This window comes from Paraconexibacter sp. (assembly GCF_059438195.1).
The window spans coordinates 1-46,450 of the sequence record NZ_JBLKKY010000038.1 but is presented as its reverse complement, the minus strand read 5'-3'; the positions used below and the strand labels follow the sequence as shown (position 1 = coordinate 46,450).

41 protein-coding genes and 2 pseudogenes are annotated in these 46,450 nt (G+C 73.9%); 8 read left to right on the top strand and 35 right to left on the bottom strand.

Features of this window, described 5'->3' with window-relative positions; translation table 11 throughout:
• Positions 1–183: 183 nt before the first annotated feature.
• Positions 184–375, bottom strand: coding sequence for a 50S ribosomal protein L28 (gene rpmB / locus ACME2J_RS13810; RefSeq protein WP_495545504.1), 192 nt, complete (start codon positions 373–375; stop codon positions 184–186).
• Between the two features lie 47 nt (positions 376–422).
• Between rpmB and ACME2J_RS13805 the strand changes: the two genes are divergently transcribed.
• The gene (locus ACME2J_RS13805; RefSeq protein ID WP_495545503.1) at positions 423–1,940 is read left to right on the top strand and encodes a serine/threonine-protein kinase; all 1,518 of its coding nucleotides are present in this window, start codon (positions 423–425) and stop codon (positions 1,938–1,940) included.
• Between the two features lie 16 nt (positions 1,941–1,956).
• Here the strand turns inward: ACME2J_RS13805 and ACME2J_RS13800 are convergent, their stop codons facing one another.
• The 7 genes from ACME2J_RS13800 to ACME2J_RS13770 all read right to left on the bottom strand — a co-directional run bounded on the left by ACME2J_RS13800 (position 1,957) and on the right by ACME2J_RS13770 (position 9,163).
• Complete coding sequence (locus tag ACME2J_RS13800) at positions 1,957–2,289, bottom strand: hypothetical protein (protein ID WP_495545502.1); 333 nt, start codon at positions 2,287–2,289, stop codon at positions 1,957–1,959.
• Positions 2,290–2,395: 106 nt separating this feature from the next.
• Positions 2,396–2,848, bottom strand: coding sequence for a 6,7-dimethyl-8-ribityllumazine synthase (gene ribH, locus ACME2J_RS13795; protein WP_495545501.1), 453 nt, complete (start codon positions 2,846–2,848; stop codon positions 2,396–2,398).
• Positions 2,848–4,152: a bifunctional 3,4-dihydroxy-2-butanone-4-phosphate synthase/GTP cyclohydrolase II gene (locus tag ACME2J_RS13790; RefSeq protein ID WP_495545500.1), complete on the bottom strand. Its 1,305-nt coding sequence runs from the start codon at positions 4,150–4,152 to the stop codon at positions 2,848–2,850. The genes ribH and ACME2J_RS13790 overlap by 1 nt, the downstream gene beginning before the upstream one ends.
• Complete coding sequence (locus ACME2J_RS13785) at positions 4,149–4,733, bottom strand: riboflavin synthase (protein WP_495545499.1); 585 nt, start codon at positions 4,731–4,733, stop codon at positions 4,149–4,151. Before ACME2J_RS13785 ends, ACME2J_RS13790 begins: the two co-directional genes overlap by 4 nt.
• Positions 4,733–5,866 (bottom strand): bifunctional diaminohydroxyphosphoribosylaminopyrimidine deaminase/5-amino-6-(5-phosphoribosylamino)uracil reductase RibD, encoded by a 1,134-nt coding sequence (gene ribD, locus ACME2J_RS13780; RefSeq protein ID WP_495545498.1) that lies wholly within the window; start codon positions 5,864–5,866, stop codon positions 4,733–4,735. The genes ACME2J_RS13785 and ribD overlap by 1 nt, the downstream gene beginning before the upstream one ends.
• A gap of 68 nt (positions 5,867–5,934) precedes the next feature.
• Positions 5,935–7,743: an ArnT family glycosyltransferase gene (locus ACME2J_RS13775; RefSeq protein ID WP_495545497.1), complete on the bottom strand. Its 1,809-nt coding sequence runs from the start codon at positions 7,741–7,743 to the stop codon at positions 5,935–5,937.
• Position 7,744: 1 nt separating this feature from the next.
• Positions 7,745–9,163: a glycosyltransferase family protein gene (locus tag ACME2J_RS13770; protein WP_495545496.1), complete on the bottom strand. Its 1,419-nt coding sequence runs from the start codon at positions 9,161–9,163 to the stop codon at positions 7,745–7,747.
• 231 nt (positions 9,164–9,394) lie between these two features.
• Between ACME2J_RS13770 and ACME2J_RS13765 the strand changes: the two genes are divergently transcribed.
• The 3 genes from ACME2J_RS13765 to ACME2J_RS13755 are packed head-to-tail and all read left to right on the top strand — an operon-like array spanning position 9,395 to position 12,439.
• Positions 9,395–10,447: a glycosyltransferase family 2 protein gene (locus ACME2J_RS13765; protein ID WP_495545495.1), complete on the top strand. Its 1,053-nt coding sequence runs from the start codon at positions 9,395–9,397 to the stop codon at positions 10,445–10,447.
• Entirely contained in the window at positions 10,444–11,079 is a 636-nt protein-coding gene (locus ACME2J_RS13760) for a class I SAM-dependent methyltransferase (RefSeq protein ID WP_495545494.1), read from the top strand. The genes ACME2J_RS13765 and ACME2J_RS13760 overlap by 4 nt, the downstream gene beginning before the upstream one ends.
• A 10-nt stretch (positions 11,080–11,089) precedes the next feature.
• Positions 11,090–12,439, top strand: a complete 1,350-nt coding sequence (locus tag ACME2J_RS13755) for a lipopolysaccharide biosynthesis protein (RefSeq protein ID WP_495545493.1) — start codon at positions 11,090–11,092, stop codon at positions 12,437–12,439.
• 79 nt (positions 12,440–12,518) lie between these two features.
• Here ACME2J_RS13755 and fdhD read toward each other — a convergent pair whose 3' ends face one another.
• The 4 genes from fdhD to ACME2J_RS13735 are packed head-to-tail and all read right to left on the bottom strand — an operon-like array spanning position 12,519 to position 17,696.
• Complete coding sequence (gene fdhD, locus ACME2J_RS13750; protein ID WP_495545492.1) at positions 12,519–13,304, bottom strand: formate dehydrogenase accessory sulfurtransferase FdhD; 786 nt, start codon at positions 13,302–13,304, stop codon at positions 12,519–12,521.
• Complete coding sequence (gene fdhF, locus ACME2J_RS13745) at positions 13,301–15,397, bottom strand: formate dehydrogenase subunit alpha (RefSeq protein WP_495545491.1); 2,097 nt, start codon at positions 15,395–15,397, stop codon at positions 13,301–13,303. Before fdhF ends, fdhD begins: the two co-directional genes overlap by 4 nt.
• Entirely contained in the window at positions 15,394–16,044 is a 651-nt protein-coding gene (locus ACME2J_RS13740; RefSeq protein WP_495545490.1) for a 2Fe-2S iron-sulfur cluster-binding protein, read from the bottom strand. Before ACME2J_RS13740 ends, fdhF begins: the two co-directional genes overlap by 4 nt.
• Positions 16,041–17,696 (bottom strand): NAD(P)H-dependent oxidoreductase subunit E, encoded by a 1,656-nt coding sequence (locus ACME2J_RS13735; RefSeq protein ID WP_495545489.1) that lies wholly within the window; start codon positions 17,694–17,696, stop codon positions 16,041–16,043. The genes ACME2J_RS13740 and ACME2J_RS13735 overlap by 4 nt, the downstream gene beginning before the upstream one ends.
• 71 nt (positions 17,697–17,767) lie before the next feature.
• On the opposite strand from ACME2J_RS13735, the gene ACME2J_RS13730 reads away from it, so the two are divergent.
• Positions 17,768–18,694, top strand: coding sequence for a LysR family transcriptional regulator (locus ACME2J_RS13730; protein WP_495545488.1), 927 nt, complete (start codon positions 17,768–17,770; stop codon positions 18,692–18,694).
• A 68-nt stretch (positions 18,695–18,762) separates the two neighbouring features.
• Here ACME2J_RS13730 and ACME2J_RS13725 read toward each other — a convergent pair whose 3' ends face one another.
• The 7 genes from ACME2J_RS13725 to def all read right to left on the bottom strand — a co-directional run bounded on the left by ACME2J_RS13725 (position 18,763) and on the right by def (position 25,693).
• Positions 18,763–21,294 carry an ABC transporter permease gene (locus ACME2J_RS13725; RefSeq protein WP_495545487.1) on the bottom strand — a complete coding sequence of 844 codons (2,532 nt, stop codon included), beginning with the start codon at positions 21,292–21,294 and terminating at the stop codon, positions 18,763–18,765.
• Between the two features lie 5 nt (positions 21,295–21,299).
• A complete protein-coding gene (locus tag ACME2J_RS13720; protein WP_495545486.1) occupies positions 21,300–22,040 on the bottom strand; it encodes an ABC transporter ATP-binding protein in 741 nt (246 codons plus the stop codon).
• 75 nt (positions 22,041–22,115) lie between these two features.
• The gene (gene rpe / locus ACME2J_RS13715) at positions 22,116–22,769 is read right to left on the bottom strand and encodes a ribulose-phosphate 3-epimerase (protein WP_495545485.1); all 654 of its coding nucleotides are present in this window, start codon (positions 22,767–22,769) and stop codon (positions 22,116–22,118) included.
• Between the two features lie 11 nt (positions 22,770–22,780).
• Positions 22,781–23,008, bottom strand: a complete 228-nt coding sequence (locus tag ACME2J_RS13710) for a zinc-ribbon domain-containing protein (RefSeq protein WP_495545484.1) — start codon at positions 23,006–23,008, stop codon at positions 22,781–22,783.
• A gap of 10 nt (positions 23,009–23,018) precedes the next feature.
• Positions 23,019–24,227, bottom strand: a complete 1,209-nt coding sequence (locus ACME2J_RS13705) for a transcription antitermination factor NusB (protein WP_495545483.1) — start codon at positions 24,225–24,227, stop codon at positions 23,019–23,021.
• 13 nt (positions 24,228–24,240) lie between these two features.
• Positions 24,241–25,065 (bottom strand): methionyl-tRNA formyltransferase, encoded by an 825-nt coding sequence (locus tag ACME2J_RS13700; protein ID WP_495545482.1) that lies wholly within the window; start codon positions 25,063–25,065, stop codon positions 24,241–24,243.
• A gap of 10 nt (positions 25,066–25,075) precedes the next feature.
• Positions 25,076–25,693 (bottom strand): peptide deformylase, encoded by a 618-nt coding sequence (def, locus tag ACME2J_RS13695; protein ID WP_495545481.1) that lies wholly within the window; start codon positions 25,691–25,693, stop codon positions 25,076–25,078.
• A gap of 56 nt (positions 25,694–25,749) precedes the next feature.
• Here def and ACME2J_RS13690 point away from each other — a divergent pair, with 56 nt between their 5' ends.
• A complete protein-coding gene (locus ACME2J_RS13690) occupies positions 25,750–26,094 on the top strand; it encodes a cupin domain-containing protein (protein WP_495545507.1) in 345 nt (114 codons plus the stop codon).
• Positions 26,095–26,224: 130 nt separating this feature from the next.
• On the opposite strand, the gene priA is transcribed toward ACME2J_RS13690, so the two are convergent.
• From priA to ACME2J_RS13640, 10 genes and pseudogenes are all read right to left on the bottom strand, one after another.
• Positions 26,225–28,312 carry a replication restart helicase PriA gene (priA, locus tag ACME2J_RS13685; RefSeq protein ID WP_495545480.1) on the bottom strand — a complete coding sequence of 696 codons (2,088 nt, stop codon included), beginning with the start codon at positions 28,310–28,312 and terminating at the stop codon, positions 26,225–26,227.
• Between the two features lie 73 nt (positions 28,313–28,385).
• The gene (gene metK / locus ACME2J_RS13680) at positions 28,386–29,591 is read right to left on the bottom strand and encodes a methionine adenosyltransferase (RefSeq protein ID WP_495545479.1); all 1,206 of its coding nucleotides are present in this window, start codon (positions 29,589–29,591) and stop codon (positions 28,386–28,388) included.
• A gap of 219 nt (positions 29,592–29,810) precedes the next feature.
• Complete coding sequence (gene der / locus ACME2J_RS13675) at positions 29,811–31,133, bottom strand: ribosome biogenesis GTPase Der (RefSeq protein ID WP_495545478.1); 1,323 nt, start codon at positions 31,131–31,133, stop codon at positions 29,811–29,813.
• Positions 31,130–31,744, bottom strand: coding sequence for a (d)CMP kinase (gene cmk, locus ACME2J_RS13670; RefSeq protein WP_495545477.1), 615 nt, complete (start codon positions 31,742–31,744; stop codon positions 31,130–31,132). The genes der and cmk overlap by 4 nt, the downstream gene beginning before the upstream one ends.
• A 37-nt stretch (positions 31,745–31,781) precedes the next feature.
• The gene (gene aroA, locus ACME2J_RS13665) at positions 31,782–33,107 is read right to left on the bottom strand and encodes a 3-phosphoshikimate 1-carboxyvinyltransferase (protein ID WP_495545476.1); all 1,326 of its coding nucleotides are present in this window, start codon (positions 33,105–33,107) and stop codon (positions 31,782–31,784) included.
• Complete coding sequence (locus ACME2J_RS13660; RefSeq protein ID WP_495545475.1) at positions 33,104–34,171, bottom strand: prephenate dehydrogenase/arogenate dehydrogenase family protein; 1,068 nt, start codon at positions 34,169–34,171, stop codon at positions 33,104–33,106. Before ACME2J_RS13660 ends, aroA begins: the two co-directional genes overlap by 4 nt.
• A gap of 47 nt (positions 34,172–34,218) precedes the next feature.
• Positions 34,219–35,067, bottom strand: a pseudogene (gene aroF / locus ACME2J_RS13655) (3-deoxy-7-phosphoheptulonate synthase); the annotation flags it as partial.
• 311 nt (positions 35,068–35,378) lie between these two features.
• Entirely contained in the window at positions 35,379–36,464 is a 1,086-nt protein-coding gene (hisC, locus tag ACME2J_RS13650; protein WP_495545474.1) for a histidinol-phosphate transaminase, read from the bottom strand.
• A gap of 10 nt (positions 36,465–36,474) precedes the next feature.
• Positions 36,475–36,840, bottom strand: a complete 366-nt coding sequence (gene aroH / locus ACME2J_RS13645) for a chorismate mutase (RefSeq protein WP_495545473.1) — start codon at positions 36,838–36,840, stop codon at positions 36,475–36,477.
• Between the two features lie 17 nt (positions 36,841–36,857).
• On the bottom strand, positions 36,858–37,583 hold the full coding sequence (locus tag ACME2J_RS13640) for a pseudouridine synthase (RefSeq protein ID WP_495545472.1): 726 nt from the start codon (positions 37,581–37,583) through the stop codon (positions 36,858–36,860).
• Between the two features lie 140 nt (positions 37,584–37,723).
• On the opposite strand from ACME2J_RS13640, the gene rlmN reads away from it, so the two are divergent.
• On the top strand, positions 37,724–38,707 hold the full coding sequence (gene rlmN / locus ACME2J_RS13635; RefSeq protein ID WP_495545471.1) for a dual-specificity RNA methyltransferase RlmN: 984 nt from the start codon (positions 37,724–37,726) through the stop codon (positions 38,705–38,707).
• Complete coding sequence (locus ACME2J_RS13630; protein ID WP_495545470.1) at positions 38,704–40,131, top strand: amidase; 1,428 nt, start codon at positions 38,704–38,706, stop codon at positions 40,129–40,131. The genes rlmN and ACME2J_RS13630 overlap by 4 nt, the downstream gene beginning before the upstream one ends.
• A gap of 9 nt (positions 40,132–40,140) precedes the next feature.
• Here the strand turns inward: ACME2J_RS13630 and ACME2J_RS13625 are convergent, their stop codons facing one another.
• The 6 genes and pseudogenes from ACME2J_RS13625 to ACME2J_RS13600 form a co-directional block, all read right to left on the bottom strand.
• The gene (locus tag ACME2J_RS13625; RefSeq protein WP_495545469.1) at positions 40,141–41,517 is read right to left on the bottom strand and encodes an alpha/beta hydrolase family protein; all 1,377 of its coding nucleotides are present in this window, start codon (positions 41,515–41,517) and stop codon (positions 40,141–40,143) included.
• Positions 41,518–41,581: 64 nt separating this feature from the next.
• Positions 41,582–42,517, bottom strand: a complete 936-nt coding sequence (gene scpB, locus ACME2J_RS13620; protein WP_495545468.1) for an SMC-Scp complex subunit ScpB — start codon at positions 42,515–42,517, stop codon at positions 41,582–41,584.
• Positions 42,514–43,275 (bottom strand): segregation and condensation protein A, encoded by a 762-nt coding sequence (locus ACME2J_RS13615; protein ID WP_495545506.1) that lies wholly within the window; start codon positions 43,273–43,275, stop codon positions 42,514–42,516. The genes scpB and ACME2J_RS13615 overlap by 4 nt, the downstream gene beginning before the upstream one ends.
• Positions 43,276–43,350: 75 nt before the next feature.
• Complete coding sequence (gene trpS / locus ACME2J_RS13610; protein ID WP_495545467.1) at positions 43,351–44,373, bottom strand: tryptophan--tRNA ligase; 1,023 nt, start codon at positions 44,371–44,373, stop codon at positions 43,351–43,353.
• 79 nt (positions 44,374–44,452) lie between these two features.
• A complete protein-coding gene (gene gcvPB / locus ACME2J_RS13605) occupies positions 44,453–45,952 on the bottom strand; it encodes an aminomethyl-transferring glycine dehydrogenase subunit GcvPB (protein ID WP_495545505.1) in 1,500 nt (499 codons plus the stop codon).
• 35 nt (positions 45,953–45,987) lie between these two features.
• Positions 45,988–46,450, bottom strand: a pseudogene (locus ACME2J_RS13600) (glycine dehydrogenase); the annotation flags it as partial.

Genomic DNA, 46,450 nt, shown 5'->3' with positions numbered 1-46,450 from the left:
GTTGTCCCCCGTGTCGCCGTCGGCGACAGGGAAGACGTTGAGGTCGTTGATCTCCTCGCGGCGCGACTCGAGGTGGACGAGAGCGCCGTCGACGACGGCGCGGAATCGGTCGAGGCTCCGTTCGGCGGACATCGGCGACCTCCGGGGACGGCAGCGGTCAGCGCGCGGCGACCAGCCGCGGCGTCAGACGGCCTTGACGACCTTGCCGGCCTTGAGACAGCGCGTGCAGACGTGGACGCGGCGCGGCGAGGAGCCCACGAGCACCCGGACCTTCTGGAGGTTGGGGTCGAAGCGCCGCTTCGTCGCGACCATCGAGTGGCTGCGGCTGTGGCCGAACGACGGACCCTTACCGCAGCTGTGACAGACCTTTGCCATGAGGCGGCGGAGTGTAGCGCCCTTGGACCCTGGGAAGCTTGGAGCCCATGTCCCCGACGGGCGACGACATCCACCTCCCTTCTCGCTACGTCCCCGTCCGGCACCTCGCGGACGGTGGGATGGCCGCCGTCTGGGAGGCCCGCGACACCGTCCTCGAGCGTCACGTCGCGGTGAAGATCCTCTCCCCCGCGCTCGCGGCCGACCCCGACGCCCGGGAGCGCTTCACGCGCGAGGCGCGAGCAGCGGCGCGGCTCAGCTCCCACCCGCACGTCATCACGATCCACGACGCCGGCGAGGAGCAGGGCGACGCGTACATCGTCATGGCGCTCGCCCCCGGCGGGACCGTCGCCGAGCGCCTCGCAGCGGGGCCCCTCGACCGCGACGCCGCGCTGCGCTGGCTCCGCGAGGCGGCCGACGCGCTCGACGCCGCGCACGCCGAGGGCATCGTCCATCGCGACGTGAAGCCCGCCAACCTGCTCCTCGACGGACGCGACCGCGTCCTCGTCGGGGACTTCGGGATCGCGACCGCCGGGTGGACCTCGTCGATGACGCAGACGGGGCTCGTCGTCGGCACCGCGGCCTACCTCTCGCCGGAGCAGCGCGAGGGGCGGGCGGCGACGCCGGCCAGCGACCGCTACGCGTTCGCCCTCGTCGCCCGCGAGGTCCTCAGCGGCGAGCGACCGGGCGGCGCTGCCCACTGGCCGGTGCACGCGCTGCCGCCCGCGGTCGACGAGCTGCTCTCGCGCGGCGCCTCGCTCGACCCGGACTCCCGTCCGTCGTCCTGCCGGGCCCTCGTCGCCGAGCTCGAGCGCGGCCTCGGGGAGGCCGGCGACGCGACGGCCGTCCTGCCGGTGGCCGAGAGCCCGACGGACACGATGGCGACGGAGGCGGCGCGGACCCCGCGCCCGCGCCGCCCCGTGGAGCGCATGGCGCCCGTCCCGCCGGCGCGCCCGGCGGCGGCCGAGGACGGTGACGACGCCGGGCGACGCCGGGCGGCACCGGTCGCGTTCCTCGCCGCGGGGCTCCTCGCGCTCGGCATCGGCGCTGCGGTGCTCGCGGCGGAGGGGAGCGACGGGGACCCCACGGCCGAGCAGGGCCGGACGGCGGAGACCGCCGACACGACCGAGACGGAGCCGGAGACCACCGCGACGAGCGACGCGCCGCCATCGGGCGAGCCGACGCCGGCGCCGGCTCCGGAGCCCGCGCCCGCACCCGCGGAGGACCCGCGGACACTCAACGACCGCGGCTACCAGCTCTTCCTCGAGGGCCGGTACGCGGAGGCGATCCCGCTCCTGGAGCGCGCGGTCGCCGGGCTCGAGGCCACGCCCGAGGACGAGTACTACGCCTATGCGCTCTACAACCTCGGCGCGTCCCTGCGTCGTGCCGGCCGGCCCGGCGAGGCGATCCCGCTGCTCGAGCGGCGCCTCGAGGTGAGCGACTTCAAGCGGGGCGTCGTCCTCGAGGAGCTCGATGCCGCCTACGCCGACGCCGGGCTCGAGCCCCCGGCTCGGGACGGGGGCGGCGGCGACGAGAAGCCGAAGGAGAAGAAGGAGAAGGACGACTGACGGGCCGCGTCCGCGCTCAGCCGTCGGTCCTCACCGGCTCGCGCGCCGGCTCCGGCACGTGGTCCGGGCGCCGCGCGGGCCGCGGATGAGCGTCCCCGAGCCGGCCCCGCTCGCGGAGCCGCACCGTGCTCTGGACGGCGTCGGGCAGCAGCGGCACGCCGGGACCCGTCGGCCGGGGCGTGTCGGGCTCCGGCGGCGGGCTGCCGCCGTCGTCGTCGCGGGGCCACAGGGAGCGCCAGTCCGGACGCTCCTCGTCGCCGGAGAGCATGACCCAGACCAGCACGGCGGCTCCCAGGATGTGGACCCCGAGCGTGATGGCGATCGCGATGACCTCGGCCGTGTGCGTCATCTTCTCCGAACCCTAACGTCCTCGTCCCGCGCGCAGGCGCCCACCTGGGCCGCGGACGCGCCGCGCGGCGAAGTCCTCTCCTGCGGATGCCCGGCCGGGCCGGGGCTCACGCATCGGGCGGAGGCCCGTCCGCCGCGGAGAGCGCGAGGCGCACGCCCGCGAGCGCGACGACGGCCTGCGCGGCGTGCGCGCCCTGGTCGCGCTTGCCGCCCCCGGAGCGGGCGAGCGCCTGCTCGAGGTTCTCGACCGTGAGGACGCCGAACGCGCACGGGACCCCGGTCGCGAGCTGGACGTCCATGATGCCCCGCGCGCTCTCGCCGCACACGTAGTCGTAGTGGGTCGTCTCGCCCCGGATGACCGCACCGAGACACGCGACGCCCGCGTACCGGCCCGACTCGGCGGCGTACTTCGCCGCGAGCGGCAGCTCGTAGGCGCCGGGGACCTCGAAGACGTCGACGCCGGCGGCTCCCGCGCGCTCGAACTCCGCGCGCGCAGAGGCGACGAGCTTGTCGGCGAGATCCCGGTAGAACGTCCCGACCGCGATCGCGTACCGCGCCATCAGCGCCGGCCCTCCTCGTGGTCGCGGGCGGCGCGATCCTGCTCGCGCTCGTGGTGGAGCAGCTCCTCGTCGAGGTTGAGCGCCTGGTGGTGGAGCATGTGCTCCATCCGGTCCTTCTTCGCCCGCAGGTACGCCTCGTTGTGCGGGTTCGGGGCGTGCTCGATCGGCACCTGCGCGGTCACCGACAGCCCGTATCCCTCGAGGCCGCGGATCTTCTTCGGGTTGTTCGTGAGGATCCGGATCGACGTGAGCCCGAGGTCGGCGAGGATCTGCGCGCCGATCCCGTAGTCCCGGAGATCAGCGGGGAGCCCGAGCTTGAGGTTCGCCTCGACGGTGTCGTAGCCCTCCTCCTGCAGCTTGTAGGCCCGCAGCTTGTTGAGGAGGCCGATCCCGCGCCCCTCCTGGGCGAGATAGAGCAGGACGCCCTCGCCCTCCGTCTCGATCATCGAGAGCGCCGACTCGAGCTGCTCGCCGCAGTCGCAGCGCAGCGAGTGGAAGACGTCACCGGTGAGGCACTCGGAATGCACCCTGACGAGGACGTCGTCCCTGCCGCTGACATCGCCCTTGACGAGGGCGACGTGGTGCTTGTCGTCGAGGATCGCGCGGTAGCCGACGACGTCGAACTCGCCGAAGCCGGTCGGGAGCTTCGTCTGCACGACCCGCTCGACGAGCTTGTCGTGCTTGCGACGGTAGGCGATGAGGTCGGCGATCGTGATGAGCTTGAAGCCGTGCTTGGCGCAGTACGCCCGGAGGTCGTCGAGGCGCGCCATCGACCCGTCCTCGTTCTGGATCTCGCAGATGAGGCCCGCGGGCGTGCAGCCCGCGAGGCGCGCGAGGTCGACGGAGGCCTCGGTGTGGCCGGTGCGCTCGAGGACGCCGCCGTCCCGCGCCTTGAGCGGGTGGACGTGCCCGGGGACGACGATGTCGCTCGGCCCCTTCGCGGGATCGACGGCCGTCGCGATCGTCGTCGCCTGGTCGGCCGCCGAGATGCCGGTCGTCACGCCCTCCCTCGCCTCGATCGTCACCGTGAACGGCGTCTCGTAGGCGCTCTCGTTCTTGAGGGACATGAGCTCGAGGCCGAGCTCGTCGCAGCGCTCCGAGGTGAGCGCGACGCAGATCCAGCCGCCCGCCTGCCGCGTCATGAAGTTGATCGCCTCGGGGGTGACGAACTCGGCCGCCATCACGAGGTCGCCCTCGTTCTCGCGGTCCTCGTCGTCGACGACGACGATCATCTTCCCGGCCCGGATGTCCTCCAGGGCCTCCTCCACGGTGGAGAAGCCGACCTCCGTGTGCGAGCTCCTCATCGGCTCACCAGCTTCTCGACGTACTTCGCCACGACATCCACCTCCAGGTTGACGAGCGTCCCCGGGCCTGCGGCACCGAGGGTGGTGCGCTCGAGCGTCTCGGGGATGAGCGAGACCGCGAACGAGGTCTCGTCGATCTCCGAGACCGTGAGCGAGACGCCGCTCACGCAGATCGATCCCTTCTCCACGACGTACCGCAGCAGCTCGGGGGGCGCGGCGATCGTCACGACTCGGGCGAAGCCCTCCTCGCGGACGCTGCGCACCTCGCCGAGCCCGTCGACGTGGCCCTGCACGATGTGACCGCCGAGCCGGGCGTCGGCGCGCAGCGCGAGCTCGAGGTTGACCCGGTCGCCGACCGCGAGCCGCCGCAGCGCCGTGCGTCGCAGGGTCTCCTGCATCGCCTCGGCGACGAACGTCTCCCCGTCGATCTCCGTCGCGGTGAGGCAGCAGCCGCCGACCGCGATCGAGTCGCCGGGCGCGAGCTCTCCGGCCAGGCGCGTGCGCACCGTGAGCCGCGCGCCCTCCCCCGTCTCCTGGAGACCCTCGACGGTCCCGAGGTCCTCGACGAGACCCGTGAACATCACCACTCCCTCAGGCGGGCGCTGAGCAGGACGTCGCCCGCGATCATCTCGCACTCGAGCGTGAGCGCGCGTGTCGCGTCCGCGATGCGCTCGACGCCGCGCCCCTCGAGCGGATCCCGGGCGGCGCGGCCGCCGACGAGGATCGGCGCGATGAACAGGCGGACCTCGTCGATCTCCCCGGCGTCGAGGAAGGCGCCGGCGAGACGCGGGCCTCCCTCGAGGAGGATCGACGTGACGGGCGGGTCGCAGGCGTCGCCGCCGAGCTGATCGAGGGCGGACCGCACGCGGGCGGGCTCGTTCTCGCCCGTCGCGACGATGACGTCGACGCCCGCGGCCTCGAGCGCCGCGGTCGCGCTCTGACGGGCGGCGCGCGAGACGACGACCGTCAGCGGCGGGTCCGGAGCGGCGAGGACGAGCGCCGAGTCGAGAGGCAGCTGGGCGGTCGAGTCGAACACGACCCGCCGCGGCTGGCGGAGCTCGCGGTCGGGGAGGCGCGCGGTGAGACGCGGGTCGTCGGCGAGCGCGGTCCCGATGCCGACGGCGACGGCGCCGACCGTCGAGCGCCAGAGGTGGCCGCGCTCGCGGCTCGCCGACGAGCTGATCCACTTGGAGTCACCGGCGCTCGTCGCGACCTTGCCGTCGAGGCTGATCGCCGACTTGAAGAGCACCCAGGGACGGCCGGTGCGCGAGTGCTTGCGGAACGCCTGGTTCTGCAGCCGGGCGCGCGCCGCGAGCTCGCCGCTCGCGACGTCGACCTCGACGCCCTCGTCTCGGAGGATGCCCAGCCCGCGTCCGGCGGCCTTGCTGCTCGGGTCGTCGGCGGCGACGACGACGCGCCCGATCCCGGCCTCGAGGATGGCCTCGGTGCACGGCGGGGTCTTCCCCTCGTGGCAGCACGGCTCGAGCGAGACGTACATCGTCGCGCCGCGGAGGTCGGCGCCGTCGCAGGCCGCGATCGCGGCGCGCTCGGCGTGCGGGCCGCCGTACTCCGCGTGGAAGCCCTCTCCGACGACCTCCCCGTCCTTCACGACGACGGCGCCGACGACCGGGTTGGGATGCACGTGACCGACGCCGAGCTCAGCGAGCTCGATCGCGCGGGCGAGGTGGACGTGATCGGTCTCGGTGCGCTGCATCCTGGCGTCACTCAGGATACGGACCCCGCCCAGCCCCGGGCTTCCGCTCGCGTGCGCGGCGGGCCGAGCTACTCGTCGAACGCGCAGCGCCCGCCGGTGAGCCGGTAGACCCGCATGAGCGGACCCGGCCGGTGGTAGTTGAGCGGGTAGAAGTTGAACGACCAGTCGAAGTTGAAGCGGACCGGGTCGGCGCCGTCGCGGTAGGGCGAGTCCTCGCGCACGAGCTCGGATCGCTCCTCGAGCTCGCGGTAGTACGCGATCGCCTGCGGCACCGTCTCGGGCTCCGCCTCGGCGCGTCCCCGCTGCGTCGAGCCGCTGACGACGTAGCAGTACCCGTCGGACTCGTAGCGGTCGACGAGCGCGGGGTAGAGCGTGCGCTCGTAGTCCTCGATGTTCACGATCCGGCCCGGGCCGGCGAGGTACACGCCGTCGTTCGTGATGTTCGAGCGGCTCGTCGGGAACTTGATCCACCGGTTCCCGTTCCCGGTCGCGCGCGACGGCCGGCCGATGTCCTGCGCCCACATGTCGGGCGCGATGGGCTCGACGACGATCTTCGAGCGCTCCGGGATGTTCTCGACCATCCAGGCGCGGGTGAGGTTGCGGGTGTCGTCGCGCGAGAGGACGAGACCCGAGTGGAGGCTCGCGACGAGGCCCTGCCCGCAGAGCGCGACGACCCCGAGGCTCATGAGGGCGGGCCGCCACGTCGGCCCGGTGCGGCGCGCGGCGCGATCGACGAGCCAGACGATGACGAACGCGGCGAGGAGGCAGACGAGCGGGAAGATCGGGAGCAGCCAGCGGCCGAAGAAGCGCTCCTGCGAGCCCATGAAGAGGAGGAAGATCAGCGGCGCAGGGACGAGGAGCGCGAAGCGGCGGACGTCGTCGCGGAAGAGGACGACGGAGCCGACCGCGGCGGCGATCGCCGGGACCCAGCCGAGTCCCCACGTGAAGGCCCAGAGGTAGTACTCGTGCCCGCTGTCGTGGGTGAGCCCGAGCTTGCCGAACGCGTCCCCGGAGACCGACGTCTGGTGCTCGAGGCCGTCCCGGAACTCGTCGAAGGAGAGCAGCGCGTAGGGGTTGGCCGCGACGAAGGCCACGAGCGACGCCACGCCGGAGAGGACGAGCAGCCGCAGGTGCCGCTGCGCGTCCCCGGTGTCGCGCATCTGGATCGCCGCGGCGACGACGAGCGGCACGATGACGATGCCGCCGGTGTACTTCGTCGCGCAGGCGAGGCCGAGGCCGAGGCCCGCGACGACGTAGTCGCGCGTCCGCCCCTCGGTGAGGACGCCGACGATGCCCCAGAGGGCGAGGCAGATCGGCGCGAGCGTCGGGACGTCGTTGAGCGCGAGGTGCGAGTAGAACACCGGGAGGAACGCGACCGCGAGGATCCCGGCCGCGAGCAGGCCGACCCGGCGGTCGAAGAGGCGCTTGCCGGTGAGGTAGAGCAGCCAGACCGCGATCGTGCCGACGGCCGCCGCGGTGACGCGCGCGACGACCCACACCTCGGTCGGATCCGACGCGAACGCCTCGCTCACCCCTTCGCGCCCGCCGAACCACACGGCGAAGACGATGTGCAGGAGGTACGTGTAGGCGGGCGGGTTGACGAAGTAGTGCGGGTTCCACCCGTGCCCGAAGAGGCCGATCGCCTTCGGGACGAAGTGCGCGTTCTCGTCGGCGTTGAACGCGTAGGGCATCCCGTGGTCGACGCCCCAGACCCGCAGCAGGAACGTGCCGACGAGGAGCGCGGCGACGGCGACCGTCCAGCCGCTCAGTCGCGAGGCGCGAGCGGCGACGCGCGCGGCGAGGCCGCGAGGACCGCCGCCGTGCGGCGGGGGGCGCTCACCGGCGCCGACGGCGTCGCCGCGCTCCCGTCGTGACACGTCAACAGCGGACATGGGCCCCGTACTGGTCGTTGGCCGCAGCGAACGTGTACCCGGGCAGCGGGAGCGAGTCGGTGGCCTCGTCCGAGCGCTCGACGAGGGCCTGGCGCACCATCACGGTCCGGTTCGCGCCGTAGAGGGCGACCCCTCCCTCGCTGACGCGCCCGGTGTTGTCGGGGTCGCTGCGCGCGATGACGCGCTCCTCGGGCAGGTCGAGGATCCACCGGACGTCCGGGATGAGCTTGTGGTTCGGGACGGAGACGACCCCGCCGCAGGCGACCCCGCGCTGCACCGCGGGGTCGTGGAGGAGGTCGGCGAGACCCGCCCGAGCGTCGCCGCGCCACGTCAGCTCGTTGTCGAAGACGTGGAGGTTGACCCTCGTCGCGGTGTAGACGACCCCTCCGACGACGACGAGGATCGACAGCCCCATCCACGCACGCCGCGCGAGCGTCCCCTCCTTGAGCATCGTGAACCCGCCGAGGGCGACCGCGGCGAAGACCATCACCATGAGCGAGGGGACGAGCAGGTAGCGCTGGATGACGGAGAGCCCGGCGAGGCCGACGGCGGCGAACGTCGCGAGGCCGGCGACGAAGAGGGCGAGCGGCACGAGGATCCTGCGCGGAGCCATCCAGGCGCCGAGGACGAGCCCGATCATGCCGGCGACGACGACCGGGGCCTTGTCGAGCCGGACGAGGAAGTCGACGGTCGCCTCGGGGACCGCGCTGAGACCGGAGGCGCGCCCGAGCTCCTCCGCGAGGCCGCTCGTGTGCGTGTGCGAGAAGAGCGGGTCGCCGGTGACGATGAAGTCGGTGAGCGACCAGATGACGGGCGCCGCCGCCGTGTACGCGGCGTAGCGGACGCGAGTCGGCCAGTCGGCGGGCCACGCGCACCAGAGGAAGTACAGGCCGATGAGGAGCCACGCCTCCGGACGCAGGAGGCCGGCGAGAAGGAGGAGGACGAAGACCGGCGTCCCGCGGCGGGGCTTCTCGTACTCCAGCGCGGCGGCCCACACGACGAGCGCGAGGAAGGGGACGTCGAGGTAGCCGCGCGCCGCGAGGAACGGGAAGTCGAAGCGCGTGCACACGAGGCCCGCCGCGATGAGGCCGACGAGCGGGGTGAAGGCCCGGGAGGCGAGCCGGTACATGCCCGCGGCGAGGACGATGAAGCTGACGAGCGTCGCGGCGAGCATCACCCGGTCGGCCCCCTCGCCGAGCGGGACGAGCGCCGCGCCGAACACGATGGTGAGCGGATGCTGCGTCGGCGCCCGGTACGCGTCGAAGCTGAGGTTCTCGCCCGAGAGCAGCTCGCGGCCCCACACGAGGCCGTAGACCGAGTCGTAGTTCGGGTAGGTCGGGTAGTAGAAGAACCCGAAGACCGTGGCCGCGCAGAGGACGACGAGCCCGAGCAGGGGCCATGGCACGGCGCGAAGCCGCGCGAACGGATCGTGTCGGGTCGCCTGGCCTGGCCGGGACCCCGTGAGCGTCGCGCTCTCCATGGTGGTCGAGATCGAGCATCCGGGACCGGCGTGGCGCGGGCGCCCGTCCTCTGGGATACTCCGTCGGCGAGTGTACGGCACGTCGCCCCCGTCTCCGCCGTCACCCCCGCTCGCGCCGCACCCTTCGTCCGCGACCCGGCGCATCCGCGTGATCACATGAAGCTCATCATCCAGATCCCGTGCTGGAACGAGGAGGAGCAGCTCCCCGCGACCCTCGCCGACCTCCCGAAGGAGGTCGACGGCTTCGAGACGGTGGAGTGGCTCGTCATCGATGACGGCTCGACAGACCGCACGATCGAGGTGGCCCGTGAGAACGGCGTCCACCACATCGTCCGGCTCACGAACAACAAGGGCCTCGCTGCCGGCTTCCAGGCCGGGCTCGACGCCTGCCTCAAGCTCGGCGCCGACGTCATCGTCAACACCGACGCCGACAACCAGTACTCCGCCGACGACATCCCGAAGCTCGTCGAGCCGATCCTCGCCGGGCGCGCGGACATGGTCGTCGGCGACCGCGAGACCGACAGCATCGAGCACTTCTCGCCGCTGAAGAAGCGGCTGCAGACGCTCGGCTCGTGGGTCGTCCGCCAGGCGTCGGAGACGACGGTGCCGGACACGACCTCCGGCTTCCGCGCCTACAACCGCGAGGCGGCGATCCAGATGGCGGTCGTCTCGAAGTACACGTACACGCTCGAGACGATCATCCAGGCGGGCAAGCTCCTCGTCGCCACCGATCACGTGTCGATCGGGACGAACCCGAAGACGCGCGAGTCGCGGCTCTTCCCGTCGATGGGCTCCTACGTCCGCCGCAACGCGGTGGCGATCTCGCGGATCTACGCGCAGTACGAGCCCCTCAAGGTCTTCCTCCGTCTCGCCCTCGTCGCGGCCCTGCTCGCGTTGATCCCGTGGGTCCGCTTCCTCGTCGCCTACATCGACGGCGACGGCGCGGGCCACGTCCAGTCCCTCATCTTCGGTGCGGTGCTCTTCAACGCGGCGGTCGTCCTCGCCGCGCTCGGCATCCTCGGAGACCTCCTCTACGCCCAGCGGATCATGTCCCAGCGCATCTTCGAGAGAGTGCGGCGCATCGAGCTCCAGCTCGACGTCCCGCCGAGCCACTACGAGCCCGGGGCGAAGCCGACCGGCCAGCCGCCGACGACCGGCGCGCACGCCGGCGCGCAGCGCACCGAGGACCGACCGGCGGTGAAGCTGTGAGCGGCCCGGCGACCACCCAGGACGCCGAGGGCGTCGTCACCGGCAACACGTACGACAAGTACGGGTCGTCGAACCCGCTCGTGAAGCGCCTGATGGCGAACTTCGAGGGCACCCTCGACGAGCTCTTCACGGCTGCCGACCCGCAGTCCATCCTCGACGTCGGCTGCGGCGAGGGCGTCCTCGTGTACAAGTGGGCGCAGCAGCTCGGCGACAAGCGCGTCGTCGGCATCGACCTCGAGGAGGACTCGATCCAGGCCGGCTGGGCGGAGCGGCAGGCGCCCAACCTCGACTACCGGATCATGAAGGCGGAGAACCTCCCCTTCGCGGAGTCGGAGTTCGACATGGCGACGGCGATCGAGGTCCTCGAGCACGTGCCGGACCCCGAGCACACCGTCGCGGAGATGGCGCGGGTCGCGCAGCGCTGGCTGCTCGTGAGCGTGCCCCGGGAGCCGCTCTGGCGCGGGCTCAACATGGCGCGCGGCGCCTACCTCAAGGACCTCGGGAACACCCCCGGTCACCTCAACCACTGGTCGAAGCGGTCGTTCGTGAAGCTCCTCTCGCGTCACGGCGAGGTCGTCCAGGCGCGGTCGCCGTTCCCGTGGACGATGCTCCTCGTCCGTCTCACGAAGTAGAAGAGGGGACATGGCGGAGGCGCAGGGGGCGCGGGCCCGCGAGCCCGGCGACGACGCGTACGCGCGCGGCGCGCGGATCCTCTCCATCGGCATCGCGTCGACGGGCGTCTTCTCGTTCGCGTACTTCTCGGTCGCCAGTCACGTCCTCGATGCCGGCGACTACGGCGCGGTCGCGTTCCTGTGGTCGGTGCTGTTCGTCGTCATGTCGGTCATCTACCGGCCGGTCGAGCAGCTCCTCTCGCGGACGATCGCCGCGCGTCGGGCGCTCGGCGAGGAGGGCGAGCACCCGCTCCGCGTCCCGCTGACGCTGCAGGCCGGGTTCGCCCTCCTCTTCCTCGCGGTCGCGTTCGCCGCACGCGGCCCGCTCGACGACCGGCTGCAGTCCGACGCCCTCTTCTGGATCTTCGTCGGCGCCGCGGTGGCCTACGCCGCGAGCTACTTCGCTCGCGGCTACTTCGCCGGTCACCAGTGGTTCGCGCTCTACGGCGGCCTCGTCCTCTTCGAGTCCATCGCGCGGTTCGCGTTCCCGGTCGCCGTCGCGGTCGGGATCGCGAGCGGTCAGACGGCGGTCGCGCTCGGCATCCTCGCCGCGCCGCTCGCGTCGCTGCTGGTCGTGCCCGCGGCGCTCACCGCGCACCGTCGCCGGAAGCGCGAGCGCGCCGCGGTCGTGGAGGACCCGGCGCCCGAGGGCGCGACCGTCGCCCCCGCGGCGGGCCGCGAGGACGGCTCGCTGCGATCGGGCGCCGACTTCGCAGCGTCGGTCGCGATGGTCCAGCTCGCCGAGCAGACGCTGCTCAACGCGGCGGTCCTCACGGTCGCGGCGTCGGCCGGGAACGTCCTCGCCGGCGTCGTCTTCAACGCGTTCATGATCACGCGCGCGCCGCTCCAGCTCTTCCAGTCGATCCAGACCTCGCTCCTCCCCCACCTCGCCGGCCTCGAGGCCACGGAGGGCACGGAGGCCTTCGCTCGCGCGATCCGCATCACCGTCCTCGCGATCGCCGGCTTCGCGGCCGCGGTGACGCTCGGCCTCCTGGTCCTCGGCCCGTGGGTGATGGACCTCCTCTTCGACGACCCGTTCGAGTACGGCCGCTGGGGCCTGGCGGCGATCGGCCTCGGGATGGGGCTCCACCTCGTCGCGGGGACGCTCAACCAGGCGGCGCTGGCCCGGGGCCAGGCGCGCCTCGCGGCCGGCGCGTGGCTGCTCGCCGCAGCGGCCTTCGTCGCCTGGATGGTCGTCGGCGTCGTCGACGACGAGCTCGTGCGCGCCGAGACGGGATACGCGCTCGCGACCGGCGCGCTCTGCGCGGCGCTCGTGGTGGTCTACCGCCGCGGCGCCCCGGCGCGCACGCCGGCGTCCTGAGCGCCACGCGACGACCTCGAACGTCGATCTGCACCCCACGGGAGGGGTGCAGATCGACGTTCGTCGTCGCCCGCCAGGATCACGTGGGGATGCGGCCCGCGTCGGCGTAGACGTTCACCCGGTCGCCGCGGGCGAACGCCGCCACCGTGAGGCCGCGATCCCGCGCGAGCTCGATCGCGAGCGAGGTCGGCGCGCCGACGCCGACGAGGACGGGCGCGCCCGCCACGACCGCCTTCTGGACGAGCTCGAAGGAGATCCGCCCGCTCACGCACAGGAGCTGATCGCCGAGCGGGAGGAGCCCGTCGAGGAGCGCGCGGCCGACCACCTTGTCCATCGCGTTGTGACGGCCGACGTCCTCGCGCAGGAGCAGGAGCTCGCCCGCCGGGGTGAAGAGCCCCGTGGCGTGCATCCCGCCCGTGCGCTCGAACCCCGGCTGGCGCAGGCGGCCGGGGAGTGCGGCGAGGAGCGCGCGATCGACCGACGGGGTGCCGGCCGGGAGGGCGGGGGCATGCACCGCGACCTCCTCGAGCGCGCCCTTGCCGCACACGCCGCACGACGAGGACGTGTAGAAGCGGCGGCTTCCCGGGTCGCGGAGGAGCGGACCGGCGACCTCGACGACGTTCGCCGCGAGATCCGGGGTCGGTCCGGCCGCGCGCGGCCCGTCGATGAGACCCTCGCCGGCGAGGAAGCCGAGCGCGAGCTCCTCGTCGTGACCGGGGGTGCGCATGGTCACCGAGAGCGGCTCGCCGTCGACGCGGATCTCGAGCGGCTCCTCGACGGCGACGTCGTCGTCCGCGCCGTCGACGTCGACTCGGGCGACGCTGTGCGCGGCCGGCTCGCGCGGGACGGCGTCGCCCGTGGTCACGCCGTCGCGCCGACCGCGGGCGTCCGCGACGGCTCCTCGCTGAACGGTCGCACCGCGACCGCGACGACCTTGTACTCCGGGCACGAGGTGTTGACGTCGGCCGACGCCCCGACGAGCAGGTTGGTGCGGATCTCGGGGAAGTGGAACGCCGTGAAGACGCTGCCGGGCTCGATGCGGTCCGTCACCTTCGCGTCGAGCTCGATGCGCCCGACGCGCGAGCGGACCTCGACGCGCTGCCCGTCGCGGACGCCGAGCGCGGCCGCGTCCTCGGGGTGGATCTCGAGCCAGTCACCGGCGAGCAGCTCGATGTTGCCCGTGCGGCGGGTCATCGTGCCCGCGTTGTAGTGCTGGAGGCGGCGGCCGGTGATGAGCGTGAGCGGATGGTCGGCGTCCGGTGCGTCGCCCGGCTCGCGGAAGGGGAGCGCGGCGAGCCGCGCGCGGCCGCCCGGCAGCGCGAACTCCCGCTCGTAGAGCCGCGGGCTGTCGGTCCCGTCGGGCGCGACGGGCCACTGCAGCCCGCGGCGTCCGAGACGCTCGTAGGTCACCCCGGCGAACGACGGCGTGAGCGCCGCGATCTCCTCCATGACGTCCTCGGGCGACGCATACCCCATCTCGTGGCCGAGGGCTCGCGAGACCGTCGTGAGGATCTCGAGATCGGTCCGCGCGTCGCCGGGCGGATCGAGCGCCGCGTCGACGAGCTGCACGCGCCGCTCCGCGTTCGTGAACGTGCCGCGCTTCTCGAGGAACGACGAGGCCGGCAGCACGACGTCGGCGTACCGCGTCGTCTCGGTCTCGAAGATGTCCTGGCAGACGAGGAAGTCGAGGGACTCGAGCGCGCCGACGACGTGATCGGTGTTCGGATCGGTCTGCGCGACGTCCTCGCCGAAGATGTACATCGCCCGCAGCTTCCCGGCGACCGCCGCGTCGAACATCTCGGGGATCTTCATGCCCTTCGCGCGCGACAGCGACACGCCCCACCTCTCCTCGAAGCCGCGCGCGACCTCGTCGTCGGCGACCGATCGGTAGTCCGAGTACGTGTCGGGGAGCGCCCCCATGTCCGACGAGCCCTGGACGTTGTTCTGCCCGCGCAGCGGCAGGAGCGCCGACCCCGGGCGGCCGATCTTCCCGGTGAGGAGCGCGAGGTCGCAGAGGAGCTGGACGACCTCGGACCCGTAGCGGTGCTCGGTGACGCCGAGACCCCACAGGACGCACGCCTCGCCCGCCTCCCCGTAGATGCGGGCGGCGGCCTCGAGGTCGGCCGCGGACACGCCGGCGATCCGCGACACCTCGCGCGGCGTGTGGCGCGCGAGGAGCTCCCGCAGCTCTCCCGCGCCGTCGGTGCGGAGGGCGAGGAAGTCCTCGTCGGCGAAGCCGTCGCGGTCGAGGACGTGGAGGAGGCCGAGGACGACCGCCGCGTTCGTGCCGGGCCTCGGCGCGAGATGGACCGCCGCGTGCGCGGCGAGCTCGATGCGGCGCGGGTCGATCGTCACGAGGCGCATGCCGCGCATCGCCGCCTGCGCGATCCGGGCGCCCACGACCGGATGGCCCTCGGTCGGGTTCGCGCCGATGACGATCGCGGCGTCGGCGTGGTCGATGTCGGCGAACGACCCCGTCGCACCCGAGTACCCGAGGGCGGTCCGCATCGCGAACGACGTCGGGGAGTGGCAGACCCGGGAGCAGTTGTCGATGTTGTTCGTGCCGATCGCGGCGCGCATGAGGCGCTGCATCGCCCAGCAGTCCTCGTTCGTCGCCCGCGACGACGCGAGGCCCGCGATCGCGTCCGGGCCGTGGTGCGTCGTGACGCGGCCGAGCTCACGGACGATCCGGTCGATCGCCTCGTCCCACGTCGCCTCGGCGAGCCGGCCCGCGTGGTCGCGGACGAGCGGCGTCGTGAGCCGCTCTCGGTGACGGGAGAACCGGTGCGCGAACCGGCCCTTGAGGCAGGTGTGACCGCGGTTCGCCGGCCCGTCGGCGGCCGGGGCGATCGAGGCGATCGCGTCGCCGGAGACGCGCGCCTCGAGCCGGCAGCCGACGCCGCAGTAGCCGCAGGTGGTCGTCGTCGTGCGGTCGAAGCGCGTGTCGGTCGTCGTCATCGGGGTCCTCCGTTCGCGGCGGCGAGGTCGAGGAGCGAGAGCTCGGTGATCGCGTCCGTCGGGCAGGTGTCGGCGCACGCGCCGCAGGAGACGCACGCCGACGCGCGGAAGCCCTCGTCGATCCCCGCGGCGACGTTCGCGTGGAAGCCGCGACCGGTCGCGGTCAGGGCGAACGTCCCCTGGACCTCGTCGCAGGCGCGCACGCAGCGGCCGCACGAGATGCACAGCTCGTGGCGGAGCGCGAGGTACGGATGGTCGGCGTCGTGGCGCGGGGCGTGGACGGCGCCCGTCCAGCGCAGCTCGCCGACGTCGAGGTCGCGCGCGACCGCGGCGAGCTCGGTGTGCGGCGCGGGCGGCTCGGGCAGCTCGGAGAGGACGAGCTCGACGACGGCGCCGGCGACCCGGCGCGCGGTCGCCTCGCGCGTGTCGACGACCATGCCGTCGCGCGCCGGGGTGGTGCAGGACGCGACGGGGCCCGGCGCGCCGTCCACGCCGACGAGGCAGACGCGGCAGGCCCCGAACGGCGCGAGGCGCTCGTCGAAGCAGAGCGTCGGGACGTCGCGGCCGGCGAGGCGCGCCGCCTCGAGGACCGTCGTGCCCTCGGCGACGTCGATCGCCGCCCCGTCGATCGTGAGCCGCACGCTCACGCGAGCCCCAGCTCGTCGGGGAAGTGGCGCACCAGGCTGCGGATCGGCGCGGGCATCCCGCCGCCGTGCGCGCACAGGCTCCCGAGCTCGAGGGCCTCGAGGAGCGCCTCGAGACGCCCGCGATCGACGGGCGCCTCGGCGGCGACCATCTCGTGGGCGCGGGTGAGGCCGACGCGGCAGGGGAAGCACTTGCCGCAGCTCTCGTGGGCGCCGAAGCGCAGGAGGTGCCGGGCGACGTCACGCATGTCCGTCGTGTCGTCGAACGCGAGGATCGAGCCGTGGCCGACCATGCAGCCGACCTCGGCGAGCGGCGCGAGGTCGAACGGCGTGTCGAGGAGCGAGGCCGGGAGGATCCCCCCGAGCGGGCCGCCGATCTGGACGGCCTTGATCGCGCGGCCGTCGCGCAGGCCGCCCGCGACGTCCTCGCACAGCGCGCGGACCGTGAGGCCGAACGGCACCTCGACGACACCGGGGCGCACGACGCGCTCGTTGAAGCAGACGAGCTTCGACCCGGCGGTCTCCGAGGCGGGGCTGAGCGCCCGGTACGCCTCGGCGCCGCAGGCCGCGATGACCGGCACGCTGCAGAGCGTCTCGACGTTGTTGACGACCGTCGGCAGGCCGTGGAGGCCCTCCTGCGCGGGGAAGGGCGGGCGTGCCGAGACGGTTCCGCGCAGCCCGTGGAGGCAGGCGAGCAGCGCGGTCTCCTCCCCCACGACGTAGGAGCCGGCGCCGAGCACCACCGACACGTCGAAGGAGAAGCCCGTCCCGAGGACGTCCTCGCCGAGCAGCCCGTGTTCCCGGGCGCGACCCGCCGCGGCGTCCAGCGCGGGCTTCGACGCCGGGTACTCGGAGCGCACGAGGACGTACCCGTGCGTCGCGCCGACGGCGTAGGCGGCGAGGGCCATGCCCTCGAGGAGCAGCTCCGGGTTGCGCTCCATCAGGTGCTTGTCGATGTAGGAGCCGGGGTCGCCCTCGTCGCCGTTGACGACGATCGCCTTCGGCGCGCCGGGGGCGTCGCGGGCGAACCGCCACTTCGTCCCGGTCGGGAACGCCGCTCCGCCGCGTCCGGTGAGCCCGGAGGCCTCGACCTCGTCGAGGAGCGTGTCGGGCGTGTGGACCTCGAGCGCGCGGCGCAGCCCCGACCAGTCCCCGCGGCGCGTGAGCACCGGGCGCGCGAGCAGGCTGCGGGCCTCGGGCTCCGCGGCGGGGCGCGCCTCGCCGGCGACGACGCGCTCGACCACCCCCGGGCCGGCGTCGACGACGTCGCCGTCGCGGACCGCCGGCGCGCTGTGGCACAGGCCGAGGCAGACCGTCTCCGCGAGCGAGACGGCGCCGTCCGCCGACCGCTCGCCGAGGCCGACGCCGAGCCCCGCGGAGAGGGCGTCGAGATGGGCGCCGCCGGTCGCGGCGTGGCACGCCGTGCCGGTGCAGACGCGGACGTGGCGGGCGCCTCGCGGGGCGAGGAGGTCGTCGTAGAAGGTCGCGACGCCGTGGACAGTCGCCTCGGGGAGGCCGGACTCGGCGGCGACCGCGCGGACGTCGTCGGAGGTCAGTGCACCGCTCGTCTCGACGCGCGCGGCGAGACGCTCGACCGTCGTCGGCTCGGCAGGGTCCTGTTCGCGGCGCGCGAGCGCGACGAGGTTGCGCGACATCGCGCGAGCATCCTCCGGAGGGGCCCCCGACGCAACTCGCATCGCCGACCATACGATAGACGGCGTCTATCATGAGCGCCGCGGTGCTCGTCTCCCAGCTCACGTATCTCGCGGCGCTCGCGCGGGAGGAGCACTTCGGCCGCGCCGCGGACGCCTGCCACGTGACGCAGCCGACGCTGTCCGCGGGCATCCGGCGGCTCGAGGAGGATCTCGGCCTCCTGCTCGTCCGCCGCGGCCGGCGCTACGAGGGACTCACGCCCGAGGGCGAGCGGATGCTCGCGTGGGCGCACCGCATCCTCGCCGACGTCGACGGCCTGCGCCGCGACGTGGGCGCGCTCTCCGCAGGCCTCACCGGCCGGCTGCGCCTCGGCGCGATCCCGACGGCGCTGCCGATGACCTCCCAGCTCACCGCGCCGCTCCGCGCCCGTCACCCCCAGGTCGACTTCGCGATCACCCAGGCGACGTCGCGCGAGATCGAGGACGGCCTGCGGCGCTCGACCCTCGACGTGGGCGTCACCTACCTCGACAACGAGCCGCTGCGTGAGGTGAGGTCGCGGGCCCTCTACCGCGAGCGCTACGTCCTCCTCTCCCGGCCGGACGGGCCGCACGCGCGGGCCGACGCGGTCGCGTGGGCCGACCTCCGCGACACGCCGCTCTGCCTCCTCGACCCGACGATGCAGCACAGGCGCATCGTCGACGCCGCGTTCGGCGCGGCGGGCGTCGTCGCGCCGCGCCCGGTCCTCGAGACGAACTCGATCACCGCGCTCGTCGCCCACGTCCGCGACGGGATCGCCGACGGCGTCGTCGCGCACACCTGGCTGCGCCTCCTCGATCCCGGTGCCGACGTCGTCCCGATCCCGCTCGCGCGACCGGAGGTCGAGCGGTCGGTGGGAGTCGTCTGGCCCGACCGCGACCCGGAGCCGCTCCTCGCCCGCGCCTTCGTGGACGCAGCCACGGCCACCCCGAACGGGCCGAACCGGATTCCTGCGGTGCCATAGCACCGCAGGAATCCGGTTCGGCGCTGCGGGCTGGGCCGGCGCAAGCCGGCCCAGCCCGGCCCGCCCGGCTACTCGTGGGCGAGGGCTTCCAGGACGTCCAGCCGGCTCGCCCGCCGCGCCGGGATCGCCGCCGCGAGCATGCCGGCGACACCCGAGAGGACGAGGAGGACGACGAGCGACCCGACCGGGACGTGCAGCTCGATGTCCTCGATCGACGCGGTGAACACGAGCGAGATGACGACGCCGACCGCGAGCCCGAGCAGCCCGCCGATGACCGCGATGACGACCGACTCCTGGCGGATCATGGACCGCACCTGACGGCGCGACGTGCCGATCGCCCGGAGCATGCCGAGCTCGCGCGTGCGCTCCGTGATCGAGAGCGCGAGCGTGTTCACGATCCCGAAGAGCGAGACGATGACCGCGAGCGCGAGGAGCGCGTAGATGAGGCCGAGGACCTGGTCGATCTGCGCGGCCTGGTCGTCCTTGAACTCCTCGCCGGAGAGGACCTCGGTCTGCGGGAACGCCTCCGCGAGCGCGCCCTCGACGGCGCCGAGGACCGTCTCGACGTCCGCCCCGTCCTCGGCCGCGAGGAAGAGGTACGAGTCACGTGACGCGCCGATGTCCCGCCCGACGGTCTCGTTGGGGACGACGCGGTCGCCCATGAGCTCCGCCCTGTCCTCGTAGGTCCCCGCGACGCGCAGGTCGAGTCTGTCCCGCCGCGCCGTCCGCACCGTGAGGACGTCACCGGCCTCGAGGTCCTCGTCGTCCGCGTAGTCCTCCGAGATCGCGACCTCCCCGGGCTCGAGCGCCGCGACGACCTCATCGCCCTCGAAGACGTTGTAGACCCGGGTGAAGGTCTCCGGCTCGATCCCGGTCACCGGCTCGTCCTCGCCGTCGATGCGCACCTGCGCGAAGCGCAGGCCCGAGACGGTCGCGACGCCCTCGACCGCCGCGACACGCTCGCCCACCTGCGGGCTGAACGGCGAGAACCCATCGGTGTTCTGCACGACGGCGTCCCCCGCCAGCCCGCGGTCGATGTAGCCCGCGATCGTCTCCTTCGCGCTCGCCGCGAAGATCGACGCGAAGGCCACGAGCGCGACGCCGATCATGAGGGCGGCCGCCGTCGCCGCGGTCCGGCCGGGCTGGCGGACGGCGTTCTCGCGCGCGAGCCGTCCCGTGATCCCGCGCAGCGGCCGTCCGACGACCGCCGCGATCGGGCCGACGAGCTTGGGGCTCATCAGCCCCACGCCGATGAACGTCGCCGCCGCGCCGAACCCGGCCGTGCTGAGGGCGGTCGTCGTGTCCGAGATCGCGACGAGCGAGAGCACCAGCGCTGCGACGCCGGCGACCGTGAGGACCACCGCGAGCGGGAACGCGAACCGCGAGCTCCGGGTCTCGGGCAGCGGGACGCCTTCGCGCAGCGCGGCCACCGGCGGGACGCGCGTCGCCCGCAGGGCCGGTGCGAGGCTCGCGATGAGCGTGACCGCGACCCCGACGACGAGCGCGACGACGATCGTCCGCGTCTCGACGACGGTCCCCTGCGCGGGGAGGTCGAAGCCGATCGCGGAGAAGAGCGCCTCCAGCCCCTTCGCGACGATGACGCCGAGCCCGAGGCCCACCGCGCTCCCCGCCGCGCCCAGCACGAGGCCCTCGGCGAGGACCGAGCGCATCACCTGGCCGCGCGTCGCGCCGAGGGTGCGCAGGAGCGCGAACTCCCGCGCCCGCTGCGTCACGGTGATCGAGAACGTGTTGAAGATGATGAACGCGCCGACGAAGAGCGCGATCCCGGCGAAGGCGAGGAGCGCCGTCGTGAGGAAGCTGAACTCGCCCTGGATGTCCTCGGTCTGCTCGGTCGCCTCCTGCGCGCCCGTCCGGACGTCGAGCTCGTCGGGCAGCGCCGCGTCGACCGTCCGGCGCAGCTCCTCGGGGTCGACGCCCTCGGCGGCGGCGACGTCGATCTGGTCGAACTCGTCGACCTTCCCGACCATCCGCTGCGCCTCCGGCAGCGTCATCAGCGCCAGCGACGCCCCGCCGAAGCTCTCGGCGCCGGCGATCTGCACCTTGGCGACGACCTCGTAGGACTTCTTCGGCTCCCGCGCGACGATGTCGACCCGCTCGCCGACGTCGAAGCCCTCGCGGTCGGCCGTCGCCTTGTCGAGCGCGACCTCGTCCGGTCCGGCCGGCAGGCGCCCCTCGGCGACCTCGAAGACCTCGAAGCGCTCGAGCTGCGCGATCGAGCCGATGAAGGTCGGGGGGCCGTTCGACACCGGGTCGCCGTCGTCGTCGAGGATCTCGCCGTTCTGGTCGAAGACCGAGCCCGAGACGGCCGCGACCCCGTCGAGCCCCTCGATCGTGCGCGCGACGTCGTCCGGGATCGGGTCGACGCCCTCGAACTCGTCGGCGGTGAGGTCGTCCCCGCGCGTGACGACGACGTCGGTCTTCGCGAACGACGCCTCGAAGATGCGGTCGAAGGAGCGGTTGATGGTGTCGGTGAAGACGTACGTCCCCGCGATGAGCGTCACCCCGAGGGCGACGGCGAGCGCCGTGAGGACGAGCCTCGTCCGGCGGGCGAGGAGCCCGCGCAGAGCGACCTTGCGCATGGCGCCTAGGCTCCGACCGCCGCCGCGCGCTCGTCCGAGACGATCCGGCCGTCCTGCAGCGTGATGATGCGGTCGGCGATCTCCGCGGCGCTGCGCTCGTGCGTCACCATGACGATCGTCTGGCCGAAGTCGTCGACGCTGCGCCGCAGCAGGCCGAGGACCTCGCCGGACGTCGTCGAGTCGAGGTTGCCCGTCGGCTCGTCGGCGAAGACGACCTGCGGCTTCGAGGCGAGGGCGCGCGCGACGGCGACGCGCTGCTGCTGCCCGCCGGACAGCTCGGCGGGCCGGTGCGTGAGCCGGTCGCGCAGGCCGACGACGTCGATGAGCCGGTCGACCCACTCCTGATCGGGGTCCCGGCCGGCGATCGACAGGGGCAGGAGGATGTTCTCCTCCGCGTCGAGCACCGGCACGAGGTTGAACGACTGGAAGACGAAGCCGATCCTGTCCCGACGCAGCGTGGTGAGGTCGCCGTCGTCGAGGGTGGTGATGTCGACGTCGTCGATGAGCACGCGTCCGCTCGTCGGTCGGTCGAGCCCGGCGAGGATGTGCATGAGCGTCGACTTGCCGGACCCCGAGGGACCCATGATCGCGGTGAACTCGCCCGCCGGGAACGACGTGGTGACGCCGGTGAGAGCGTGGACGGTCGCCTCGCCGGTGCCGAAGGTGCGGGTGACGTCCTCGGCGCGGACGAGCGTGGTCGACCCGGCGCCGAGGGGGGACGCGCCGGGGGCGGTGTCGTGGGACATGGCGCGCAGACTGCCACACGGCCCCCGCCTGGTCGATCGGGGTTCCTCCCTAGGTGCCCGCGGGGCGGCGTCGCGTCAGCCGCCCGCGGCGGCGAGGATCTCCGCGTAGGCGGCCGCGGGGTCCGAGGCGCCGAAGACGGCGGAGCCCGCGACGAGATGCGTGGCTCCCGCCTCGACGCACGCCGACGCGGTCCGCGCGTCGACGCCGCCGTCGACCTCGATCGGCACGTCGCCCCCGAGCACCGCGCGCAGGCGGCGGATCTTGTCCGGCGAGCTGTCGATGAACGGCTGGCCGCCCCACCCCGGGTTCACGGTCATGCAGAGCGCGAGATCGACCTCGAGGTCCTCGTAGGCGGCGAGCGGCGTGCCGGGGTTGACGGCGAGCCCCGCCTTCACGCCGTGCTCGCGGATGCGCTGGGCCACCCGGTGCGCGTGCGCGGTCGCCTCGGCGTGGAAGCTGATGACGTCGGCGCCGGCCTCGGCGAAGAGGTCGACCTGCCGCTCGGGCCGCTCGATCATGAGGTGGCAGTCGAGGACGATCCGATCGCCGAACATGCCTCGCAGCGCCTGGACGACGATCGGCCCCATCGTGATCGGCGGGACGAACGCGCCGTCCATGACGTCGACGTGGATCCAGGTGGCGCCCGCGTCCACCAGCATGCCGACCTGCTCGCCCAGGCGGGCGAAGTCGGCGGAGAGGATCGACGGGGCGATGATCGGGGCTGACACGGCGCGCGACGCTACACCTCGACGAGCAGCGATGCGCCGCAGTGCCCGCACTCGGGCGCCGAGGTGCGCGTCATCCGCGCGAACGTCGAGTGCTCCCCGCACTCCGGGCACGCCGACCGCAGCTCGAACCGGTGGAAGCAGCTCACGCAGCGGAACCGGCCCGTGAGCTGGGTCTGCCGCAGCCACGGCTCCCCGCAGTGCGGGCACGTCGGTCCCGCTTTCCAGACGGACTCGCCCACGTCCCCGATCCTACGCATCCGCGCCGACGTCGGGCGCACGTCGCTCGCGCGCGATGTAGAAGCCGTCGGTCCCGTCGCGGTGAGGGAGGGTCCGCAGCCGCTCGTCACCGGCGACCCGCTCCTCGGCGGCCGAGATCGTGCACGTCGAGAAGACGAGCGTCCCGCCCGGCGCGAGCGCCGCGCGCGCGGCGGCGACGATGCGGTCCTGGAGGGCGACGAGCCGCTCGATGCCCTCCTCCGACGCGCGCCACCGCAGGTCGGGGTGCGTCCGCAGCGTCCCGAGCCCGCTGCACGGCGGGTCCACGAGCACGCGGTCGAACGGGACGGACGTCGTGAACTCGGCGGCGTCGCCCTCGACGACGGTGACCGAGCTCGCGCCCATCCGCGCGCACGTCCGCCGGAGCGCCTCGGCGCGACCGGGATGCCGCTCGACGGCGACGATCTCCCCGCGGTCCCCCATGAGCGCGGCGAGGTGCGTCGTCTTCCCGCCGGGGGCGGCGCAGAGGTCGAGCACCCTCTCCCCCGGCTGCGGGTCGAGGAACGGCGCGACGAGCTGCGAGGCACGCGACTGCGGCGTCACCGCGCCGTCGCGGAAGAGCGCGGAGCCCGCCACGTCGAACGGGCCGTCGACGACGAGCGCGTCGTCGACGCGCCGCCCCGCCGGCAGGTCCTCCGTCGCCGGCGGGCGCAGCGTGTTGACGCGCAGGACGAGCTCGGCCGGCTCGTTGTCCGCGGCGAGGAGCGCCCGCGTCTCCTCGGGCCCCAGCTCCTCCCACCACCGGCGGACGAGCCAGAGCGGGTGGCTGTGGCGCACCGCCGCGCCCTCGGGCGTGTCGTCGGAGGGCAGCTCCGCCCCCTCTCGCTGGACGCGCCGCAGGATCGCGTTGACGACCCGGTGGCCGCGGCTCGGCTTCGCGAGCTCGACGCTCTCCGAGATCGCCGCGTGGGGGGCGATGCCGTCGAGGAAGAGCAGCTGCTCCAGACCGAGCCAGAGGGCGGCGCGGACGCGCGGCTCGAGGTCGCCACGGGCGTGGCGGGCGACGAGGTGGTCGAGCGTCCCCTTCCGCTGGACCACGCCGAACGCGAGCCGCTTGCAGAGGGCGCGGTCGCGCGGATCGTCGAGCCGCTCGAGCTCGGCGCGCAGGGCGCGGTCCGCGTAGGCGCCCTCCTCGAAGACGCGCAGGACGACGCGATGCGCGGCGACGCGCGCGGGCGACACCGCCGGACGCGGCTCAGCCCCGACGGCCACGGAGGTAGTCCGCGTAGGGCATCGGGCGGCCACCCGGCGGCTGCACCTCGAGGAGCTCGAGCTCGCCGTCGGGCGTCGCGCGGGCTGCGCGGACCCCGAGGAAGGAGCCGTCGTCCAGCGCGAGGCGCGCGCCGATGTGCGGGTGGAGCGCCCGGACGACGCGCTCCTGCTCGATCGCGGGCGCCGAGGGGTCGAGGGTCCGGTCCGCGGCCGTGATCTTCTCCGCGTACGTCACGCCCTCCTCGGGCTGCTCGTCGAAGGCGGGACGCTCGTCGAGGACGCGGAGGAGGAGCTCCGCGCCGAGGCGCTCGAGCCGCGGCGCGAGGCTCCCGTACGTGTCGTCGGGCGCGATCGCCTCGGTGCCGACGAGCGCGACCGGGCCGCTGTCGAGGCCGGCCGTGAGCCGCATGATCGACACGCCCGTCACCCTGTCGCCGGCCATGATGGCCCGCTCGATCGGGGCTGCTCCGCGCCAGCGCGGCAGCAGGGACGGGTGGACGTTGATGATCTCGTGCTCGGAGAGGAGCGGCTCGCGGATGAGCGCCCCGTAGGCGCAGACGACGAGCGCGTCGGCCCGCGCGGCGGCGATGCGCTCCCGCGACTCCTCCGCGCCGACGTCCTCCGGCTGGGCGAGGTCGAGGCCGAGCTCGCGGGCGGCGTCGGCGACCGGCGGGCTCTGGAGCGTGCGGCCGCGTCCCTTCGGCCGGTCGGGCCGCGTGACGACGAGCGCCGGGGCGTGCGGCGAGGCGGCGAGGCGGCGGAGGATCGACTCCGCGAACTCCGACGTCCCGAGGTAGACCGTCCTCACGGCCGGCGACTCACCCGAGATCCGGGCCGCGGACGCCGGACTCCTGCGCCTCGCGCATCGCGCGCATCGCCTCCTTGCGCTGCTGCCGGGTCGTGCGGTCGAGGATGAGGACGCCGTCGAGATGGTCCATCTCGTGCTGGATGACCCGCGCCTCGAGGCCCGTGGCCTCGATGCGGATCTCCTCGCCCCACTCGTCGAGCGCGCGCACGCGGACGTGGATCGGCCGCTCGACGTCGACGTGGACGCCCGGAAGGCTGAGGCAGCCCTCCTCGAAGATCTCCGACTCCTTGCTCTTCCACTCGAGCTCGGGATTGACGAGCGCGGCGAGCGGGGCCTCGCTCGTGAGGCGGTACACGAGGAGGCGGGTCGGGACCCCGAGCTGCGGAGCGGCGAGGCCGATGCCGAGGGAGTCGTCCATGAGCGAGCCCATGCGCTGCACCTCGAGACGGAGGTCGTCGTCGAAGTCCTCGATCGGGCGGGCCCGCGTCTTGAGGACGGGGTCGCCGAACTGGCGCACGAGCTTGAGCGCTTCGCGGCGGCGGGCGATCACCTCCGGCGGGAGGCGCGGAGGCTCGTCCTCCGGGACGGCGACCTCTGCGGTCGCGGTGTCGTCGGTGACGTCGGACATCTCCCCACAGGGTAGCCGGGGGCGTGCCGGAGCCGGAGACGGGGTACGTGAGCGACATGCAACTCTGGGACCTCTCCACTGTCGACGTCGAACCGCGCAAGCCGGTCGTGATGCACTCCGACGAGGGCGCCGCGCGGCTCGTCGCGATCAACCTCGAGGCCGGTGACGCGCTCGACGAGCACCAGGTGCACGAGCACGCCTGGCTCCTCGTCCACGAGGGCGAGGTCGAGGTGGCCGTCGACGGCGCCCCCCGGACGGTCGGCCCGGGGAGCTTCGTCCACTGGGAGCCCGGCGAGCGGCACTTCGTCCGCGGGAAGAAGGACGCCCGCCTCTTCCTCATGCTCGCCCCGTGGCCGGGCGTCGGCCACCCGAGCAACAACCGCCGCGACGCGACGCTCTGAGCGCCGCGCGCGCCCGGGCCCGCTCCGCCTCTCCCGGCCCGCCGAGAACTCGAGACCGGTCCCCATCGGGCCGGTCTCGAGTTCTCGCGCGCCCCGGGGGCCTCGGCGCCCGCAGGACCGGCGCCCTCCCCTACTGCGGGTCGACGTCGACCGACAGCGCGACGTCCTTGTGCGTCCGGTCGCCGGCGACCGCGTCGACCGCCGCGCCGATCGCCGCGACGGCCGCGGCGCGGTCGGTCGCCTTCACCACGAGCTGCCGGCGCTCACGGCCGCGCAGGCGGAAGAGCGGCGCGGGCCCGAGGATCTGCGCGGCGGGCGGCGCGAGCGCCGCGCCGCCTTCGCGGTCGAGGGCCGCGCGGACGGCCGCGGCCGTCTCGGCGACGCGCTCGGCGTCCTCGGCGGCGCACACGATCCGGACGAGCGTCGAGAACGGCGGGTAGCGGAGGAACCGGCGCCGCTCGAGCTCGCCGGCGACGAAGCCGTCGGTGTCGTGCTGCGCCGCGTGGGCGATCGCGGGCGCGTCGGGGTCGAGCGTCTGCACGAGCACGCGGGCCGGCGGGTCGGCGTCGCCGCGCCCCGCCCGCCCGGCGAGCTGCGTGACGAGCGCGAACGTCCGCTCCTCCGCGCGGAAGTCGGGGAAGCGCAGCGTCGCGTCGGCATCGACGACGACGCCGAGCCCGACGTCCGGGAAGTCGTGCCCCTTCGCGACGACCTGCGTGCCGACGAGCACCGCGCGATCGGCCTGCTCGAAGCGCCGCAGGACGTCCGCCCCGCCGCTCACCCCCGCGTCGAGGCGCAGGACCGGGAGGCCGATCCCCGCGAGCTCGTGCTCGAGGCGCTCCGTCCCGGCGCCGTGACGGGCGAGCGAGATCGAGCCGCAGTCGGGGCACGACCGGGGCACGCGCTCGCGATGACCGCAGTGGTGGCAGGAGACGACGCCCTCCGCGCGGTGCATGACGAGCGTGACGTCGCACTGCGGGCAGTCCCAGGTGCGGCCGCACGACCGGCACGTGAGGAAGTTCGACCATCCGCGCCGGTTGAGGAGGACGATCGCCTTGCGCGCGTCGACGAGCGCGTCGTGCGTGCGCCGGTGGAGCACCGTGCCGGCCGGCGTGGCGCGCATGTCGACGATCTCCACGCGCGGGAGCGGGTGCCCGTCGGCCCGGTGCGGGAGGACGACGCGCCGCAGCGCGTGGACGGACTCCGGACGCGGCGTCGCGCTCCCGCAGACGAGCACCGCCCCCGACTCGGAGGCCCGTCGCTCGGCGACGTGGCGGGCGTCGTAGCGCGGATCGCCCTCGTGCTTGTACGACGCGTCGTGCTCCTCGTCGACGACGATGAGGCCGAGGTCGCTGAGCGGGGCGAGGACGGCGGACCGCGGGCCGACGCAGATCCGCGCCGCGCCGTCGCGCAGCCGCCGCCACTCGTCGTAGCGCTCCCCGGGCGAGAGCTGCGAGTGGAGGACGGCGACCGTGTCGCCGAACCGGTCCGTGAAGCGGGCGACCATCTGCGGCGTGAGGCCGATCTCCGGCACGAGGATGAGCACGGTCCTCCCCGCGTCGAGCGCGCGGCGCGCGGCGTGGAGGTAGACCTCGGTCTTGCCGCTCCCCGTCACCCCCTGCAGGAGGATCCGGTCGCCCGGGGTCGCCGCGCCGATCGCGGCGACGGCCTCCTCCTGGTCCGGGTTGAGGGCCGGCGGGTCACGCCTGGCGCCGACCGGGACGTGCACGGGCGCGCGCCGGACGCCCTGCGCGGTGATCGTCACGAGCCCGCGCCGCTCGAGGCGCCGCAGCGCGGCGAGGTCGGCGCCCGCCGGCCGCGGGAGCGAGGAGAGGAGCGCGCGCTGGTTGTCGGTGAGCCGCTCACCCTCCTCGGGCGGGCGCGCCGCCGCGGCGTGGTGGCGTGAGCGCTCGCGGACGCCGGCCGGCGGCAGCAGGAGCGAGAGCGCGCGCGCCGGCGTCGAGCAGTACTCCCGCGCCATCCACGTCGCGAGGCCGACGAGCTCGGGGGGCAGCGACTCGGGCAGGACGCGCCGCGGGACCGCGAGCTCGTGCTCGCTGCTGTCCGTCACCGCGGTGACGACGGCGCGGACCGTGCGCCGCCCGAACGGCACCTCGAGGAGCGCCCCCACCCCGGCGCCGTCCGGCCGCACGTAGTCGAACGGCCCGCGCAGCGCACGGGCCGTCGTGAGCGGCTCGACCTGGACGACTCCGGACACGGGACGGGCCACGATACGCCGAGGGGCGGACCCTGCGGCCCGCCCCTCGGCGACGTCCTGATGTCTGCGGGCCCTAGAGGCCGGCGGCGTCCCGGAGGGCGTCGGCCTTGTCGGTGTTCTCCCACGTGACGCCGAGGTCCTCGCGGCCCATGTGGCCGTAGGCGGCGAGCGGACGGTAGCCGGGGTTGTGGAGCTTGAGCTCCTCGCGGTAGGCGCCGGGGCGGAGGTCGAAGACCGCGTCGACCGCCTTCGCGATGACCCCGCGGCCGACCTTCTCCGTGCCGAACGTCTCGACCATGATCGAGACCGGGTGGGCGACGCCGATCGCGTAGGCGACCTGGACCTCGGCCTTGTCGGCGAGGCCCGCGGCGACGATGTTCTTCGCGACCCAGCGCGTCGCGTAGGCGCCGGAGCGATCGACCTTCGACGGGTCCTTGCCGGAGAACGCGCCGCCGCCGTGACGGGCCATGCCGCCGTAGGTGTCGACGATGATCTTGCGGCCGGTGAGCCCGGCGTCGCCGACGGGGCCGCCGATGACGAAGCGGCCGGTCGGGTTGACGAGGAAGTCCTTGCGGACGCGGTCGGCGTGCATCATGTCCGCCGGGATGACCTTCGTGACGACGTGCTCCCAGAGGTCGTCCGTGATCTGCTCGCGCGTCGCCTCCTCGGCGTGCTGCGTCGAGATGAGGATCTTCTCGACGGCGACGGGCTTGCCGTCGACGTAGCGGACCGACACCTGCGTCTTGCCGTCGGGACGGAGGTAGTCGAGGACGCCCTTCTTGCGGACGTCGGTGAGCGTCTGCGCGAGCTGGTGGGCCCACGTGATCGGCGCCGGCATGAGGTTCGGCGTCTCGTTCGTCGCGTAGCCGAACATCATGCCCTGGTCGCCCGCGCCCGCGATGTCGAGCTCGTCCGTCGAGCCGGCGGTCCGGGCCTCGTCGGCCTGGTCGACGCCCTGGGCGATGTCCGGGGACTGCTTGTCGATGCCGTTGAGGACGGCGGCGTGGTCGGCGGAGAAGCCGAGGTTGCCGTCGATGTAGCCGATGTCGCGGATCGTCTCGCGGACGACGTCCTGGATGTCGAAGACCGACTTCGTGGAGATCTCGCCGGAGACGACGACGAGACCGGTGTTCACGAGGGTCTCGCAGGCGACGCGCGAGTTCGGGTCGTCCTTGAGGCAGGCGTCGAGGACGGCGTCGGAGATGTTGTCGGAGACCTTGTCGGGATGGCCTTCGGTCACCGACTCGGACGTGAAGAGGTACTCGTTGTCGTTGCTCATGGGAAGTGGTGTGAGCTCCGGGTCGTAGTCCCTCCGCGGGCCTGCGGACGTGACCTGGCTGCCCGCACTCGCCGGGACGATCGAGGGGTCCGATCCCGGCACGCGTGGCTTCCAAGGCCATCGATCCGCGGCGCGGAGCGTTGGCTAGAAGGCGCAGACACTATCCGGATGGCGGCTCCCGATGCGTTCTGCGGGACGCGGGAGCCCTCCGGGACGCCCCTACCGGCGGTCGCTGCGGCGCTGCGCGCGCTCGTTGAAGTCGATGATGACCGGGACGCCGTCGAGGCCGTACCGGGCGCGGAGGCGGTTCTCGATGAAGTACGCGTAGTCGCGCGTGACGCGGTCGCGCGAGTTCACCTGGATCGCGAACCGCGGCGGGCGCTCGTCGATCTGCGCCATGTAGAGGAGCTTGAGCCGGTGGTTCTGCTTCGCGGGCGGCTGACGCGCCTGGACCGTGTCGGAGAGGAAGCGGTTGAGCTCCGAGGTGGGGATGCGGCCGCGCATCCGGTCGCCGAGCGCGATCGCCTCGGCGAGCACCCGCTGGACGTGACGGCCGGTGAGCGCGCTCGCGGTGAGGACCCGCGGTCGCAGGCGCAGCTTCGTGTGGGCACGGGCCCGTTCGTGGTCGAGGTCCTCCTCGGTCATCGCGTGCTCGTCCCACTTGTTGAGGACGAGCGCGGTGGCGCACCCCTCCTTCATCGCGAGCTCGGCGATCCGGAGGTCCTGGGAGGTGATGCCGTCGGCGGCGTCGCAGACGACGAGCGCGACGTCGGCGCGCTCGACGGCGCGCTGGCTGCGGAGCGTCGTGAAGTACTCGACGGACTCCTGCACCTTCGCCTGGCGGCGCATCCCGGCGGTGTCGACGATGACGATCTTCCGCCCGTCGACCTCGATCGGCAGGTCGATCGCGTCGCGGGTCGTCCCGGCGACGTCGGAGACGATGACGCGGTCCTCCCCCACGAGGCGGTTGAGGAGCGTCGACTTGCCGACGTTGGGTCGCCCGATGAGGGCGAGGCGCAGGACGTCCTCCTCCTCGTCCTCCTCGTCCTCGTCGGGGAGCAGCTCGACGATGCGGTCGAGGAGGTCGCCCGTGCCGAGCCCCTGGACCGCGCTCACGGCGTGCGGCTCGCCGAGACCGAGCGAGTGGAACTCCGCCGTCATGGGGACGTCCTCGAGCCGGTCGACCTTGTTCGCGGCGAGGAGGACGGGCTTGTCGTGGCGGCGCAGGAGGTCGGCGAGCTCCTCGTCGCCGGGACGCACGCCGGCGCGGGCGTCGACGACGAGGACGGTGACCGCGGCCTCCGCCATCGCCGCGCGGGCCTGCTCCCGGATCGACACGCCCATCGGGTCCTCGTCGAGCTCGTCCATGCCCCCGGTGTCGATGAGCGTGAACGTGCGGCCGTTCCACTCGCAGGTGAGCTCCTTGCGGTCCCGGGTGACTCCCGGGCGCTCGTGCACGACAGCCTCCCGCGTCCCGGTGAGGCGGTTGACGAGCGAGCTCTTCCCGACGTTCGGGTAGCCGACGACCGCGACCTTCGTCATCGTGCGTCCCGCACGGGCTCGACGAGCCGGACGATCGCCGCCACGACGTCGTCGATCGTCATGCCGGTCGTGTCGACCGTCCGGGCGTCCTCCGCGGCGACCATCGGCGCGTGGTCGCGCTCGCGGTCGCGGCGGTCGCGCTCGAGCACGTCCTCGAGGGGCACGTCGCGGCGGCGCGCCCGCTCCGCCGGATCCGCGTCGAGCCACACCTTCACCTCGGCGTCGGGGGCGACCACCGTCCCGATGTCCCGGCCCTCGGCGACCCAGTCCCCACCCGCGATGAGCGCGCGCTGCGCGTGGACGAGCGCCGCGCGGACGGCCGGGTCGGTCGCGACGCGGGAGGCGGCCTGCGCGGCCCCGGGCGTGCGGATCTCCGCGCTCACGTCCTCACCGTCGAGGAGGACGCGGTCCCCTTCGAAGGCGATCCGCGCCGCGACGTCCGCCGGGTCGACGTCGGGCCGGCCGGGGGCGTCGAGCGCCCGCGTCGTGACGAGCCCGACGCAGCGGTACATCGCCCCGGTGTCGAGGTAGGTGAAGCCGAGCGCGTCGGCGACGGCGCGGGCGACGGTGCTCTTCCCGGCCCCCGCAGGGCCGTCGATGGCGACGAGCATCGGCCCATTCTCCCAGGAGACGAGCCCGGGACGCGTGCTACGCCCCTGGGAGCAGGCTCGCCATGTCCCCGGCGAACCCGGGATAGGACACGGCGGCGGCCTCCATCCCGACGACCTCGACGCCCTCCTGCGACGCGAGCCCGGCGACCGCGCCGAGCATCGCGAGACGGTGGTCGCCGTGGGCGTGGATCGTCCCGCCGCGCAGCGATCCGGTCCCGGTCACGACGAAGCCGTCGGGCGTCGCCTCGATCTCGGCGCCGAGGCCGCGCAGGCCCTCCACGACGAGCGTGATGCGGTCGGACTCCTTCACGCGCAGCTCCTGCGCGCCGCGGACGACCGTCTCCCCCTCGGCGAAGCAGCCGAGGAGCGCGACGAGAGGGAGCTCGTCGATCGCGAGGGGCACCTCGTCGGCCTCGACGACGGTCCCGACGAGCGGGCCGCTCGCGACGTCGAGGTCGCAGATCGGCTCCGTCTCGGGGATCGTCCCGTCGGCCGGCGGCGCCTCGAGGTTCCCGAGGACGATCCCGCCCATCCGCTGGACGATCCGCACGAAGCCCGTGCGCGTCCAGTTCGTGCCGGTGCCGCGGACGATGACGTGCGACTTCGGGACGAGCACACCCGCGGCGATCGCGAACGCGGCGCTCGACGGGTCCGCGGGGACCGCGATCTCGTCGAGCACGAGCTCGTCGGCGCTGCGCACGGAGATCGCGTTGCCGTCGCGGCGGATCGTCGCCCCGGCCGCCGCGAGCATCCGCTCGGTGTGGTCGCGGCTCGGCACGGGCTCGCGGACGATGGTCTCGCCGCCGGCGACGAGACCGGCGATGAGGACGCAGGACTTCACCTGCGCGCTCGCGACGGGCAGCTCGTAGTCGATGCCTTCGAGCCGCGCGCCCGTGATCGTGAACGGCGGGAAGCGCCCGTCGGTGGCGTCGATGCGCGCGCCCATCTCGCGGAGCGGCACGGCGATCCGGTCGACCGGACGCCGGCGGATCGACTCGTCGCCGTCGAGCGTGTAGGAGCGGCCCTCCTGGGCGGCGAGCCAGCCGGGCAGGAGCCGCATGAGCGTGCCCGCGTTGCCGACGTCGATGGGCTCGTCGACCTCCGAGGCGTCGCGCAGCCCGGTGCCCCGGATGACGAGCTCGTCGGGCCGGCGCTCGACGAGCGCCCCGAGGCGGGCGACGGCCGCGAGCGTCGAGTTCGTGTCGGCGGCGTCGAGGTAGTTGCGGACGACGACCGGCTCGGAGGCCATCGCGCCGAGCAGCGCCGCGCGGTGGGAGATCGACTTGTCCGCGGGCGGCGTGAGCTCGCCGCGCAGCCGGCGCGCCGGCTCGAAGCGCACGCGCCCGGGCTCGCCGGCGCTCACGCGCCCTCCTCCCCGCGGAGCTCGAGCCCGGCGAGGAGGCGCGAGGCCTCCTCCGCGCGGTCGGAGGCGATCCAGAGCGACACCTCGCCGGTGCGATCGTCGGGGGACGGGGAGAGCGTCATGTCGTGGATGTTGATCCCTGCGCGGCCGAGGACGAGAGCGATCTCCGCGACGATCCCCGGGCGGTCCGTCACCGCCACGGTGAGGTGGCTGAGCGGACCTCCGCCCGCCCCCGCATCGCGGAGCGCGTCGCGATGCTCGCGGGCCGCATCGTTCCACGCGGCGATGCCCGGCGCGTCGCCGTCGTCGAGCTGGGCCCGGAAGGCGCGCAGGCGCGCGATCGCGTCGTCGACCTGCGAGCCGAGCGCATCGCGGTTCGCGAGGTAGATGTCGGTCCACATCGTCGTGTTCGCGCCCGCGACCCGCGTCGCGTCACGCAGGCTCGGGCCGATCGCGAGCGGGGTGCCCGCCTCCGCGAGGACCTCGTGGGCCTGCGTGGCGAGGACGTTCGCGAGGACGTGCGGGAGATGCGAGACGACCGCCATCGCCCGGTCGTGCTCGACCGCGCCGATCGCCTGCGGGCGCGCCCCGAGCGAGGCGACGAACCGGGCGAGACGCTCGTAGAGCACCCCGGGCGCGTCGGGGCGCGGGGTGAGGTACCACGTCGCGCCGTCGAGCAGGTCGGCGCGCGCGTGACGGACGCCGGCGGTCTCGGCCCCCGCGAGCGGGTGGCCGCCGATGAACCGGCGGTCGGCGACGGCCTCGACGACGCCCGCCTTCGCCGACCCGACGTCGGTGACGACCGCATCGGGCCCGGCGGCGCGGAGCGCGTCGCCGACGACCCTGGAGATGTCGCCGACCGGCGCGCAGGCGACGACGACGTCGGCGCCCGTGACGGCGCCCGCGAGGTCGTCGGCCGCCTCGTCGAGCGCGCCGACCTCGACCGCCTCGGCGGCCGCCGAGGCATCGGGGTCGTACCCGGCGACGCGGGCCCCGGCGCGCGTCCGCGCCGCGAGCCCGATGGAGCCGCCGATGAGACCGGTGCCGAGGATCGCGACGCGCACGCCCGGGAGACTAGATGCGGTGGGGCCGCCGGGCGGGCACGTCGGGGTCAGCCGACCGGGACGCCGCTCGGCACGCGCCCGGCGATCGCCGCCGCCTGCTCGACCTTCGCCGCGAACGCGGGGAAGTCGCTCGTGCGCAGCTGCTGCGGGCCGTCGCAGACGGCCTCCTCCGGGCACGGGTGGACCTCGACGATGAGCCCGTCGGCCCCGGCGGCCGCGGCGGCGAGGGAGAGCGGCTCGACGAGCTCCCGCCGGCCGGCCGCGTGGGACGGGTCGACGATGACCGGGAGGTGGGTCATCTCCCTGAGGACCGGGACCGCCATGAGGTCGAGCGTGAAGCGGTACGCGGTCTCGAAGGTCCGGATCCCGCGCTCGCAGAGGACGACGCGCTCGTTGCCCTCCTTGAGGATGTACTCGGCCGCCATGAGGAGCTCCTCGAGCGTCGAGGAGAGCCCGCGCTTCACGATCGCCGGGACGCCCGACCGCCCGACCTCGGTGAGGAGCGTGTAGTTCTGCATGTTCCGCGCGCCGATCTGGATGACGTCGGCGACCTCGGCGACGCGCTCGATGTCGCGGACGTCCATGCACTCGGTGACGATCGGCAGGCCCGTGCGCTCCTTCGCCTCGGCGAGGAGGTGCAGGCCCTCTTGGCCGAGCCCGTGGAAGCTGTAGGGGGACGTGCGCGGCTTGTAGGCGCCGCCGCGCAGCATCGTCGCCCCGCCCGCGAGCACCGCGTCGGCCGCCTCCTCGAGCTGCGCCTTCGACTCGACGGTGCACGGCCCCGCGATGAGGGCGAAGTGGTCCCCGCCGATGCGCCGTCCCGCGATCTCGATCACCGATCGTCCGCCGTCGGGGCGGGCGCCGGAGCGCTTCTGCTGCTGCGTCATCTCTGTCGTCCTTCTCTGCCTGGTCGTGGTCTCTTGCTGCGGACACGGGCCCTGGTGGGCTGGCGCTCGACCCTGCGGGGTCCGGGCGGACGGTCAGCGACCGGCCGAGCGCCTAGCGAAATCGCCAGGTCCAGGCATAGGCGAAGAAGCGATCACCGGCGAGATGCGAGGCGGCCGTCGGGCCGTCGCAAGAGATACGGATGGTGTCGAGCCGGTCGCTCACGCCGCCGGGCATCATGGCACAGCCACCCCACAACCCCAAACCCCGCTGACGAAGCTCACGCCTGGCGTGAGGACCGTCATGGCGAGGGGCGGATCGGTCAGTCGCCGATGATGACGCCGAGCTCGTGGAGGAAGCGCGCGTTCTCCTGCGGCGTCCCGTAGGTGACGCGGAGCGCGCCCTCGCGGCCGAGGGCCGTCCCGGCGCGGACGAGGACGCCGCGGGCCGCGAGGCCCTCCACGACCTTCTTCTCCTCGAAGCCGTCGGGGAGGTCGAACCAGCAGAAGTTCGCCTGGGAGTCGGCCGGCGTGATCCCGAGCTCGGCGAGGCCGGTCTCCATCTCGACGCGGGCGATGATCGTCCGCTCCACGCGCCGCGCGACCTCGTCCTGGTGCTTGAGCGCCTCGATCGCCGCCGCCTGGGCCGCGCTGTTGCAGAAGAACGGCTGGCGGACCTGGTTCACCGCCGTGACGAAGTCCTCGCTGCCGCAGAGCGCGTAGCCGACGCGCAGCCCGCAGAGACCGTAGATCTTCGAGAACGTCCTCAGGAGGGCGAGGTTGCCGAAGCGCTTCAGCAGGTCGATCGAGCTGTCGGGGTCGTCGAGCGTGTTGAACTCGCAGTAGGCCTCGTCGAGGATCACCGCGACGTGCCGCGGCACCTTCTCGAGGAACGACTCGACGTCGGCGAGCGGCACCGCCGTGCTCGTCGGGTTGTTCGGGTTGCAGACGATGACGAGGCGCGTCGCCGCGGTGATCTCCTTCGCCATCGCGTCGAGGTCGTGCTCGTGGGCGTCGGTGAGCGGGACGCGGATGCCGCGCGCGCCGGAGGCGGCCTCGAGGTGCGGATAGACGCTGAAGGCCGGCCACGCGTAGACGAGCTCGGCGCCGGGCTCGAGGAGCGCCTCGCCGGCGGCGAGGAGGATGTCGCAGCTCCCGTTGCCGATCGCGATGCGGCTCGCCGGGACCTCCGTGCGGTCGCTCAGCGCTTTGCGCAGCGCGGCGTTCGTGGGGTCCGGGTAGCGGTTGAGGCCGCCGAGGACCTTCGTCACGGCCTCCTGGACGGCGGGGAGCGGCGGATCGGGCGACTCGTTGGACGCCATGAGGGCGACGTCCTCGGGGAGCTGGTACCCGCTCGCCGCGGGGTAGACGGGGATGCGACGGACGCGCTCTGAGAACTCGATGGCCACGGCGGGCAGGCTACTGCGCCGAATCGAGATCGGTGCGCAGCGCCTTCGCCTCGCCGAGGTAGACGTGGCGCGCCTCATGGTCGTCGTCGGCGTAGTAGTGGATGAGCACGCGCACGACCATCGGCATCGAGCCCGGCACGTCGATCTCGCGGGCGCAGAGGAGCGGCACGCGCTCGAAGCCGAGCTGGCGCGCCGCCTGCGCGGGGAACGTCGCGTCGAGGTCGTTCGTCGCGGTGAAGATGCAGCTCACGACGCTGTCCGGGCGCAGGTCGTTGCGCTCCATGATCTCGCGCATGAGCGCGTCGGTCGACCGGAGGATCGACTCGGGCGTGTTCTCGTCGACGGAGCTGGCCCCCCGGAGGGCGAAGAGGCGCATGGGCGGCGCATTCAACCTCAATCGGCGTCGCGGCGCGGCGCGTCCCGCCCCGCCGCGCGGAGCCGCTCGACCTCCGCGGCCGGGAGCCGGCGCGCGCTGCCGGGCGCGAGGTCGCCGAGGCGCAGCGGGCCGAAGGCGATGCGCTGGAGCGCCACGACGGGGTGCCCGACCGCCTCGCACATCCTCCGCACCTGGCGGTTGCGTCCCTCGCGCAGCGTCATCTCGAGGACGTCGGGCGACACCGCGCGGACCTGCGCCGGCAGGGTGCGCCCGTCCTCGAGGTCGACGCCCTCGCGCAGGCGCCGCAGGTCGGCGGCGCGCACGGGCGGGCGGGCGACGGTGACGCGGTAGGTCTTCGGCACCTCGTGGCGGGGGTGCGTGAGCCGCTCGGCGAGCGCTCCGTCGTCGGTGAGGAGGAGCAGGCCGGTCGTGTCGAGATCGAGCCGGCCGACGGGGTAGAGCCGCCGGTCGTCGTCGACGAGATCGAGGACGGTCGGGCGCCCGTGCGTGTCTTTCGCCGTCGACACGACGCCGGCCGGCTTGTGGACGGCGTAGACGACGCGGCGCTCGGGCGGCGCCCCCACGGCGAGGCCGTCGACCGTGATCGCCTCCTCCCCCGTCACGTCGGTCGCGGGGTCGGTGACGACGACGCCGTCGATCGCCACCCGCCCGGCCGCGATGATGCGCTCCGCCTCGCGGCGGGACGCGACGCCCGCGTGGGCGAGGTGCTTCTGGAGGCGCATCGCGGCCACGGTAGCGGCACGTCCCCCGATCTCGTACGACCACCCTGACGAAACTCACGCTCCTCGTGAGTTTCGTCAGGCGGGGTGGGTCGGGCTCACCTCTCGGCCGGGCGACGGCGCCGACGTGCGACGATTCTCCGGTGGATCTCGCCCTCCTCGACACGACGCTCTCCGATCTGGGAGAGCCGCGCTTCCGCGCCCGCCAGGTGTGGGAGTGGACGGCGCGCGGCGCGCGGGGCTACGACGAGATGACGAACCTCCCCGCGCGGCTCCGCGACGAGCTCGCCGCGCGGGTCCCCTTCTCGTCGCTGGAGGTCGTCCGGCAGGCGGAGGCGAGCGACGGGACGGTCAAGACGCTCTTCCGCACGCACGACGACCGCGCGATCGAGGCGGTCCTCATGCGCTACCGCGACGGCCGCCGGTCCGTCTGCCTCTCCTCGCAGTCGGGCTGCCCGCTCACGTGCACGTTCTGCGCGACCGGGACGATGAAGTTCGGGCGCAACCTCGCGGCCGGCGAGATCCTCGACCAGCTCTTGTACTTCCGCCGCATGGAGGACGTCGACAACGTCATCTTCATGGGCATGGGCGAGCCGATGATGAACCTCGACAACGTCCTCGAGGTGTGCCGGCGGCTCCCCGACGCGGGCGTCGCGCACCGCCGGACCGCGATCTCGACGGTCGGCTGGGTCCCCGGGATCGACCGGCTCGCCGAGACCGACATGCCGATCCGGCTCGCGCTCTCGCTCCACGCCGCCGACCCGGCGCTCCGCAGCGAGATCATGCCGGTCAACGAGCGCTACCCGCTCGACGAGGTGCTCGCCGCGTGCGACCGCTTCTACGCGCGCAAGCGCCGGATGGTCTTCGTCGAGTACGTCATGCTCGCCGGGGTCAACGACCGCTACGAGCAGGCCGTCCGGCTCGCCGAGATCCTCGACCCGCGCCGCTACAAGGTGAACCTCATCCCCTACAACCCGACCGGCTCCTACGACGGGTCCTCGCGCGAGGCGATCGAGGCGTTCCGCGCCGCGCTGGAGGAGCACGGGATCGGCGCCACCGTGCGGCTCACGCGCGGCCGGGACATCGACGCCGCGTGCGGGCAGCTCGCGGTGAAGGCGGGGGCGTGACCGCGCTCGACGGGTTCGCCGGCCTGCGCGCGCAGGCCGACGCGCTCGCCGCCGGGACGGTGACCTCGCGCGCCCTCGTCGAGGCGGCGCTCGCGCGGATCGACGAGGCCCAGCCGCGCCTCGCCGCCTTCCAGCTCGTCCGGCACGAGGAGGCGCTCGCCGAGGCGGACGCCGCCGACGCCCGGCTCGCTGCCGGGGACCGCGCGGCCCTGCTCGGCGTGCCGGTCGCGATCAAGGACGACACCGACCTCGCCGGGACGCCGACGGCGTTCGGCTGCGCGGGGTCGTTCGCGCCGTGCGAGCGCGACGCCGAGGTCGTCCGGCGCCTCCGCGCGGCCGGCGCCGTCGTCGTCGGCAAGACGGCGACCTCGCAGCTCGGCCAGTGGCCGTTCGGCGCGAGCCCGGAGGGCGCGTACGCCCGCAACCCGTGGAGCCCCGACCACACTCCCGGAGGCTCGAGCGCCGGCTCCGCGGCGGCCGTCGCCGCCGGGCTCGTCGCGGGCGCCGTCGGCTCGGACGGCGCGGGGTCGGTCCGCATCCCCGCGGCCTGGACCGGGCTCGTCGGTCTCAAGCCGCAGCGCGGGCGCGTCTCGACGTTCCCGGACCGCGAGGCGTTCAAGGGCCTCACGTGCTTCGGCCCGCTCACGAGGACGGTCGACGACGCAGCGCTGCTCCTCGACGTCATCTCGGGCCAGCACCCCGAGGACCTGCACCACCCACCCGCCCCCGACGTGCCGTTCGCCGAGGCGGCGCGTCGTGACCCCGGGCGGCTGCGCATCGGGCTCTCGTGGTCGATCCCGTTCAGCGGCCCGCCCGCCCGGATGCACCCGGAGAACCGCGCCGCGGTCGAGCGGATCGCCGAGGTCCTCGCGGGGCTCGGCCACGAGATCGTCGAGGCCGCGCCGCGGTTCGGCCTCGTCGGCCTCGCGTTCGTCCCGCGCTCGCTCACCGGCGTGCGCGAGTGGGTGCGCCGGGTGCCGGACGAGGACGCGCTCGACCCGCGGACCCGCGAGAACGCGCGGACGGGCGCGCTGCTCGAAGGGCCCGCGCTGCGGGCCGCCCGCGCCGCCGAGCCCCTGCTCCACCGTCAGCTCGGCGCGGTGTTCGGGAAGGTCGACGTCGTCCTCACCCCCACGACGGCGACGCCGCCCGTCGCCTTCGACCGCTTCCACGGCCTCTCGAACTGGCAGACCGACAAGGCGATGATCGCCGCGTGCCCGATGGCGTGGCCGTGGAACGTCGTCGGCTGGCCCGGTCTCAGCGTCCCGGCGGGGCTCACCTCGGACGGCCTGCCCGTGGGCGCGATGCTCCTCGGGCAGGCGAGCGACGAGGGCCGGCTCCTCGCGCTCGCGCGTCAGCTCGAGGAGGTCGAGCGCTGGCACGAGCGGCGCCCGCCCGCCGTCGCGGACGCCGCTGCTGCCTGACGCCGCCTCTCAGAACCCGTTCTCGACGAGCCACTCGAGCAGCTCGGCGCGCACCCGCGGCGCGGTGCGGCCGAGGGTGATCGCGTGCCCCGTGTCGGGGACCGTGCGCCGTGTCACGTCCGCGCCGGCGAGCCTCATCCGGCCGGCCTGCAGGTCGGCCGTGGGCGGCGGGAAGAGAGCGTCGTCCTCACCGATCATGACGAGGACCGGCCCGCGGACGAGCTGCGCGCCGACCTGGTTGACGACGAGCGCCGGCGGGATCGAGAGGAGATCGCCGCAGGGATCGCGGGAGCGGCGCGCGGCGACGTCGTCGGCGACCTCGGGGTCGGTCGGCGCATTGAGGTGCGCGCGGCGGAAGTCCTCCTCGGTGGCGCCGAAGAACGCGTAGCCGCCGGGGCCGCCCTCGTCCTGCGGCTCACCGCCCGCGAGGCACTCGACGCTCGCGACGCCGGAGGCCGTGACCGCCTTGTCGGAGGCGCCGGCGTCGCCGTAGGAGAGCATGGCGAGCCCGTCGATGCCGTCGAAGCTGGAGGCGGTGATCTCGCCGATGAACGCACCGGCGGAGTGCCCGACGAGCGCGACGCGATCCAGGCGCACCGGCCGGGCGCCGTCGAGGCGGTACTCACCCGCCTTCAGCGCATCGACGAGCTGCTTGCCGATGTCCGCCTGTGAGCCGTAGCAGACGGCGTTCCCGTCGGGGCCGGTGCTCGCGCCGTACCCGAGGCGGTCGACGGTCACGGAGACCCGGCCCTCGCGGGCGAGCTCGGTGGCGGTGTCGTAGCCCGCGACGGCCCGGTAGCGCCAGAAGAACTCCCCGTAGGAGAGGCCGTGGTAGTAGAGCGCTCCGCTCGCCCCGTTCCGCAGCGCCGACCGGGGCGCGGTGATGTGGCCGCGCACCGGGTAGGTGGCGCCGTCGGGGGCTCCGGGCGCACACGGCGACGGGGTGCGGTTGACGTTGCGCACCGAGACCTCGAACGGCGCGTCGACGATCTCCCCGACGCCCGCGCGGACGTAGGCGAGCGTCTGCGGCCGGGCGCCGAGGACGCGGACGCGGAGGTCGGCGGCGTCAGGGGCGTCGACCGTGACGCGTCCGCGGCCGAGCTTGCGCGAGGCCCCCCAGCTGCCATCCTCGCAGGCCTGGACGACGAGCATGCCGCGGAACGTCCGGCCCCGCCGCGTCGCCCGTACCGAGACCCGCTCGCCGGGCGCGACGCGCGCGGCGTCGCGGGTCGCGCCGCAGATCTCGAGACGCTCGGTCTTCTCGCCGGGCAACGACACCGTCGTGCGCGGCGTCGATGTCGCCCCCGCGGGGCTCGCGGCGAGCGCAGCGGCGGTGAGGGTCGTGGTCGCGAGCGCGAGGGCGCTCACGAGCGGACGGCGTGGCATGTCGGCTCCTCCCAGTCGGGCCTTCCGCCCGACACTACGCCGCCCCGCCCGCTGCGGACGCGCCTCAGGCGATGTCCGGCGCGTCGCCGTTCGCCGCGCCGTCGGCCGCCGGCTCCGCGGCGTCGCCCTCGGCCTCGGCGGCGGCGGCGTCGTCGCCGCCGGGCTGCGGGACGGCGGCGTTCGCGCCGGTTCGCGCCTCGCCCGCCTTGAGGAGCCGCTCCCGCAGGTCGGCCGCCTCCTCGGGGCTCGGGTCCCACTCCGTGACGGGCGGCAGGTCGTCGAGGCTCTTCAGGCCGAACAGCTTGAGGAAGAGCGGCGTCGTGCGGTAGAGGACCGCGCCGAAGGGCGAGCGGCCCGCCTCCTCGATGAGGCCTCGCTCGAGGAGCGTCTGCGACGCGGAATCCGCGCTCACGCCGCGGATGCGGGTGATCTCGGGGCGGGAGACCGGCTGGAGGTAGGAGACGATCGCGAGCGTCTCGGCCTGGGCCGGGGTGAGCGGTGGCGTCCGCGGCTTCGCGAGGAGCCGACGGGCGGCGGGCTCGGCCTCCTGGGCGGTCGCGAGCGTGAGCCCGCCGGCGACGTCGCGCACGACGAGGCCACGCCGGCCGGGCGCGAACGCCTCGCGCAGCGCCTCGAGGGCGGCGTCGAGCTCGGGGCCGGTGCACTCGCACGCGTCCGCGAGTGCGGCGGGCGCGACGGGATCGGTCGAGAGGAAGAGCAGGGCCTCGATGCTGCGGGCGATCTCCGTGGCCCGCTCGGGGTCGACCGGCTCCGGCTCCGCGCCGTCGGAGCCGCCCGTCTCCTGGGCCGCCCGGGGCTCGGCGGGCGTCTCCGCCTGCTCGCCGGCCTGCTCCGCCTGCTCGGCGGGCTGCTCGGGCTGCGCCGGCTGCTCGGCGGCCTGATCCGCCTGCTCGGCCTCGCGGGGCTGCTCGGGCTCGGGCGCGGCCGGACGCTGGCCGAAGGGGACGATGATCGCCTCGCGCGGCGTCTCATCGCTCATGCGGTCGCCGCCTCGGGCGCGCCCGCCCCGGAGGGGGCCTGCCGCGCGTGGATCTCGATGTCGCCGAACGGCACCGACTGGTGCCACTCGGCCTCGCCGCGCTTGTAGAGCTCGAGGAGCGCCCAGAGCGTCACCGCGACGGTGACGCGGTCCGCGCCCTTGACGGCGTCGTCGAACGAGCAGGTGCCCCGTCGCAGGAGGTTGCGCAGGAGCGTGAGGCGCTCGGCGACCGTCACCCGGGGAATCGTGAGGTGCTTGAGATCGACCGTCGGCGGCGGCGTGAGGAGCGTCCCGATCGCCTTGCCGAGGCGCCGCGGGTCGTAGCAGGCGTCGGCCGCCTCCTCGGTGCGCTCGCGCAGCCATCGGGGCAGCGGCGCGGTGCGGTAGCGGTGATGGTGCTCGTGATCGAGGCGGCGCCGCAGCTCGTCGGCGGCCCGCCGGTAGCGGACGGCCTCCAGCATGCGCGCGAGGAGCTCCTCCGCCGCCTCGCCGGGCTCGAGGTCGATGAGCTCCTCCTCGTCGCGCGGCAGCATGAGCCGCGACTTCAGCTCGAGGAGCGCGGCGATGAGGACGAGGAACTCGGTCGCGACCTCGAGGTCGAGATCGCCCTTCGCCTCGAGGTGGTCGAGGTAGGAGAGGACGACGTCGGCGAGCTCGACCTCGAGCAGGTCGACCTCCTCGCGGAGGACGAGCGTGAGCAGCAGGTCGAACGGCCCGCTGAAGACGTCGAGATCCAGCTCGAGCTCGGCGACGGTCATCGGCACCGGCCAGACGGTAACGGGCGCTGCGGACGCGGGATCTGGCGCGCAGGAAGTCCCTGCTCAGACGCGGTGTCAGCCGCGGACCGGCCCGACGCCCATCGCCTCGCGGACGTCCGCGAGGGTGCCGGACGCGATCGCGCGCGCCTTCTCGGCGCCCGCCGCGAGGGTCGCCTCGAGCGCCGCCTCGTCCGGGCGGATCTCGGCGTAGCGCTCGCGGACCGGCGTGAGGAGCTCGACGACCGCCTCGCCGGTCGCGACCTTGAGGTCCCCGTAGCCGCGGGCGTCGGCCATCGAGGCGACCGCCTCGTCGATCGACGTCCCCCGCGCGACGGCGAGCAGCTCGACGAGGTTCGAGACGCCGGGCTTCTCCTGCGGCGCGTAGCGGATGTCGGTCTCGGAGTCGGTGACCGCGCGCTTGAACTTCTTCGTGATCGCGGCGGGCTCGTCGAGCACGTAGACCCTCCCCTCCTCGCTGCCGACGCTCGTCGACATCTTCCGCGTCGGCTCCTGCAGGTCCATGATGCGCGCGCCGACCTCGGGGATGCGGTGCTCGGGGACGACGAGGACCGGCTCCTCCTCGCTCGCGAAACGGGCGTTGAAGCGGATCGCGATGTCGCGCATGAGCTCGACGTGCTGGCGCTGGTCGTCGCCCACCGGCACCTCGGCCGCGCGGTAGGCGAGGACGTCTGCGGCCTGGAGGACCGGGTAGAGGAAGAGGCCGGCGGAGACGAGCTCGCGCTGCTGGGCGCTCTTCTCCTTGAACTGGTGCATGCGGTTGAGGTCGCCGTGCGCGGTCACCGAGCAGAGGAGCCAGCAGAGCTCGGCGTGCTCCTGCACGTCGCCCTGGCGGAAGAGGATGCACCGCTCCGGATCGAGCCCGGCCGCGAGCAGGATCGCCGTCGTGTCGTAGAGGCGCTCGCGCAGCTCGGGCGGCTCGTAGGCGACGGTCGTCGCGTGGAGATCGACGATGCAGTAGATCGCGACATCCCCGTGGTCGGCGGCACGCTGCTGGCCCGACACGTACTGCTGGATCGCGCCGATGTAGTTGCCGAGGTGCTTGCGGCCGGTCGGCTGGATGCCCGAGAAGATGCGCATGGCCGGCGGAGGCTACCCGCCTGCCGAGGATCCTTCTCGCTGGGCGGGAAGGATCCTCGGCTGCGGGCGCGGCCGTCGCCTACAGCGGCTGGCGGATGACCGGCGACTTCGCGGCGCCCGCCTCGTCGAGGCGGCGGACCGGCGTCGTGTACGGCGCGTTCTGGGCGACCTGTGGGTCCTCGGCGCCCTCGCGGAGGATCTCCGCGATCGCGTCGGCGAACGCGTCGAGCGTCTCCTTCGACTCCGTCTCCGTCGGCTCGATCATGAGCGACTCGTCGACGAGGAGCGGGAAGTACACCGTCGGCGGGTGGAACCCGTGGTCGAGGAGGCGCTTGGCGAGGTCGAGCGTCTTCAGCCCGAGCTCCTTCTTCATCGGGCCGCCCGAGAGGACGAACTCGTGCATGCAGAGCTCACCGAAGGCGAGCGGCAGGTACTGCGCGACGTCCTTCTCCTTGAGCCGCGCAAGCAGGTAGTTCGCGTTGAGGACCGCGGCCTGCGACGCCTCCTTGAGGCCCGGCCCGCCGAGCGACTTGATGTACGCGTAGGACCGCACGAAGCAGCCGTAGTTGCCCTGGAAGCCACGCAGCCGGCCGATCGACTTCGACCCCGGCCCCGTCTTCGGGTCGCTGACGAGGTCGAAGACCGGGCCGTCCTCCGTGTCCTCGCGCACGATGACCGGCGTGGGGACGTACGGCGCGATCCGGTCGCTCACCGCGATCGGGCCCGAGCCGGGGCCGCCGCCGCCGTGGGGCTGCGTGAACGACTTGTGGAGGTTGTAGTGGACGATGTCGAAGCCCATGTCGCCCGGGCGCGAGATGCCCATGACGGCGTTGAGGTTCGCCCCGTCGTAGTAGAGCGTCGCGCCGACCTCGTGGACGACCTTCGCGATCTCCTCGATGTTCGGATCGAAGACCCCGAGCGTGTTGGGGTTCGTGAGCATGAGGCACGCGACGTCCGCGTCGGCCTTCGCGCGGAGGTCGTCGAGGTCGACGCCGCCGTCCTCGTTCGTCCCGACCTTCACGACCTCGTAGCCGGCCATCGTCACCGTCGCCGGGTTCGTCCCGTGCGCGGTGTCGGGCGTGAGGACCTTCGTCCGCTGCTCGCCGCGGTCCTCGTGGTAGGCCCGCGTGACGAGGAGACCGGCGAGCTCGCCGTGCGACCCCGCCGACGGCTGGAGGCAGACGTGAGGAAGACCCGCGACCTCGCCGAGGGCCCGCTCGAGCTCGTACATGAGCTCGAGCGCCCCCTGGGAGCGCTGCGGTGACTGCAGCGGGTGCAGGCGCGCGTGCCCGGCGAGCCCCGCGACCCGCTCGTGGAGCCGCGGGTTGTGCTTCATCGTGCACGACCCGAGCGGGTAGAAGCCCGAGTCGAGGTCGAAGTTGCGACGGGAGAGCCGCACGTAGTGGCGGACGATCTCCGGCTCGGAGACCTCCGGCAGGCGCGGCGCCTCCTTGCGCTGGAGATGCGTCGGGAGCAGATCGTCGATGGCGACCTCGGGGACGTCGGTCTCCGGGCAGGTGAACGCCCGGCGGCCGGGCGCGCCCTTCTCGAAGATCGTCGTCGCGCGGTCGCGCTGCATCGGCGTCGCGCCGCCGAGGGTGGGAGCGGCCGTGCTCATGCGACCACCTCCTTCGTCGCGCCGGAGCGCTCCGCGGCGACCGCCTCCCCGAGGACCTCGGCGAGCCGGTCGATGTGCGCCTTCGACCGCTGCTCGGTGATCGCGACGAGCAGGCCGGTCGGGTGACCGCCCTCGTCGTGCCCGAGCGGGTAGCCGGGGTTGACGCCGGCGGCGCAGCAGCGCTCGACGACCCGCTCGACCGCCTCGAGGCCGTCGACGTCGAGGTCGAGCGCGAACTCGCGGACGACCGGCTGGTCGTGGAGCGTCGAGACGCCGTCGAGCGCCTTGAGCGTCTCGCGGGCGTAGTGCGTGCGCCGCAGGAGGAGCTCGCCGAGCTCGACGATCCCCTTGCGGCCGAGCCACGAGAGGTAGACGACGCCGCCGAGCGCGTTGAGCGCCTGCGACGTGCAGATGTTCGACGTCGCCTTCTCGCGGCGGATGTGCTGCTCGCGCGTCTGC

What these genes read in the sequence shown, in the direction of transcription:
- trpS (WP_495545467.1), bottom strand. Translation starts at nt 44,373, where the DNA reads ATGCGCATCTTCTCGGGCATCCAGCCGACCGGCCGCAAGCACCTCGGC.
- scpB (WP_495545468.1), bottom strand. Translation starts at nt 42,517, where the DNA reads ATGAGCGATGAGACGCCGCGCGAGGCGATCATCGTCCCCTTCGGCCAG.
- ACME2J_RS13790 (WP_495545500.1), bottom strand. Translation starts at nt 4,152, where the DNA reads ATGAGGAGCTCGCACACGGAGGTCGGCTTCTCCACCGTGGAGGAGGCC.
- ACME2J_RS13690 (WP_495545507.1), top strand. Translation starts at nt 25,750, where the DNA reads ATGCAACTCTGGGACCTCTCCACTGTCGACGTCGAACCGCGCAAGCCG.
- gcvPB (WP_495545505.1), bottom strand. Translation starts at nt 45,952, where the DNA reads ATGCAGCGCGACCGCGCGACGACGATCTTCGAGAAGGGCGCGCCCGGC.
- ACME2J_RS13730 (WP_495545488.1), top strand. Translation starts at nt 17,768, where the DNA reads ATGAGCGCCGCGGTGCTCGTCTCCCAGCTCACGTATCTCGCGGCGCTC.
- ribD (WP_495545498.1), bottom strand. Translation starts at nt 5,866, where the DNA reads ATGCAGCGCACCGAGACCGATCACGTCCACCTCGCCCGCGCGATCGAG.
- aroH (WP_495545473.1), bottom strand. Translation starts at nt 36,840, where the DNA reads ATGCGCCTCTTCGCCCTCCGGGGGGCCAGCTCCGTCGACGAGAACACG.
- rpmB (WP_495545504.1), bottom strand. Translation starts at nt 375, where the DNA reads ATGGCAAAGGTCTGTCACAGCTGCGGTAAGGGTCCGTCGTTCGGCCAC.
- der (WP_495545478.1), bottom strand. Translation starts at nt 31,133, where the DNA reads ATGACGAAGGTCGCGGTCGTCGGCTACCCGAACGTCGGGAAGAGCTCG.
- ACME2J_RS13765 (WP_495545495.1), top strand. Translation starts at nt 9,395, where the DNA reads ATGAAGCTCATCATCCAGATCCCGTGCTGGAACGAGGAGGAGCAGCTC.
- def (WP_495545481.1), bottom strand. Translation starts at nt 25,693, where the DNA reads ATGTCCGACGTCACCGACGACACCGCGACCGCAGAGGTCGCCGTCCCG.
- ACME2J_RS13755 (WP_495545493.1), top strand. Translation starts at nt 11,090, where the DNA reads ATGGCGGAGGCGCAGGGGGCGCGGGCCCGCGAGCCCGGCGACGACGCG.
- ACME2J_RS13625 (WP_495545469.1), bottom strand. Translation starts at nt 41,517, where the DNA reads ATGCCACGCCGTCCGCTCGTGAGCGCCCTCGCGCTCGCGACCACGACC.
- ACME2J_RS13805 (WP_495545503.1), top strand. Translation starts at nt 423, where the DNA reads ATGTCCCCGACGGGCGACGACATCCACCTCCCTTCTCGCTACGTCCCC.
- ACME2J_RS13735 (WP_495545489.1), bottom strand. Translation starts at nt 17,696, where the DNA reads ATGTCGCGCAACCTCGTCGCGCTCGCGCGCCGCGAACAGGACCCTGCC.
- ACME2J_RS13640 (WP_495545472.1), bottom strand. Translation starts at nt 37,583, where the DNA reads ATGCGCCTCCAGAAGCACCTCGCCCACGCGGGCGTCGCGTCCCGCCGC.
- ACME2J_RS13800 (WP_495545502.1), bottom strand. Translation starts at nt 2,289, where the DNA reads ATGACGCACACGGCCGAGGTCATCGCGATCGCCATCACGCTCGGGGTC.
- cmk (WP_495545477.1), bottom strand. Translation starts at nt 31,744, where the DNA reads ATGCTCGTCGCCATCGACGGCCCTGCGGGGGCCGGGAAGAGCACCGTC.
- ACME2J_RS13725 (WP_495545487.1), bottom strand. Translation starts at nt 21,294, where the DNA reads ATGCGCAAGGTCGCTCTGCGCGGGCTCCTCGCCCGCCGGACGAGGCTC.
- ACME2J_RS13785 (WP_495545499.1), bottom strand. Translation starts at nt 4,733, where the DNA reads ATGTTCACGGGTCTCGTCGAGGACCTCGGGACCGTCGAGGGTCTCCAG.
- ACME2J_RS13615 (WP_495545506.1), bottom strand. Translation starts at nt 43,275, where the DNA reads ATGACCGTCGCCGAGCTCGAGCTGGATCTCGACGTCTTCAGCGGGCCG.
- metK (WP_495545479.1), bottom strand. Translation starts at nt 29,591, where the DNA reads ATGAGCAACGACAACGAGTACCTCTTCACGTCCGAGTCGGTGACCGAA.
- ACME2J_RS13720 (WP_495545486.1), bottom strand. Translation starts at nt 22,040, where the DNA reads ATGTCCCACGACACCGCCCCCGGCGCGTCCCCCCTCGGCGCCGGGTCG.
- fdhF (WP_495545491.1), bottom strand. Translation starts at nt 15,397, where the DNA reads ATGACGACGACCGACACGCGCTTCGACCGCACGACGACGACCACCTGC.
- ribH (WP_495545501.1), bottom strand. Translation starts at nt 2,848, where the DNA reads ATGGCGCGGTACGCGATCGCGGTCGGGACGTTCTACCGGGATCTCGCC.